Here is a 57,671-nt window from a genome sequence, read left to right on the forward strand (position 1 = left end):
GCCCGGCAGTCGACCCAGGCTCTGTTTACCGGTATAGGCAAGGTCGAAGCGCGGCGTGATCGATCCGTTCTTGCCCAGATCGGCCTTGTACTGGATGCCGAAGCTGCCGCGCCAGTTGGGCGTGGTGATCGGATCGCCGATGTTGATCGAATTGCCGACCGAGGCACCGATGCGCTTCCATTCGCCGTCGATCCAGCTGAGCGTGGCGTCGATATCCAGCCCTTCGATCGGATGGGCGCCGAATTCCAGTTCCGCCCCCCACATCTTGCCATCGCCGGCGTTGCCGATGGCGGCGCAAGGGAACGGATCGGTACCGGGGGCAAAGCCGTCCAGCACGGCGCAGTCTGCCAGCGGAAGCTGGATGTTCTTGTAATCGTTGTAGAACCCGGCAAGGTTCAGGCGCACGGTGTGGCCGAACAGGTCGTTCTTCAGGCCGATTTCATAAGCGGTAAGCGTTTCGGGATCGAACGTGCCGTTGATCGCCTGCGCCTCCGTGAACGGACGCGCGGTGACGCCGCCGCCCTTGAAGCCGGTGCTGACGGTCGCATAGGCCAGCGTTGCCGGGCTGAAGCGATAGTCTACCGATACGCGGTAGTCGAAACGGTTGCCCTTGTAGCGCGCAACCGAACCGTCCAACGCACCCACACCGAAGATGTCGGTCAATGGACCACCATCCCACGCCTTGCGAACGAAAGTGTAGGTCTTCTTCTCTTCGGTATAACGCACGCCGCCGGTGATGTTCAGGTTAGGCGTGGGGTGCAGGATCACCGTGCCGAACGCAGCCTTGCTGTCCGCCTTGATCGGATCGTCGCCCTGGAACTGAAGGAACAATGCTTCAAGGCCGTGGCCGATGTAGCGAATGTCCTGCCGCGTGAAATAGACCGACTTCTGATCGCTGTAATAGCCACCCACCGTCAGGTCCGCCAGATCGCCAAACTTCGCGTTCAGGCGCAGTTCCTGGCTGAAGAAGCGGAAGGTCAGATCGTTGAACCCGCCGCCGGCGATGTTGGCATCGGGTGTGTAGTCATCGTCCGTGCCATAGATCTGTTCATATTCGCGATAGGCGGTGATCGACTTCAGGTTGAGATCGTCGTGAAGATCGATCGACATGTCGCTCGACACGCCCCAACCGGTGAACTTCACAGTATTGGGCATGTAATAGGCTTGGGCCGCCTGCCCACCAGCCGGCAGATACCAGCTGGCATAAGTGCAGAACTTGCCGCAAGTGAAGTCGATCCCGTCGGTAAGCGCGGTATTGTTCTTCGTCAGCACGCCTGCCGCCGCCGTGCGATTTTCGTAAGTATAGTCGCCAGTGATGGTCCAGTCGAACCCGGCGGTGGGATTGAAGCGCAGCGATCCGCGGATGCCGGCGTAATTGCGCTCACCCAGCTTGTCGACCACGCAGTTGGCCTTGGTGGAAGGGTTGCCCGCAAGGCCCAGCGGATTGTCCGGATTGGCGCAGCCATAGTCGATCTGATCCACATAGCCGTTCTGGTGCTTGTAGACCCCGGCGACGCGGGCATAGAGGTCGTCGGTCAGCTTGAAGTTCACGCTTCCACGCAAATCCAGTCGCTGGCGTGAGCCATAGGCCACATCCACCTTGCCGGAATCTTCCGGAACCGGCCGGGCGGAGAACATCTTGATTGCGCCGCCGATGGAGTTGCGCCCGGTCAGCGTGCCTTGCGGGCCGCGCAGCACTTCCACGCGCTCAAGGTCCAGCAAGTCCATGATATTGCCGGTCAACGTGGCGTAGTAGACATCGTCCACATACATGCCCACGCCCGGTTCGTAGGCCGGATTGAAGTCATACTGGCCGATGCCGCGCACATAGACCGCCATGGACGATCCGAACGCGCCACCCATCTCGGTCAGTTGCACGTTCGGCGCCTGCGCGGCGATCTGCGAAAGGTCGGTCTGGTTGCGCGCTTCCAGCAGCGCAGCGTCGACCGCGGTGATCGACAGCGGCGTATCCTGAAGCTTTTGCGCGCGGAACTGCGCGGTGACGATGATCTCGCCCATCGAAGGAGGGTCTTCCGTCTTGGTCGTCGCTGCGGCCTGATCGTCCGCCAGCGCCGGCACCGCTGTAAAGGCCGCGCCGCATGAAACCGATAGAAGAAGCGCACGCCGCAGGCGCGCCGTCTTGATGAATCGCATCTTGGTCCCTCTCCCGAACCGGCGCCGGAACGTTATCGCCCCTTGCACCTCCTGACCGTCGCGTTCGACGATATGTTGTTTGTATGGCATACAATATCGGGATGGCAAGAGTGTTGTAACGTCTGATATCAAAAATGCGTGCCAACCGCCGGACGGAAGGGAAATGCTGCGGCCAATCGCGCCGAATTCCTCGCCCGCGGAGGTCGAATCATATCCGAGATTTAACCATGTAACAGACGGAAAATCAGGGATGGATGTCGAAATAGCCTATGTAGACAAGTGCGCCGGCCGGATGGCCTATCGCGCCAACGACTCGTCACGGGACACGATCGTGCTCGCGCCCGAAATGATGCCCATCCACGATATGCGGCACCAAAATGCCGATCTGGATTCGGTTGGGTTCCAAATTGTTTCACATGTTAGTTCGGTAACCGACTTCGGGTCCGACACGCAGGTCCGGGAACGCTATCCGGACGAAATTTCCGCGCTGCTGACGGCACTGACCGGAGCGGATCTGGTGGTGGTCACGGGTCAGGGCGTGCGTCGATTCGCGGAACGCTCAGGCCTGTCCGGCAGCCTGGACAATTCGCGGCCGGCGCGCTTCGCCCATGTCGATGTCTCCGGCAAAACCGCCGCCGCGTTCTCGCAACGCTCGCTTCCGGAGGGAATGCCCACTCCGCGTAGGTCCGCGCATTACAACGTCTGGCGCGCCACATCGGGGGCGCCGCAGGACGTACCCTTGGCCTTGTGCGACGCTCGCACGGTTTCCGCGGCCGATCTGCTTCCGGCAGATGCCATCTTCGATCGCGACGGCATCGACATCTGGTCGTTCGAGGGACTGGTGCTTGCGCACGCCCCCGGGCATCGCTGGTGCTGGTACAGCGACATGACTCCCGGCGAAGTCGTGGTCTTCAAGACACATGACAGCGATCCTGACCGAGCCTGCTGCGTGCCTCATGTGGCCTTCGACAATCCGTTGGCGGGGCCCGAAGCCCCTCCACGCGCGTCGATCGAAATGCGCGCGATTGGGTACTGGTTCTAGGGGTTGACGGGGTCGGCGCTGGGCCTACCCCGCCGCCACTAAGGCAGCAAAGCTGCAAAGTCTCGCCCCCTCCCGCTTGCGGAAGGGGGCGGTTGAGCCACAGCCAACCCTCACGTAATCCTCACCCTTCCGCAAGCGATGAACTCGGTCGTAGCGGGTTAGGTAAAACGGCCGGGCGACAGGTCCCGGCCGCTCGCCCGATCAGGCATCCACGCTCTGGGTGCGCCAACCATCGTGATAGGTTTCGCGTGCCACGCGCGAATAGGGCACCGGCGAGACGACGGCGCGCACCGAAAGCTGCTTGTGCGGCTCCACCGTGGACTTGCGGGTGCCGCCGTTTTCCTCGCCCCAGACCACGCGCACTTCGCTGCCCACCGGCACGTCCGGGTCAACCGTCGCCAGCGAAAGCGCCTGCTTTTCGTTGTAGGAATAGCCGGTGAACATCGAAAGCCCGATGGTCCGCCCATCCGCATCGGTCACCCGGTCGTAGTTGGATGAGGCATAGTTGGCCAAGGGCACATCGAAGAACTTGTACTGCTCTCCATCCGGATCGAACAGCGATGCCATGATCTTGGCCATGTCCTCCGGATGCCAGGCCAACGTTACTTTCTTGCGCTGCTTCGCGGGATCGATCGCTTCCAGTGCCTCACGGCCATGGAAGTCATGGTCAAACTTGACGAAGGGCCCGTACCCCAATTCCCAGGGGTTGAGATAATAGTCCTCGATATTGTCGGACACGAAGCTGCCGCCGATCGACCCGGTCGCCTCATAACTGTCGGCACCCAGCCATTCGCGGAATCCTTTCAGCTTTTCGCCGGTGTAGATGGCCGGAAGCGGAGAGGGAATCCAGCCGGATTCCAGCGTGTTGGAAGGATAGGCCCGGCTGCCGCAAGCGATCAGGCCGAATTCCTTGCCCGCCTCCAGGATCGCGGCGCGCACTTCCTCCTGCTCTTCGTAAGGGCCCCAGATTTCGAGGCCCGGCGCGCCGGACATGCCGTGGCGCAAGGTGCGGATGGTCTTGCCGGCAATGTTCATCGTGCTCATGTTGAAGAAGCGCAGCTTCTCCAGCGGGCCGCCGTTCAGCTTCTCGATCACGTCCCACGCCTTCGGCCCCTGGATCTGGAAGCGCCAGACGGAGCGCGTCACCGGCTTGCCCATCGGGCGCATCGGCGAACGGTCATCCAGTTGCAGCTCGACATCGTACCCCTGCTCCGCCTGATAGCGCAGCCAGTTCGAGGCGGGTGCGCGGCCGACGTAGCAAAACTCTTCCGGCGCCTGCCAGAAGATGATGCCGTCCCCGATCACATGGCCATAGGGCGTGGTCGGCACGTACTGCTTGGCCTTGTTGACCTCCCACCCCTTGGGCGAGTTGATCATCGTATCAGACAGTAGCTTCAGCGCGTCCTTGCCGCGGATGTAGAGGTTCACCATGTGGTGTGACTGATCGAACAGGACGGCACCGTGCTGCCACGCCCACTGTTCCGAGCGCCAGTTGGAAAACTCCGGCGAGACCACCGGATAGACATAGGCACCAAGCTGCGAATTCCGCAGCATTTCCACGGTATTTCCTGCCTTTTGCAGAACCTGCTCCAGATTCCCGGCCATCAAGACTCTCCCATGTTCCCGCCGCGACCGTGCCGCGTGCGACAGTGAAAAGTAACGGCCGTCACGCCGGTGGACAAGCATTATGTTCGTTTCACATACAATATCATGTGATACTAGATGCGTGAGCAAACTCCTTGGTGGGGAACGGAAAGCCGGTTAGCATGGGAGGAGTGGGCATCACCAGAAACAAGCAAAGCGCCATCGCATCTACCCCAGCGACAGATGCCCGCGCCGGTCGCGGAGACCTTGATGCGGTACTGGGTTTTCACCTCCGCCTGGCGCACGGTGCCGTCTATCGACACTTTGCAGAAACCTTCTCCGAACTCGAACTCACTCAGAAACAGGTGTCGGTGCTCTGGCTGGTTTCGGACTGGCCGGGGCTGTCGCAAACCACACTCTCGCACCAACTCCAGATGGACCGCGCGACGACGACGGAGATCGTCAACCGCCTGGCCGCGCGCGGCCTTCTGCGCCGCGCAACGATGGCCGGAGACCGGCGCAAGCTCGCACTGCACCTGCTGCCAGCCGGCACCCGCGTTCTGGCACGGGCGCGCAAGGCCGTGCGCACGCATGAAACCTGGCTGAAGGATCGCTTCTCATCGGCCGAAGTCGAAATGCTGATTGCCCTGCTCGAACGCATTCACGGCTGATCGCCGCCTCCGCTGGCGCCCTCTCGGCCAACAGGCATTGACAAGCCCCACGACCGCGATAACACTAACGATCGTTATAGATAAAAAGCCCTCACCGGGCGGCGGAGCGAGATGGATTCGAAAGGCAGGGAGAGCACCCGCGCGCCGTGGCGCCGCGCGAACCATGATGCCGGGCGTGTGGTACGGGAGCGCTTTCGGCGATGACCCAAACCGTCCCCACGCCCGATCCGGCGCGCATCAAGCAGGCCCTGGGTTCCTTCAAGGCTGCTTTAGGTGCCGCCAATGTCTTCTTCGAAGACGCCGACGTCGCGAGCTATCAGGACAAGTTTGCGATAGACGACAGCCGCCATCTCCCTGCCGGAGCGGTGGCCCCCGGCACCGCTGAGGAAGTGCAGGCCGTGGTCCGGATTGCGCGGGAAACCGGCATTCCGCTCTGGCCGATCAGCCGGGGCAAGAACGTGGGATACGGCGGCAGCGCACCGGTCCTGGCAGGCTCCGTGATCGTCGATCTCTCACGCATGAAGAAGATCGAATATGACGAGGCGAACGGCACCGTGCTGCTGGAACCGGGCGTCGGCTTCTACGATCTCTACGATTTCCTGCAATCGCGCGGCATGAAGCACTGGCTTTCCACGCCCGGAAACTCCTGGGGTTCGGTCGTCGGCAACGCGCTCGACCGCGGGGTCGGGTATACGCCTTATGGCGAGAATACGAGCAAGATCTGCGGCATGGAAGTGGTGCTGGCCGACGGCACGCTGGTCCGCACCGGCATGGGCGCGCTGGACGGATCGCCCACCTGGCAGCTCTATCGCTATGGCTTCGGCCCGGCGTGGGACCAGCTGTTCGTGCAGTCCAACTTCGGCATCGTCACCAAGATGGGCCTGTGGCTGATGCCCGAGCCGGAATCGCTGATGGGCATGGACGTGGAATTCGACCATCCCGACGACCTTGGCCCGCTGATAGACGCGATCGGGCCGCTGCGGCGGGAGGGGCTGCTCCAGCAATCGCCCACCATCGGCAACTGGCTGCGCGCCGCCGCCGTGCTCACCACGCGCGACCAGTGGACCAAGGATCCCGGCGCCCTCAGCGATACGGTGATCCAGGCAATCCGCGACAAGTACAAGGTGGGCTGGTGGGGCGTAAGCCTGCGCCTCTATGGGCGCGAGGGGGTGAACAAGGCCGCCTATGCCGTGCTGGAGCAGGAAATGAACCGGCTGAAGCCGCTGAGCCTGCGGCCGACGGCGTGGAAACGCGGAGAGCCATTGGAAGCCTCTGGCTGGACGGGAACGCCGGTCACTTTCCCCATGCAGAACGCCAACTGGCACGGCGGGCGCGGCGGGCATGTCGGGTTTTCGCCGGTGCTGCCGCAATCGGGAGCCGCCGCCATGGCGCAGTTCAAGCGGACATACGCGCGCTATCGCGAATATGGCATGGATTATCAGGCCAGTTTCGCCTTTGGCGAGCGCCACCTCATCAACGTCAATGCCGTGCTGCTGAACAAGGACGATCCGGCAATGCTGAAGCAGGTCGATCCTTTCCTGCACGCGCTGATCGCCGATGCCAGGGCGCAGGGCTACGGCGAATACCGCACCCATCTCGACTACATGGACACTGTCGCGGCGACGTACGACTTCAACGATCACGCGCTGCTGCGGCTGAACGAACGGGTGAAAACCGCGCTGGACCCAACCGGCATCATCGCCCCGGGAAAGAGCGGAATCTGGCCTGCGAAAGCCAGGGGAGCGGCGGCATGAAGCGCGGCGCACTGGCGCTGCTGGCGGGCGTCGCGATGATTGGCGGCTGCGGTTCGAGCGACGGTGGTGCGGACGCCGCCGCCGCAAAGGGACCACCACCGATGCCCGCGCCCATCACCCTCACCTCACGCCCCAATGCCGGGCCGGGAGAGCGGCTGTTCATCGAGAAATGTGCGATGTGCCACGGCCCGAACGGCATGGGCTCCGGCCTTCTGGCACGGCGCGCGGACGAACCGCTGCTCGAAAAGCGCAAGGATCTGACGGCGGACTTCATAACGCAGGCCGCGCGGATGGGCATCGGCAACATGCCCGCGATCCCACGCGGCGAAGTGAGCGATGCGCAAATGGCCGAGATCGCCCGCTATCTGGTCAAGGATCCTGCCGTTTCGGGCGCCAGTTCCGATGCCCCTGCCCCAGCCCCAGCCGCCGCGACGGAGGCGCCGTGATGGGCGGGATCAGCCGCCGAGGCCTGATCGGCACCGCTGCAGGGGCAGCGCCGCTGGTCATGCTGGGCGGGTCGCTCTGCGGTGCAAAAGCCTCCGCCGCAGTGCTGCTCGTGCATGACGACACACTGCCCGCCGCCTGCCGCTTCGCCGCGCATGCCGCCACGCTGGGCGCTTCTTCCCAGCCATTGCGGGGCGAACGGGTGCGGCTTGTTCGTCAATTGCTCGCCCAGCAGCCCGCGCGCGTCTTCGGCATGACCCGGCATGCGGACCATTTGCTTTTCGCCGAAATCGCGCGCGAGGCAGGGTATGTGGAAGTAGCCGCGATCCAGCACCGCCAAGGCCAGGGGCCACTGCCGCGATGCATCGTTGCGGCGCGGCCATTGTCCTCACTAGCCCAAGCGGCAGGTGCGTGCTGGCCGGAGGCGTTTGCCGAGCTGGCGCTGAACATCAAGGCCACTCCATCGACGATCGCGGAAGCCCCGCGTCCGGCCCCGGCCTTCAGTTGGGTGCTGCAACGCAAGGGGTGAACCGAAGGGCCGGCAGATCGGGATCGCCGGCCCGCCGCATTCAACGCTTGATTATCAGCGATTCCGGGCGCTTGCGTGGTACCCATTCTCCCCGACCGGGAAAATTCTTCAGCACTTCCCCATCCCAGAGCCGCACCGTGCGCCGATGGAACCGCCAACGGCCATCCTCGCACCGGACGGCATGGTCGTCATACCAGCCCGTAAAGCGCAGGACATAGGGCGGCTCCCCCTCGCACTCGGTAACGAAAGCAAAGGCGCGCATCTTTACCGATCCGTCGTCCTGCGGGCGGAACTGGATCTGGGTTACATGGTGCTGCCGCCCCGGAAATCCCGGCGCGTTACGATAGTGCTCGGCAATCCCGCGAATGCCTTCGTGGCCCTCCCAGATGTCGGGATCCTCGAAAACTTCCTCCACCATCCGGGCGTCCGGCGTGAAGCAGGCAACCAGGCCCTCGACATCGCCGGTATCCAGCGCCCAGCTATAGTCGGCAATCAGGTCTTGAAGCGCGAGACGATCTTCTATCGACAGCGACAATGTCTTCCTCTCCCATTTGCTTGTCTTGACCTAACCGTAACATTTGTTACCGTTGTGAGCAAGCTGTCCGACGGGAATCGGACCGCAACGAGAGGGTAATCGTGGGCAAGATCATCGTCACCGGCGCTTCCGGCGCCTTCGGCAAGGCTGCGGCAGAACTTCTGTTGGAACGTTGCGCACCGGAAGACCTCGTATTCCTGACCCGAACGCCGGACAGGCTCAAGCATTTTGCAGAAGCCGGGGCGGAAGTGCGCGCGGCCGACTTCGATGATCCCGCCTCGCTTCCGCAGGCCATGGCCGGCGGCGAACGCATGCTGCTGATCAGCACCGCGCGGGTCGGCACACGGGTCGGACAGCACCGGAACGCCGTGGAGGCGGCGGTATCGGCTGGCGTCGATCACATCGTCTACACATCGCTGATGGCCGCAGATGCCCCGGACAACCCGGCAATCGTCAAGCTGGACCACCGCGCCACGGAGCAGATTATCGAAGCGTCCGGCGCGGCATGGACTCACTTGCGCGACAGCCAGTATTCAGAGGCGATTGCGCTGGCCATGGTGATCCCGGCCCTCGCGGCCGGGCACAAGCCCGACAACTGTGGAGACGGCAAGGTTGCCCTTGTCAGCCGCGACGATTGCGTCGCCTCCGCCGTGGCCGTGCTCACGCAGGACGGTCACCGCAACAAGGCTTACACGCTTACCGGTCCCGAGCCGATCTCAATCCCGGAAGCCCTTGGCATGGCGGCCGAGATCGCAGGCAAGCCGATTACCATCGAACAAGTCGATGACGAGGCCATGTTCGCCTATTTCGACAGCCTTGGCGTGCCGCGCCACGCCTCCGACATCGTGCCCGATGGCCCCATTCCCTGGTCGAGCGACGACATGGTGACGTTCGGCACGGCGATCCGCGAAGGCTTCTTCGCAGGCTGCACCGATCACGTCGAACGCCTGACCGGTCGCCCGCCACGCGCCCTGCGCGACATCATGCTGCAACACCGGGGAGCCTGGCCGCAATGATCCGGAAAATGACGCGCCTGTCGGTGCTGCTGCTATCCGTTTCCCTGCTGGCGGCCTGTTCGGGCGCGAAGACCGCCCCCGGAACCGGCGACGACTGGCCCTCCCCCAAGGGCAATGGCGATGCCACGCACTTTTCCGCGCTGACCGAGATCGACAAGAGCAATGTGTCCCGCCTGGGCCTTGCCTGGTCCTACGATATCGGCACCAGCCGCGTGCAGGAAGCCACCCCGGTCGTCATCGACGGCGTGATGTATACCAGCGGCAACCTCGGCCGCGTCTATGCGCTGGATGCCGCAACCGGCAAGGCGATCTGGACCTTCGAGCCCGAAATCGACATGCAGGCCAACCGCGCCGCCTGTTGCGATCAGGCCAATCGCGGCGTTGCCGTGGCGGGCGGCAAAGTGCTTGTCGGCACGCTGGACGGCTGGCTCTATGCGCTTGACGTCAGGACCGGCAAAGTCGCCTGGAAAGTCGATACGATAACCGATCGCACGCGCGGCTATACCATTACCGGCGCGCCGGAAGTGGCCGGAGATCTGGTGGTGATCGGCAATGCCGGCGCCGAATACGACGTGCGCGGCTATGTCACCGCCTACGATCTTGCCACAGGAAGGCAGGCGTGGCGCTTCTTCACGGTGCCCCACGATCCGAAGCGTGGGCCGCAGGAAAGCCCGGCGTTGGAGCAGGCCGCCAAAACCTGGGCGCCCGACAGCCGATGGGACATCGGCGGTGGCGGTTCGGTGTGGGATGCGATCAACTACGACGCGCGGTTCGACACGGTGATCATCGGCGTCGGCAACGGCGGGCCGTACAACATCATGCGGCGGTCGCCGGGCGGCGGCGACAACCTCTACTTGTCCTCGCTCGTCGCGCTCGACCGCAAGACCGGCCGCATGAAGTGGCATTATCAGGAAACCCCCGGCGACGCCTGGGATTTCACCGCCACCCAGCCGATGCTGTTCGCCGATCTGGAAGTGGATGGAAAAACGCGCCCCGTGGCCGTCCACGCGCCCAAGAACGGCTTCCTCTTCGTGATCGACCGGGAAACCGGCAAGCCGCTGGCCATCAACGCACTCGTCCGCACGAGCTGGGCGAGAGGATATGATCTCAAAACCGGGCGGCCGGACAAGACGCCGGCCGGTTCCGCCTATTGGGAGGAGCCGAAGATCGTCTTCCCCGGATCGCCCGGCGCGCGGAACTGGTATCCGGCAGCCTACGATCCCGGCCGGGGCCTCTACTTCGCCTCGGTGCTGGACATGGGCAACCTGATGTTCACCACGCCGCCACTCGACAAGGGTGACGCCAGGCGCCCCAAGGCCCTGAACGTGGAGACGGCGCTGCTGTTCACCCCCGATCTCCAGAAAGTGCTGCCCACCCTGCCCAAGCCCGTGCAGGATCAGGTGAGGGCCCTGCCCGAATGGAAGTGGGTTGAGAAGCAGCCTTACAGCGCGCAGTTGCGGGCCATCGATCCGCTTACCGGCAAGGCGCGCTGGGCCGTCGATACTGAAGGCTGGCAGGACCGGCCCGGCGTGTTGGCGACGACGACCGGGCTGCTGTTCCACGGCTCCATCGGCGGCAAGTTCATCGCCCGCGATGCGGACAGCGGCAAGCTGCTGAAATCGATCGACACCGGCAGCGCGATCATGGCCGCGCCGATGACCTACCGCATCAAGGGCGTGCAATATGTTGCTGTCGCAACCGGCTTCGGAGGCGGCGGCTGGAGCTATGTGCCGCGCTATTCGGCGGCCTACCGAAACGGCAATGCCAACCGCCTCCTGGTGTTCAGGCTGGACGGCGGCGCGGTGAAAAAGCCCGATCCGCTGCCCGATCTGGAAGTGGCGCCGCCCCCTCCACCGCAGGCGGCAGGCGTAACCCCCGCCGTGATCGCGCGCGGACAGGCCGTGTTCTTCGGCAACTGTTCCATGTGCCATTCCAACCAGCTTCGCGCGCCGGTGCCCGACTTGCGCCGGATGGCGCCGGAAACCCACGAGGCGTTCGATCGCATCGTGCTGGACGGCCTGTTCCTTCCCGCCGGGATGCCGCGCTGGGATGACGTGATCTCCAAGGCGGACGCCCATGCCGTCCACGCCTACCTGATCGACGAACAGGGCAAGGTCCGCGACCGCGAACTCAGGCTCAAGGCCGCAGGCAAGCCGCTCGATGCGCCGAGCCTGACCATCCTGTCGAACTATTGAGAAAGGACGCACGATGGAGGAAACCGACATCATCGTCGTCGGCGGCGGTTCGGCCGGTGCGGCCATGGCCGGCAGGCTGGCGGAAGGCGGCATCCGGGTTACCTTGCTGGAAGCCGGCAGCAGCGACCGACACCTGAAATCGCGGGTCCCCGCCCTGACCAGTTCGATCGTCCAGAATCCCGAATTCGACTGGTGTCATGTGGTGGAGCCCGATCCCTCTCTGGGTGGACGCGCCGATGTGTGGCCTGCAGGAAAGCTGCTGGGCGGCGGCAGTTCGCTGAACGGTATGATGTTCATCCGGGGGCACCGCTGGGACTATGACCGTTGGGCCGAACTTGGCGCGACGGGCTGGGACTATGCCGGCGTCCTCCCCTATTTCCGGCGGCTGGAAGACAACGAACGGGGCGCGGACGAATGGCGCGGGACCGGCGGCCCGATCGGCGTCAGCGAAGTGCGCGCCCGCTACCACATCACCGACCGCTGGGTTGAGGCGGCAGAGGCAGCCGGGATCGCACGCTCATCCGATCTGAACGGAGAGCGTGCCGAGGGCGTGGACTACGTACAGGTATCCCAGCGCGGCGGTATGCGCTGCTCGACCGCGCGCGGCTATCTTGAAGGGCGCGACTACGGCGGCAGGCTGCGCGTCGAGTTGGAATGCCAGGTCCTGCGCGTCCTGATCGAGAACGGCCGGGCGATCGGCGTCGCGATCCGGCGCGGCGGCAAGGACTTCACCCTGCGCGCCCGAAGAGGCGTCGTGCTCAGCGCGGGATCGATGAATACGCCGCGTCTTCTCATGCTATCTGGCATGGGGCCCCAAGAACACTTGCGCGAGATGGGTATCCCGGTGGAGCGGGATTTGCCCGGCGTCGGCCGCAACTTGCAGGATCACGTCGGCACCCATGTCGTCAATGCGGTCAACGCGACGACGCTGAACACCGATGCACAAGGCCTGCGCGGCGCATGGCAGGTGCTGCGCTATGCACTGGCCCGGCAAGGCGCGCTGACAACGGCGATCGGCCATGCCCAGGCTTTCGTGAAAAGTCGGGCTCACCTACCCGCGCCCAACTTGCAGATATCCTTCGCCGCCTTCGCCTTCGATTTCGATGAGCGGGGCAGGCTGATGCTGCGCAAGGATTCCGCCGTTTCGACCCTGGTGGGCCTGATGCGACCTTCGCATCGCGGGCGAATTTCGCTCCGCTCTCCCGATCCGCTTGCGCCGCCACTGATCGAGCATCGCCAGCTTGGCAGCGAAGACGATATCGACCAGATCGTCGAGGGTATCGGCATCGCGCGCCGGATCATGAATGCTTCGCCGATTGCCGGTCTCGTCTCCGGCGAACTGCGCCCCGGTCCGGCGCTCGATACATCGGAAGCGCTGCGCGAATATGTGAAGCTGGCTTCGATCCCGCTCTATCACCCGGTCGGCACCAGCAAGATCGGCGCGGCGGACGATCCGATGGCAGTGGTTGACGCGGATCTGGCAGTGCGGGGTATCGACGGGCTCTGGGTAGCCGATGCCTCGGTCTTCCCCACGCTGCCCGCCGGTAACACCAATGCCACTGCCATCATGATTGGCGACAAGGGCGCCGATCACGTTCTTCGCGCCCTGCAAAACCATGCGTGACGCAGTAGCCGCCACATCATAAATAACGAACGTTATTATTTCTGGAAAGGATCGCCTCATGCCCCAGTTTCCGGATACCATCCACTTCACCGGCCTGAATACGCCGATCGGCATCGAATGGTCGGCCCGCAACCTTGACGTGATCGGCGAAATCCCGGCCGATATCGACGGCGCTTTTTTCCGCGCGGTGCCTGACCCGGCCCACACCCCCCTCTTCGCCGACGATATCGCCCTTTCCGGAGACGGCATGATCGGTAAGTTCACGATCAAGGACGGCAAGATCGACTACGCCATCCGCTATGTCGAAACCGCCCGCTACAAGGCGGAACGGGAGGCGCGGCGCGCCTTGTTCGGGCAATATCGCAATCCCTTCACCGACGATCCCGCCGTCGCGGGCATGGATCGCACCGTCGCCAACACCACGCCGGTATGGCACGCGGGCCGCCTGTTCATGACCAAGGAGGACGGCCTTGCTTACGAGATCGACCCGGAAACCCTCGAAACGCTGGGGCGCTGGGATTATCACGGCGCGCTGAAATCCGAAACTTTCACCGCCCACCCCCGCATCGATCCCGAAACCGGAGAGATGTTCTTCTTCGGCTACGAGGCCGGAGGCCTGTGCACCACCGATGTCGCCTATTGCATCGCCGACCGCGACGGCAATCTGGTGTCCGAACAATGGTTCCAGCAGCCCTATTGCTCGACCATCCACGATTTCGCGGTGACCAAGCGGCATGCGGTCTTCCCGATCTTCCCCACCACGGCGGATCTGGATCGGCTCAAGGCCGGTGGCCCGCACTGGGCGCATCAGCAGGAACTCGAAAGCTGGGTCGGGATAATGCCGCGCTATGGCAAAGTGTCGGAAATGCGCTGGTTCAAGGGACCGAAGGGCGTTTCGGCGTTCCATTTCATGAATGCCTTCGACGATGGAGACCTGGTCCATCTCGACATCTGCCTGACCGACACAAACGCCTTCGGCTTCATGCGTGAGGCCGGCGGCGTGCACCGGGCCCAGCACGAAATCCAGGGCGGACTGACGCGCTGGTCGTTCGACATGAGCAAGCCCGGCGACGATTTCGAATCTCGCCCCATCGGCCCTCCCGGAGACATGCCGCGGCTGCGCGACGCCGATCAGGGACGGCCTTATCGTTCGGGCTGGTATCTCACGATCAACCCGCAGGGCGGACCGCCGCTTCCGGGCGGACCGGTGGGCGTGGCCTTCAATATGCTGCTGCAGATTGAACCCGGTAACGGCAGGATCGACGCCATGCCGCTGGATCCGGGCATGGCGATCAACGAACCCGTCCACGTCCCCTCCACCGATCCGGACAAGGAGGGCTGGCTCCTGATCGTGATCGACCGCCAGACGGACGCGAGCGGCTTCGCTTCCGAACTGTGGATCGTCGATGCCGGAGCGATTGCCAAGGGCCCCGTCGCCCGCATTCCGATGCCTCTGCCGATGCGCGCGCAGGTTCACGGAGCATGGGTGTCCGGCAGCCAACTTGCGGCGGCGAAATCGGCGGGGGCGCACCAAGCGACACCGGCATGAATGCGCGCCGAAACGTGTTGACACCGTTATAACGATCGTTAGTATTTTTTCAGGTAGTCGTACTGACAATCCAACCCAATGGGCGGCATCACCGGACGTCGCCCTCGGGAAATGGTACGGCTTGCCGCATTTCAACGGTCAGACAAGCGGCCGACAACGAAAAGAAGGCCGAACGGGGAGAACCGGCTGCGTCTTGCAAGACGCGGCGCGCCGCGATGCGCGCGCTGGATTCTGCCGGTGGCAAAAGGGGAGAACGGAAACCATGGCACGCGGCACGATCGGGTCATACCGGGGCGGAATAGCACTGGCGGCGCTGATAACCGGATGGGGCGGAACGATGGCCTTTGCCGCCGACGCCCACGCCCAGCAGGCCGTGCCGGCGGCACGGCCTGCGGAAGATCCCACCACGCCTGAGATTATCGTCACCGCCCAGTTCCGGGCCCAGCGCCTTCAGGACACGCCGATCGCGATCACCGCGACGACCGGCGCCGAACTGGCCGCCAAGAACGTCCAGAGCGTCACCGACCTCACTGCGGTTGCGCCCAACGTCAACCTGTCCGCGGCCACCGGCCTGAATGGCAGCGCCGTACAGGCCTTCATCCGCGGCATCGGCCAGAGCGATTCCAGTTTCGCGCTTGAACCGGGCGTCGGCATCTACATCGACGACGTCTACTATGGCACCACCTTCGGAGCCATCCTCGACCTTAACGATCTTGACCGGGTGGAAGTGCTGCGCGGCCCGCAAGGCACCCTTTCGGGCAAGAATTCCATCGGCGGCTCGGTCAAGCTGTTCAGCCGCAAGCCCGACGAACGGGGGGGCGGCTTCGTGGAGGCCACTACCGGCAGGTTCGGCCGGATCGACCTTCGCGCCAGCGCCGGCTTCACGATTGCCGATGGGCTCTATGCCCGCGTGTCTGGCGTGTCTAAGCACACGGACGGCTATTTCGACCTGCTCGATTATGGCTGCGTCTTCCCGAATTCGGGCATTGCCGCAACCGGCTCCGGCGGAAACTGCAAGACCGGAACCGAAGGCGGCATCGATGTGCAAGGGGGCCGCGTGGCCTTGCGCTATGCGCCTGACAGTTCGTCGATCGAAGTGAACCTGATCGGCGATTACGCACAGAACAAGTCCGAACAAGTGGCAACCAAGCTGCTCTATGCCGATAACCCAGGCGTGCGCAGCTATGTGGCCGACGATCCGGCCGGCGGCATCCCATTCGACAGCCGCTTCCTGACTGGCAGCCATTCCTATTCCAGCTACGCCAATTACGCTGCAGGCGGCAATTATACGACTGCGTTCGGCACCAACTACCAGGTCGTGCCCGGCAGCTTCGATACCAGCCCGAACAGCACCGCCAAGAGCTGGGGCGTTGCCGGCACGCTTGATTGGCAACTTTCAGACGATCTCAGTCTGAAGTCGATTACGGCCTACCGCAAGGCGACCGGCAAGACCGGCATCGATCTGGACGGTTCGCCGCTGTCCATCCTTGTGCAGGAATTCGATTACGAACACCGCCAGTTCACCCAGGAATTGCGCCTGTCAGGCCGCATCGGCTCGCTGGTGGATTTCACCGTGGGCGGCTTCTACTACGACGGGAACGACCGGATTTCGGGCCGCGTGCTGATCCCCAGCGTGCTGTTCAACTTCCTGGAGAACGACCCGGTGACCAATCGCAGCGCATCGGTCTTCGCGCATAGCGAGTTTCATTTGACCCCGGACCTCAACGTGATTGCCGGCATCCGTTATACCGATGACAAGAAGACGTACGAGTTCCATCGCAGCAACGTCGACGGTTCACTGCCCAGTGGAACCTTCCTTACCGAGAATTTCCTGCTGGTGGGGCTTGATGGGCAAGTCGGTTCGTTCAAGGGCAATCGCGTCGATTACCGCCTTGGCGTGAACTATCGCTTCAGCCCCGAATTGATGGCCTATGCGCAAGTCGCCACCGGCTACAAGGGCGGCGGCATCAATCCGCGCCCCTATACGCCGGACCAGATCGTCTCCTTCAAGCCGGAAACCCTCACCACCTATGAAGCCGGCTTCAAGTCCGACCTGCTGGGCCGTCGCGTCCGCTTCAACGGGACAGCATTCTACAACGATTACAAGGATATCCAGATCAACCGCTTCGTCTGCCCGGAAAGCGTCAGCAGCACCTGCTCGCAGCCCGCGAACGCCGGTGACGCCCATGTCTGGGGTGTGGAGGCAGAGCTTTTCGCGCAGCCGATAGTGGGGCTGACCATCGATGGATCGATGGGCTATCTGAACTTCCAGTACACCCGCGTCGATGCGACGACCCTGGTCGAAAAGGACTTCAAGGCCCCATTCAACCCTTCGTGGCAGGCCAGCGCGGGCATCCAATATGAGGCGAGCCTGGGCGAAAAGGTGGGCACGCTGACACCGCGGCTGGACTGGAACTATCAGTCTTCGTTCTACTTCAACTCGGTCAACAACGCCTTCAACCTGGTGGCCGCCCGCAGCCTGTTCAATCTGCGACTGACTTACGATTCCCCTGACAAGACCTGGCAATTGGGCACCGGCGTCACCAACCTGTTCGGCAAGTTCTACTACACGGGCAAGAGCGAGAATGTCTCGAACTACGGCGTGAATTCCGGCTCCGTCGGCCGCCCGCGCGAGTGGTTCGTATCCTTGCGCCGGACGTTCTGATACTCGGGATGGAGGGCCTGGGAATGCGCGCATTCTACCACGTAAGCCGCTGGGTCTTCGGGCTCTGGTATCTGTTTTCCGGCGTGGAATTCTTCACGCCGTTCAACCTCCAACCCCTGGGCAACACCCCGCTGGGGCAGGAATTCACGCTGGCCCTGATCCACAGCGGCCTGTTCGCGTGGATCAAGGTGATGGAGATCGTCATTGCCCTGCTGGTGCTGGCCGACCGGATGATGCCACTGATCGCGGCGGCGGCCGTGCCGCTGACCGTGGTGATCGCCTATTGGAACTTCGCGCTGGAATGGGGCGCGGTCGAAGCGGTGTTCGGGATGCTGACGATCCTTTTCAACGCTGCGCTGCTGTGGCCGTACCGCGCCTATTACATCCCGGCGATCACGGCATGGCAGGGCGAAAAGGACTTCGGGACGGATTTGCGGCCGTTATCCGTTATCGGGCGCTGACACGATAACAGACGTTACGGTTTAACCAAAACAACTGCGCGCCCGGCTGCAACGGCGCGCCACGGAAGAGGATCGGACGAATGACACCCGAAGGCGTGCAACTGCGACATCCGGATAAACTCTATATCGCCGGTTCCTGGGTCGAACCTTCGGCCGGCGGCCGCATCGAGATCGTCTCCCCCAATAGCGAGGATGTGGTCGCCGTGGTCGCAGAAGCGCAGGCGGCCGATATGGACCGCGCGGTTGCCGCCGCGCGCGATGCCTTCGACAATGGTCCGTGGCCCCAGCTTCCCCCGGCCGAGCGCGGCCGGATAGTGATGCGCTGGGCCGAGGAACTGGAAAAGCGTGAACCCGAACTCTGCCGTGCCTGGACCGCGCAAGTTGGCGGACTTTCCAGCTTCGCCCCGATCATGCACGGCGGCGCGACCGCGACCGTCAAATTCATCGCATCTTTGGGCGAGAGCTTCGAATTCGTCGCCCGCCGTCCCAGCATGCAGGTGGATACCGCGATCGTCGCCCAGGAACCGGTGGGCGTGGCCGTTGCGATCGCGCCCTGGAATGCGCCTTACGGCATCCTGTCCAGCAAGGTTGCCTACGCGCTGGTTGCCGGATGCACGGTGATCATGAAACCTTCGCCGGAAACCCCGCTGGAAGCGTACATCATGGCGGAGGCTGCGGAGGCCGCCGGCATTCCCGCCGGCGTCATCAACCTTGTCTGCGGCGACCGCGAGGCTTCGGACCATCTCGTCAACAACCCCGGCGTCGACAAGGTCAGCTTCACGGGCTCCACCGTGGCGGGCCGGCGGATCGGCGAAGTCTGCGCCGGGCGCGTCGCCCGCTGCACGCTGGAACTGGGCGGCAAGTCCGCCGCCATCGTGCGCGACGACTTTCCGATAGAGGCCGCCGCCGCGATCCTGGGCAACACCATCACGATCATGAGCGGCCAGGTCTGCGCCATGCTCAGCCGGGCCATCGTCCCACGCCGCCGACACGATGAACTGGCGGATGCCATCGCCCGCGTCATGCAGGGCGTGAAGATCGGCGGCAGCGAGGCACCGGACACACAGCTTGGCCCGCTGGCCATGAAGCGCCAGCTTGAACGCGTGGAAAGCTACGTCGAACTCGGCCGCCGGGACGCGGATCTCGTCACCGGCGGCCAGCGCCCGGCCGGGCTTAACAAGGGTTACTTCTTCGAACCCACGCTGTTCGCCAATGTCGATAACGCCAGCCGCATCGCTCAGGAGGAAATCTTCGGCCCCGTGCTCTGCCTGATCCCTGCCGACGATGAGGAGCACGCCGTTCACCTGGCCAACGAAAGCAGCTTCGGCCTCAACGGCGCCGTCCTCACACACGATGTCGATGCGGCCTATCGCATAGGCCGCAAGGTGCGTGCAGGCGGATTCGGGCAAAACGGGATGAGGCTGGAATTCGGCCTGCCCTTCGGTGGCTTCAAGCAATCCGGCATCGGCCGGGAGGGCGGCGTGGAAGGACTGCACTCGTTTCTGGAAACCAAGACGATCCTGCTGGACGGCATGCCAGCGCAGCTATGACAACAGCCTTCACCCAGGCCGATTATCGGCGTTATCTCACCGCTTTCAACGCGCGCGACTATGCCGCGCTGGAAACGTTCTTCAGTGACGATTTCGTGTTGGAGAACGCCGGCTTCGCGGTTCGCGGAAAGCCGGCGTTCCGGGCCTTCTATGCCTTCTTTCACGAATATTGCCGGGAAACCGTGCGCTTCCTGGGGTTCTACCCCGGGGACCACGGCTTCGTGGCCAATGTCGTGATCCGCTTCGAAGGACTGAAGGACCTCTCCCCCCAAATCCTTGCAGCAAAGGGTTTCCCGGGTATGACGCCGGTGCCCCAAGGCAGCATCGTCGATGTTGAGTTCCTGATCCTTTACCGCCTGAACCGGAAGGGGCTGATCGATCATATCAAGGGCGCGGTTTGGGTGCCGGAACAGCCCCTCACCACGCCCCGGATCGGCTAGGTCAGGTCAGCGCGTAATAGCGCAGCAGGTTGCCGTCCGCGCGGCGTTCCCCCACGCCGACGAAGACATGCTTCGTCAGCCAGTCGTGCTTGCCTACGGGGCATTCGAACGAGGGATTGCCGCGCAGGTAATATTCCTGCTGCTCGACCGGCGCGCCGCCCTTGAAGGCCCAGTCGCGCAGGCGTTCCATCGTGCCGGGCTTGCGCCCCCACAGGAAGCCCCGATTGTTGAGCAGGATCAGTGTGCCGTCGTCCTCTTCCAGCATGTACCGCGCATCGAAGACGGCAACGTCGTCCGGCCGAAAATAGGCGTAATCGCCCCCCGATCCCGGCACCGCCTTGCCCTTCAGGCGCGGGCCTTCGAACGTTCCCCCATCGACATAGACGGCGCTGCGATTGCCGCCCATGGGCGTGTTGGCGATCATCTGCACGCGCGGGAAAGTCAGGCGCACTTCCATCGCGAACTCAAGGCGGGGGTTGTCGATGGTGGAAAAGGGGCCATCGCTCATCGTCGAATCTTTCATCATGCGAACCTGCTTCATCCGATTTCGAGGGCACCGCCATCCACGAAGAGATTGGCGGCAGTAATGAAACTTGCTTCTGGCGAGGCAAGGAACAGAACGGCGGCGGCCACTTCCTCCGCCCGGCCCATGCGCTTCATCGGCACCGCTTCGATCATCTGCGCACGCATCGCGCCTACGACCTCATCGCTCATGCCCGGATTGCGCCGGAGCAGCGGCGTCTCCACCGGGCCGGGGCTGACCATGTTGACGCGAATACCCTGCGAAACATACTCCCCGGCGAATTGACGCATGGCGAGCGCCAGCCCGGCCTTGGCCGCGCCATAAGCGAGATTGCCCGGCACGAAGGCATGGCCGCCGATCGATCCGGTGACGACGATCGCCCCGCCCTCGCCCATCAGCCGCACCGCCTTCTGCATGGCGAATACGCAGCCGCGCAGATTGATCGCATGAACCTGATCCCAATAGTCCGGCGAAAGCTGGTCGATCGGCGCGAACCCGCCCATGCCGGCATTGACGACGAGGACGTCGATACGCCCGTCTTCGGCCGCGACCTGTTCGTAGAACCGCTCCATCGCGGCAAGGTCGGAAATATCGACGCTGTCACCGCGCGCACCGGGAACGCTGGCAACCGCCGCCGCGATCGTGCCACGGTCCCGGCCGGTGAGGCGGACAGCCCCACCCTCCCGCGCGAAAGCTTCCGCGCAGGCGAGCCCGATCCCGCTGTTACCGCCCAGCACCAGTACCTTGCGGCCTGAAAATCGCATTGCTCGCTCCATCGTCAGAAAGGGCCGATCGGGTTGGGGCTCGTTTCGGGCAGCGGCTGAACCACGTCCCAGTGCTCGACGATCATGCCGTCTGCGAGCCGGAAGATATCGACCACTGCCCAGCCCAGGTCCCCGGGCCAGCGGCGGACGTGGTAATGGACGATCACATGGTCACCGTCGGCGAAGAGGCGCTTCACGTCATGAACGGCCTCCGGCGTCTCTGCGCGGATATGGCGCAGCAAGGCCTTGAGCGGCTCCGTGCCTTCGCCAACGCCTTGGTTGTGCTGGATGTAGTCCGCCGAAATGAAGCGATCCACCGCATCGGCGTCGAGCGCGTTGAGCACCTGCTCGAACATCGCCGTTACGTGACGGAGATTCGCCCCCTCCTCTGCCGTGTAGAGGCTCATGCCGCGTCGCGCTCTGCCGCAAGTTGCGCCGGCGCCAGCGCCTTGCCCCGCATCAGGTCCGCGCACTTTTCGCCCACCATGATGGCCGGAAGATTGGTATTGCCGCCCGGGATGCGCGGCATCACCGAGCAGTCGGCCACGCGCAGACGCTCGACGCCGATAACCCGCAATTGCGGATCGAGCACCGACCGATCGCCCATCGCCATCGCGCAGGTTCCGGTGGGATGCATGGCGACATAGCAAGTCTCGCGAATGAAGGCGTCGAAATCGGCGTCCTCTGTCACCGCGGTGCCGGGCAGGCGTTCGCCGGTCACAAGGTCTGCCTGCGGAGCGGTGCCGTATATCTTGCGGGCGGCACGCATGCCCGCTCGCATGGTGGCAAGATCCGCCTCCTCCGCCATCAGGTTGAGTGTCACCGCCGGCACGTCACGCGGATCGGACGATCGCAGGCGCACATGCCCCCGACTTGCCGGGTGAAGCGCCACCAGTCCCGCCCAGAACACATGGCTCTGCCTGCGGGTCAAACCCGGGAACCACGGATGCGCATCGAAACGGATCGGGTTCGCCATGAACTGGATATCCGGCCGGTCGAGATGGTCGCGCGTGCGGATCACCACGTTGCAACTGTTGAGTTGCAAGGCCAACGGTCCGCCGCCCGTCACTGCCCAGCGCAGGGCGTTGAATGCCAGGCGGTCCCATCGCAGCTGGTTGATGAAGGTAACCGGCCGGGCCGCGTCCCATTCCATCGAGACATTGGCATGCTCGGCCAGGTTTTCCCCCACGCCGGGGCTATCGTGAACCACGCGGATACCGTGCGCGCGCAACTGCTCTGCCGGTCCGATGCCGGAAAGCATCAACAAGTGCGGCGAATTGTAGGTGCCACCCGATATCACCACCTCACGCCGCGCGGCGATCCGACGCGGCCCATCGGGATGTTCGATCTCGATACCTGTCGCCTGTCCGTCCTCGATCACGACACGGCGCACCAGGACGCCCGTCCGCACGACGAGATTGGGACGTGAGAGCGCTGGGCCGAGATAGGCGGTGGCCGCGCTCACCCTCCTGCCCCGCCCATCGATCGTCATCTCGCCCCGCGCGAAGCCTTCCGCGCGTTCGCCGGCCAGATCCTCGCTATGGGTAAAACCAGCGGCGGTGGCCGTCGCCATCAGCGGTTCGTGCAGCAGCAGGGGGGAGGAAATCGGCCGGATCTGAACCGGGCCTCCTGCGCCGTGGTAAAGGCTTTCGCCCCGCCAACTGTCCTCCAGCTTGCGGAAATAGGGCAGAACATCGGCATAGGACCAGCCTGTGGCTCCCATCCGTGCCCACTCGTCATAATCGCCCGGATGCCCGCGCATGGCGAACATGCCGTTGATAGACGAACATCCCCCCAGCACGCGGCCGCGCGGCAATGGCAGGCGCCGGCCGCCCAGATGCGGCTCCGACTCGGTCAGATAGGGCCAGTTGAAACGCGGATCGACCACGGCTTTCAGAAAGGCCAGCGGCATCTTGAGGTAGGGATGGTGCGCCTTGCCGCCGGCTTCCACCAGCAGGACCGAAACCGAAGGGTCTTCGGAAAGCCGGGCCGCCACCACGCAACCGGCCGATCCCGCGCCCACCACGATGTAGTCGAAACTTTCCGTCTCCTGCACGGCCGGCATGGTCTCTCCCGTTTTCAAGCCGCATCTCGGCGGTCATTGCGCTTAACCGTAACGGTCGTTATTTATTTACGCAAGCCGAAGCTTGCAGGTTTCGGCGCTTCTGGAGAGAGCGATGACCCGTGAGGATTATGAGCGATATGCCGCGGCGTTCAACGCCAGGGATTACGATGCGGTCTACGATTTCTACGCGCCCGGCGCCCGGCTGGCGTTCTTTGGTGTGGAGCTTGCCTCACGCGCGGCATTCAAGCGCTTTTACAGTTTCCTGCACAGCTACGTCGATGAAACCCTGACGATCGAGCGCTTTGCCGGCAGCGACGAACTGGTGGCCCTGGAAGGCGTGATCCGCATCGAAGCCCGTCGCGACCTGGATGCGGAAACCCTGAAGGAAGAAGGGCTCGACCAGTTCTTCCCGATCCGCGCCGGAGAGGTGCAGGAACTGCGCCAGTTCATCCATTACCACGTCGACAAGGGCGGCTTCTCGGGGGTGCAATGCGCGCTGATCCCATGAGCCGGTCACCCCGCCACCCCCATGGCCACCCTTCCATCGGCACAAGCCATGTCGTCCGTTACAAAGGCACGCGGTGCAGCCCATCATGGCATCGCATTGGCGATCAGCCGCCCTGCTTCCTTTATCTGTACGGCAATGGCGATTGCCCAGGCTCGCAAAATCGGAAGCCCGACGCCCTCTCCCCCAATAACAACCGTGATTATCTTGACAGGTATCTGACGCCTTGCGCTAAAATCCCGCAATGCGCAAAACCAGACAAGCGAACGAGATGGACACCCCGGCCGAAACCACGGCGGATATCCCGGTGAGCCCGCGTTCGGAAACTCTCCACCGGCTGCTCAAGCTTTCCAACCGGCTGATGGCGCCGTTCTCGGTCAACCTGGAACACCAGTACAAGATCAGCCTCAACGAATTCCGCCTGCTGATGCTGATCGGCCGCTTTCCGCAATCGGCCAGTCACGAACTGGCGGAAATGACCGGCGTCAACGCGATGAGCGTGTCGCGCGCGGTATCCGCACTGGAACGGCACGGCCGAGTTCGCGTTGTTCGCGACGAGGAAAATCGGCGGCGCAAACGCCTGACGCTGACCAAGGAGGGCGAGCGGCTCTACCGCATCATGCGCCCGCAGACGGAACGCGTGGCGGACTATCTGCTTTCCGATCTCCATCCGCACGAAATCGCCATGTTCGATCATATTCTCAGGACCTTGATCGATACGCTGGAAGCGACCGACGCCGAGGGCCGGTCGCTCTTCCTCGAAAATACCAAGCCTGACGACGCCGACGGATAGCTCCCCGCAAGGGCCGTTGCCACGCTTGCCCTGAAGCACGACTCATAATAACACTCGTTATCATGAGTCGTGCTTACGCCCTTGTTTCCACCCCGCGCGGTGTCCGCGCATGAATTCAACATCTGCGGCGTCCGCATCGGAAGAAGCACGCGGACCGAAGCTGGGCTTCGGGATCGCCCTGGGCTTCCTCTCCGCGCTTGGCCCTTTCGCCATCGACCTCTACCTGCCCGCCATGCCGCACATGGCCGGAGCGCTGGGCGCCAGCGATTCCGGAGTGCAGCGCACGCTCTCGGCGTTCTTCTTCGGCCTTGCCGTGGCGCAAATTCCGATCGGGTCGCTCGCCGACCGGTTCGGCCGGAAAGGGCCGCTGATGGGTGGGCTTTGCCTGTTCATCGCCGCCTCCATCGCCTGCGCCTTCGCCGCTACGCTCGAACAACTGGTGCTGCTGCGCTTCCTTCAGGGAATGGGGGCATGCGCGGGCACGTCCAGCGCGCGCGCCATCATCCGCGATCTTCATCGCGGCCATCATGCGGCGCGCCTGATGGCTTTCACGTTTCTCATCATCGGCATTTCCCCGATGCTGGCGCCCCTGCTTGGCAGCACGCTGCTCCACATCGTGTCATGGCGGGGACTGTTCGGGCTGCTGGCAACGGCGGGCGTGATCGCGGCGCTCTGCGTCATGCTGTTTCTTCCCGAAACGCTGCCGCCGGCACTGCGCACGGCCGATTGGCGCTCGCTCCCCCATATCCATGGCCGGCTGCTGCGAACGCCGCGCTTCGTCGGCTGGGCGATCGTGGCCGGCCTTGCCACGACCGTTCCGTTCGCCTTCGTCACCGCAGCCCCCTTCATCTACTCGGGAGTCTATCGGCTCCCGCCGCTCTGGTTCAGCCTGCTGCTGGCGCTCAATGCCTGCATGTCGATCGTCGCCACGCAAGCCGCACCCCATCTGCTGAAGCGGTTCGGCGCCGTCCGCCTTGCGGGTAGTGCCGGTGCCGTGGCGCTGGGCGCCACATTGCTGGTCACCCTCGCCGGATCGCGCGGCATACCGATCGTCCTGTTCCAGGCCTATTCGGTGCTGCTGTTCATGATCGCCGGGCTGGTGCTGACCCCGGCGGCGACAAGCGCACTCGATTCCGTGCGCAGCGGCATCGGCGCCGCAGCAGGACTGTTGGGCACGATCCAGCTTGCGGTCACGGCGCTGGCAAGTGCGGCCGTAACGCTCTGGCCGCCGGTTTCGCTGCTGCCGCTGACATCGGTGCTGGGCGCGGCGTTCGCGGCAATGGTCATCATCGTCGCCCTGCTCGGCAGATTGCCCGCCGATGAAGAATCGAACCCGATCTGAGGCTTGTTCAGCTTGATCCCCAAGGTGATTATTGTATCCTAGGCATACAGTGAAAACACTAGGGAACGAGGAGCCTGAGATCATGAGCGAGAACGAAGCCGACACGGTGACCTTCACCGTAGAGAACGGCATCGCGTGGGTCTATTTTTCACGGCCGGCCAAACGCAATGCGATGAGCCCCAAGCTCAACCGGCGCATGATGGATGTGCTGGACGAGTTGGAATACCGTGACGACGTGGGCGTCCTGGTTCTGGGTGGTCAGGGCAATTCCTGGTCCGCCGGGATGGACCTCAAGGAGTATTTCCGCGAGACTGAGGCCGATGGCCTGCGCGGCGTGCGCAAGTCGCAGCGGGAGAGCTACGGCTGGTTCCGCCGCCTGCGCTGGTATCAGAAGCCCACGATCGCCATGGTGAACGGCTGGTGCTTCGGCGGCGGCTTCGGGCCACTATTCGGCTGCGATCTCGCCATCTGCGCGGACGAGGCGAAGTTCGGGCTTTCGGAAATCAACTGGGGCATCCTTCCGGGCGGCGGCGTTACCAAGGTCGTGGTCGATCTGCTGCCCATGCGCGATGCGATGTGGCTGACGCTCACCGGTGACCTGATCGATGGCCCGCAGGCCGCCGCCATGCGACTGGTGAACGAAAGCGTGCCCCTCGATCGGTTGAAAGCGCGTACCGAGGAAGTGGCGCGCATGCTGCTCGACAAGAACCCCGTCGCCCTGAAGTTCGCGAAGGACGCGGTGCGCCGCGTGGGCACGCTTACGTACGACGAAGCGGAAGACTATCTGGTGCGCATGCAGGAAGCCTGCAATTTCCACGACAAGAGCGAAGGCCGCAAGGAAGGCATTCGCCAGTTCATTGACGAGAAGAGCTATAAGCCCGGCCTTGGCGCTTACGATAAGTCGAAGGCTGACAACGCCGCCTGAAAACGAAAAGGCCGCCGTGGTTCACGGCGGCCTATTTTGGTTAGAGCCGACCTCAGCGGCCCGAGATCAACGCATCCAGCGCGATTGCGCCCTCGCCTTCGGGCAGCATCAGTACGGGGTTGAGATCGATCTCGCCGATCTCCGGCGTCCCTCTAACAACGGCCGCCAGCGCCTCGACAATGGCCGCAAGCGCATCGATGTCAGCCGGGGGCGCACCACGAAAGCCTTGCAACAACGGCGCCATTCGCAGCGACAGGATGCGTGCCTTGATTTCCGCGGCGGGCAAGTCGGGCGGCAGCAGCACGACGTCATTCAGCAGCTCCGCTGCGACACCGCCGAACCCGACGAGGATCACCGCACCCCAATCCGGATCGCGGCGAGCGCCCACGATCATTTCCACGCCGCGCGGCGCCATGGCCTCCACCAGCAAGCCGTCGAGAACGAGGCCCGGCCGCGCCTGCCGGACGTCCGATTGCATCTTGCTCCATGCCGCCGCCAACGCCGCCGCATCCGCCAGACCAATGGCAACGCCCCCCGCATCGCTCTTGTGGCTGAGCGAGGCGGCCTGAGCCTTGAGCACCACCGGATAGCCGATCCGCGCCGCGATCTCTTGCGCTTCGGCGAGCGAGACTGCCAAGGCCCCTTCCGAAAACGCCACGCCGTGCGGTGCCAGCAATCGCTTCGCGCGATACTCGGGGATGACTTCGCCCGCTGCCGGACCGGTCAGCATGACAGGCGCGCGCTCAGTAACGCTGCCGGACCTTTCGCCGTAAGCCACAAGACGCGCCAGAGCCTTGAGTGCACGTTCCGGCGTCGGGAAATAAGGCGAACCGAATTTCCGGATCGCCGCCACGTCTTCGGCCAGAACACCGCCACCCTCATCGACGCCGGCGACGATCAGCGGCTTGCGTCCGCCCAGCGCGGCAAGCGCCTCCGCAACGGCGGCAAACTTGATATGCGAGGTGTGCGTATCCGTCTGGATCAGCGGAACGAATATCGTCTCGATCCGATCCTCTTCGCCCAGCGCCGCGATCGTCCGATTGTAGAGCGTGGGATCGACAAGCCCCTGCGCCGTGATGTCGAGCGGATTGCTGACCGGCACGAAAGGCGGCAGGGCAGCCCGCAAGGCGGGGCTGTCGCCATCGGCCAGCTTGGGCAAGGCCAGCCCCAGCGCCTCGGCTCCATCCAGCATCATCGCCTTCAATGCGCCCGATTCCGAAACGATGCCCAGACCGCCGGTGGGAAGCGCGGGGCAACGCAGCGCGATCTCGGTCACGTCGCCCAGTTCCTCCAGCCCATCGACGAGGATCACGCCCGCCTGTTCGACCAGCGTCTGCATGACCGCATGATCGCCGGCCATCGCCCCGGTGTGCGTCGCCGCGCTCTCCCGCCCCGCCTCGCTGGAGCCGGGATGGAGCAGGACGACCAGCTTTCCGCGGTCCCGCGCCGATCGTGCGGCTGCCAGGAATGCGGCGGGCTTGCGGAACTGCTCAACGATCATCGCGATGACGCCGATCGCCGGGTCCTCCGCCAGATGCGCGACGTAGTCTTCCACTCCGCTTGCCGCCTCGTTCCCGGTCGAGATGTAGCAGGACAGCGGAACGTCGCGGGCGATCATGGTCGTGGCGAGCACCGCCGCCATCGCGCCCGATTGCGAGACGATGCCGACCTTGCGGTCTCCCTTCGCCCGCGCTTCCGGCAATTCGACGAAGGTCAGCGCAAGATTGGCATCGAAATTGACAAGGCCCAGGCAATTCGGACCTTCGATCACCATTCCCGCTTCACGGGCGATCCGCGCCAGTTCCTCCTGCTGTGCAAGGCCTTCCGGCCCACCTTCGGCAAAACCGGCCGAGAAAATCACGGCAGCGCCACAACGCCGCGCCGCTAGTTCGCGCACGGCGCCCAGCACCGCCGCTTGCGGAATGGCAAGCACCGCCACGTCCACCCCTTCCGGCAAGGCAGCCACATCCGGCACGCACCGCCTGCCGCCGATCTCCTCCCGCTTGGGATTGATGAGGTGAATGTCGCCCGCGAAGCCCCTGTCGACCAGGTTCTTCAGGACAGACGCGCCCAGCGCACCCGGCCGGTCGGACGCGCCGATCACGGCAACGCTGCGCGGATTCAGCAGACGGTCGATCGCCGCCCGTTCGATGGGTTCGAGCACGGCGGTTGCTTGCCCTGACATCCTTGGTCTCCCGGCCAAATGGTCTCAGATGGTATTTGCCCAGTCATTGCCGGACTTGCGCGCTTTGTATCCCAAGCATACAAAGCGCGCAAGTCATCGCTCGCCGATTGTCGGGAGGATCAGATAACCCTGTCCTGCTGGCGCAGCCGTTGGAGCAGCGAAAGCAAAGCCGCGCGCTCCGCCGCGCTCAGGGTGCCGAAGAATTTCCGTTCATGCCGTTCGAGCACGACATCGATCTGGCTCGCGAGCGTCCTGCCCTCGTCGGTCAATTCCAGCGCGTTGGCGCGCGGATCGGCGCTAGGTGCGCGGCGGATCGCACCGCGACCTTCCAGAATGTCCACGATCTTCATCGCGCTGGACCGGTTTACGTTCAGGGCTTCGCCCAGCGCGGTCTGCGTGCATCCGGGATTGGCCCGAACCATGAGCAGCGCCGATGCGCGGGCAGGCGTGATGTCGAAAGGTTCGAGCGCCAGTCTTGCCGATTCATGAGCGACCGATTGCAGCATCTGGATCTGGAATCCGATCTGCCCGGAAAGCGCTTCCCCCTCATTCATGGTGTCATTCCTCATTACGCGCGGGTGGATCCCTTGTCTTATATGTATCCCAAGCGTACAAAGTCGCGCGTGCCAATGCAAGGCGCGCATCGACTCCGCCGACGAGGGAGAAAACCCCCCGGCCCTGTCGATGCCAACCAAGGAGAGCGATCGTGAAAACCGATTTCAAGCTGCTGGTCAACGGGGAACTGATCGACGGCGTTTCCACATTCGATGTCGTCAACCCGGCCACGGAAGAGGCGTTCGCCCAGTGCCCGCGCGCGGACGAGGCGATCCTGAACCGCGCCGTTGCGGCAGCCAAGGCCGCCCTTCCCGCCTGGTCCGCCCTGCCGGTGGACGAGCGGGCCGGATATATCGGCCGCCTGGCCGATGCGATGGAAGCGCGTATCGAAGATTTCGCCCGCCTGCTTACGGCGGAACAGGGCAAGCCGCTGGACCAGGCCACGTACGAGATCGGCGGCAGCATCTATACCTTGCGCGCCTTCGCCGCGATGCGCCTGCCGGAACAGACCTTGCGCAGTGAAAACGGCGGCACCGTTATCGAGCACCGCACCCCGCTGGGCGTCTGCGCATCGATCACGCCGTGGAACTTCCCGGTGATCCTGCTGGCGAACAAGCTTGGCCCCTGCCTCGTCATGGGCAACACCATGGTCTCCAAGCCCGCACCGACGACGCCGCTCACCACACTCCTGCTGGCAGAATTGGCCGCCGATATCCTGCCCGCCGGGGTGTTCAACGTGGTCTGCGACCAGAATGAACTCGGCCCGCTGATCACTGCCCACCCAGACATCGCCAAGGTGGCCTTCACCGGCTCCACCGCGACCGGCAAGAAGGTCATGGCCTCAGCCGCCGAGAACGTGAAACGGGTGACGCTGGAACTGGGCGGAAACGATGCCGCCATCGTGCTGGACGACGTTCCCGCCCGGATCGCCGCGCAGAAGGTCTACGCCGGTGCCATGGCCAATGCCGGGCAGATCTGCGTCGCCATCAAGCGCGCCTATGTGCCCACCGCGATGTACGAGGAATTCTGCGATGAGATCGCCAAGCTCGCCGATGAGGCCGTGCTCGACGATGGGGCCAAGCAGGGCTCGACCATCGGGCCGATCCAGAACCGCATGCAGTTCGAAAAGGTGCGCGGACTGATCGAGGATGCCAAGCAGCGCGGGCGCGTGGTCGCCGGCGGCAACGTGCCGGACCGCAAGGGCTTCTTCATCCCGCCCACGGTGATCGCGGACCTTGACGACGATGCCCCGCTGGTGCGCGAGGAACAGTTCGGCCCGGTGCTGCCGGTGCTGAAGTACGACGATATCGAGGACGTGATCGCCCGCGCCAACGATTCCCCCTATGGCCTTGGCGGCACGGTCTGGGGCGTGGACCAGCTTCGCGCCATGGATGTGGCCCGGCGGATCGATGCCGGAACGGTCTGGGTCAACCAGCACCTCGCCATCGATCCCACCATTCCATTCCGCGGCGCCAAGCAGTCAGGCCTTGGTGCCGAACATGGCCTTGCGGGGCTGATGGAATATACGCAGGCGCACATCGTCAACGCCGTGGCGCTGGAAATCGAGCAGGCCTGATCTTGCTGCCACGCTGAAGGAAGGGCGCCCCCCGCTGGGGCGCCCTTTTCCTTTCCGGCTATTCCGGCGAGATCCGCAGGACCGGCTTGATCACGCGGCCGCTCTCGCTGGCCTCGATCGCCTCGTTGATCTGCTCGAAATCGAAGTGGCCGATCAGTCGGTCGAACGGAAAACGACCCTCACGGTGGTATTCCATCAGTTCGGGCAGGAAACCGACAAGGTCGCTGTCGCCGCCAAGGATGCCCATGACGGTGCGGCCGCCGCCCATCAGTTCGGCCTCGTTGAACGTTACCATGTCTGCCGGATCGGAAGCGCCGACCAGACCCACCACGCCCTTCGGCGCCAGCAGCGAGAACGCCTGCTGGATCAGCGCGTTCACGCCGGTCGTGTCGAACGCATAGCCCAGCCCGTTCGGGCAAACTTCGCGAATGCGCGCGGCCACGTCTTCCCGGCCGTTGATGACATGGGTGGCACCCAGTTCGCGGGCCAGTTCCAACCGCTGGTCGTGGAGATCGACGGCGATGATCGGATAGGCTCCGGCGATCTTCGCCGCCATGATCGCGGCCATGCCAACCGTGCCCGCGCCCCAGACCGCGATGGGCAGACCGGCCCGCACTTTCATCGCACGCAGCACCGCACCCGCGCCGGTCATCAATCCGCACCCCAGCGGCGCAAGTACATCCAGCCCAACGCCGTCCATGGCATCCGGCACTTTCACCACGTTGCGCTGATGCGCGATGGCGTGGGTGGCAAAGGCGGACTGCCCGAAGAAGTGCGCGTTCATCCGCTCTCCCCTCAGGAACACCGTGGCACTGCCATCCGGGCGGGCGCCGGCCCAATTGTAGGGGAAGAATTCGTAGCAATAGGTCGGCGCATCGATGGCGCAGCTTGGGCAATGGCCGCAGCTGTTGAAGCTCATGATCACGCGGTCCCCCGGCCGGGCGACTGTCACCGCACTGCCCATCGCCTCGACAATACCCGCGCCCTCGTGACCAAGCACCACCGGCAGCGGCACCGGAAGCTGTGCGTCGCGTACAGCCATGTCGGTATGGCAGATCCCGCAGGCGACGATCCGAATGCGCAGTTCGTCATCCCGCAGTGCGTCGAGTTCCACATCCTCGATCGTGAACGGCTGGGTACTGCCACGGCAAATCGCGGCTCGCGCTGTCGTCGTCATGATCGCTTCCATCTCCTTCATTTCGCGCCCCGCAAGGCAATGCCTAGCACGAATTGGAATTTCACAAATGCGAATCTATACACATCCATGAAATCATGGCAGGCTCAGGAAAATGGGAGGATATGCCGGATGACCATCGAGACAACCCACGTCGGAAGCCTGCCGCGTGGTAACGAACTCACCCCGCTGCTGCTCGCCCGCGACAAGGGCGAACCCTATGACGTGGCCGAATTCGACCGGCTGGTGCAGGCCGCCGTGGACGAAGCAGTGCGCCGGCAGGTCGCCAGCGGCGTTTCCATCGTCAGCGACGGCGAATTGGGCAAAGTCGGCTATTCCACGTACATGATCGAACGCCTCGAAGGGTTCGGCGGCCATATCGAGCGCAGGCCCGCCGCCGACCTTGCCGAGCATCCCGACCTTGCCCGCAAGCTTTCGGCGATGATGGGCAGCCAGGAATTCACCCGCGCCTCCTGCATCGCCCCGGTCAGGCTGCGCACGCTGGATCCGCTTCATGAGGATATTCGCCGTTTCCGCCATGCGTTGGACCGGCATGGTGCGGGCGTGCGCGGCTTCCTCAACGCCGCCTCGCCCGGGCTGATCACGGCGTTTCAGGTCAACCGCCACTACCCCAGCCACGAAGCCTATCTGGCCGACCTCGTCGATGCCATGCGCCCGGAGTACGAGGCGATCGTCGCCGCCGGGTTCGATCTTCAGCTCGATTGCCCGGACCTCGCGATGTCGCGCCACACCGGCTATCAAGACCAGGACGAAGAGACTTTCCTGCGCACCGCCGCCGCCAATGTCGAAGCGCTCAACGCCGCCACCGCGAACATCGCGCCCGAACGGATGCGCATGCATGTCTGCTGGGGCAATTACGAGGGGCCGCACGATCATGACATCGCACTCGACAAAGTGATCGACACGGTCATTTCTGCCCGCCCCGCCACCGTGTTGTTCGAGGCGGCCAACCCGCGGCACGAGCACGAATGGACGATCTGGCGCGATGCCCGCCTGCCCGATACCAAGATCCTCGCCCCCGGCCTGATCGACACTTGCTCCAACTATGTCGAGCATCCGGAGTTGATCGCCCAACGGATCGAGCGCTTCGCCGCGTTCCTGGGCAAGGACCGGGTGATCGCCAACACGGACTGCGGCTTCGGCACCTTCGCGGGCTATGGCAAGATCGATCCGGGGGTGGCCTGGAAGAAACTGCGCGCATTGCGCGAAGGCGCGGATATCGCGGATGCCCGCCTGTGATTGCCGCGCCTGCCAGCCATACTCTTTCGCCTGAGGAAGTCCGCGCCATCGAGCACGACTGCGCGCGGCTGATCGCCCGCTACGCCAACCGCAACGACGCCGCCGACTGGGAGGCCGTGGCCGCCCTCTATGCCCCCGACGGCCGCATGGCCCGCCCCACCGCGCCCGACGACTGGATTGCGGGGCGCGCGGCGATCCTGGCTGCCTTCCGGTCCCGCCCGGCCCGCACCACGCGCCATGTCTGCTCCAACGTCGAAATCACGGTGGTTGACGGCGACACGGCTCTGGGCGAGAGCGCAATGCTGCTCTTCACCGGCGAGGGTCCGCCGAAAGTCGGCTCGTCCCTCGACAGGTTCGTGCGAACGGAGGAAGGGTGGCGGTTCGCGGAGCGGCGCGGATTGCTGATATTCTGAGGGCTACATGGCGGCAACAATGACGGGAAGCGGCAGTGCATCGACGGTAAAGTCGGCCATGCGCACGCTCGACATCATCGAATACGTGGTCGCGCATGCCGAAGGCGTCGTTGCGCAGGACATCGCGCAGGCCTTGGCCATTCCCGTCAGCAGCCTGTCCTACTTGCTCGCCACGCTGGTCGAACGCGATTACCTCGCGCGCTCCGGCCGTCTCTATCAGCCGGGCGCCGGGCTGGAACGCCTGCGCGCCGCGCCGCAGCGCCTGCCGCTGATCGAACGGGTGCGCCCGCTGGTCCGCGCGCTGCGGGTGCGCTCCAACGAGACCTCGTCCTATTTCGTGCAGCGGGACTGGGAGATCGAGGCGATCATCACCGAAACTGCCGAGCACACATTGCGCTATTCGATCGGCGTAGGCACCCGCACGCCGATGCACTGCCTTGCTTCGGGCAAGGCGATGCTGGCCGCGCTGGGTCCGGCCGCGCTGGACCGCTACTTCGAAGAAGCCCCGCGTGAGCGCTTTACCGAAAGCACCGTCATCGACGAAGGCGCGCTTCGCCGCGAACTGGATGAAGCGCGCAAGTCCGGCATCGCCATCACGCGCGAGGAATATACCCCCGGCATCTGCGGCATCGGCAAGATCCTGATGCTGGATGGCGAGCCCGTGGGCTCGCTCTCGGTCGCGATCCCCACCGTGCGTTACGACGCCCGGGTCGAAGCGGCCACTTGCGCCCTGTTGGAAGCCATAGTGAGCGGCTTCTCGCGCTAACGCAGAAGGGCCGCCGGTTTCCCGGCGACCCTGCACTTCCCCGCAGATCGGGTAATTTCAGGCAAAAGCCTTGCTGCGCCAGCCCTCTGCATAGGAGTCGCGCGCCACTTCCGAATAGGGCACGGAGGCAACCGTCGCGCGGATTTCGGCCTGGACGTGGCGCTCCACCGTCGGCTTGCGCGTCCCGCCGCTGGGCTCGCCCCAGAGCAGGACGACTTCGGTGCCCGGATGGGCGACGGCTTCGTCCACCATCGCCAGCGACAGAAAACGGCCTTCGTTCTGGGTATAGCCGATCCAGGTGGAGAGGCCCACCTGCCGGCCGTCCACCAGCACCGCGTCGTAGGGATGCATGGCGTAGACGGCGCTGGGATAATCCATGTACTTGGCGCGATCGCCCTTGGTGAGCATCGAGCTTTGGACGCGCATCACATCCTCGTTGTTGAGCGCCAGCGTCACCTTGCGGCGCTTGGGCGTGTCCTTCATCTTCTCCAGCGCCTCGCGGCCGATGAAGTCATGGTCGAACTTGACCATGATGCCGTAACCCAGCTCCCACGGGTTGAGGTAGTAGTCCTCGATATTGTCGGACACGAAGCTGCCGCCGATCGAGGTCATGCCCTCGTAGGATTTCGCCGAAAGCCACTCGCGATATTCGCGCAGCGATTCGCCGGTGTAGATGGCGGGCAGCGGCGAGGGAATCCAGCCCGATTCCAGCGTGTTGGAGCTATAGGTGCGCCCGCCGGAAGGCAGCAGGCCGAAGTCCTTGCCCGCTTCGAGCAGCGCGTTGCGGACGGTGTCATAGTCCTTCCACGGGCCGAACAGTTCGTAGCCGGGCTGGCCGGCCATGCCGTGGCGCAGGGCGCGCACTTCGGCGCCGGCGATCGTGATCGGCGCCATGTGGAAGAACTTGAGGTCCGGCGGGGTGATGCCCATCGCGCGTTCCAGCACTTTCATGGCGTTGGGACCCTGAAGCTGGAAACGGTAGTTGCGGCGATAGCCCTGCTGGTCCAGCGGGCGAGCGGCGGTGCGGTCATCGCGCTCGGCCTTCACGTCCCACTTGCCCGAGGCGGCGTGGAATTCCACCCATTCGATCGTCGGCGCGCGGCCGACCAGTTCGAAGGTGTCCTCGGCCAGATAGAACAGGATCACGTCACCGATCACGTAGCCTTCCGGAGTGACCGGCGCGAACTGCTTGGCGCGGTTCGGCACAAAGCCCTTGAAGCTGTTCGGGGCGAGATAGGACAGCATCTCGAAAGCCTGCGGGCCAGTGACCAGCAGGTCGACCATGTGGAAGCTCTGGTTGAACAGGATCGCCGTCTCGGCCCATGCGCGCTGCTCGTCGCGCCAGTTCGAATATTCCGCCGGAACGCCCGGATAGACGTTAGGCCCGGTCTGCTGGTTGCGCAGGAAATCGACGATGTCTCCCTTTTCGTCGATCAGTTGCTGGAGCGATTTTTCGGTCATCCCATCGTGCCTTTCAGGTGGTTATGCTTTGTCTTGAAATCCTCAGGCAGGCTGCAACGCCAGCCATTCGCGCAGCGCCCGGTTGAAGGCGTCAGGCCGTTCCGCCGGGGCCATGTGCCCGGCCTCGGCCACTACGGTGAGCGGCGCCCCGCCGAGCGCGGCGGCAATCTCGCGATGCTGGGCGACCGGCGACCATGCATCGTCCTCTCCGACGATCAGCGAGACGGGGCAGGTCAGCCTGGCCAGTAGGTCGGAGACGTCCGGACGGCCGAGCAGCGCCTCGATCTGCGCTTCGAACACCGCCTGGCCGGCTGCCAGACACATCGCCCGCATCTCCGCGTAGAAGGCCAGGTCTCCCCGGCGCGACAGGCCGATCATCGGCGGCAGCCAGGCATCGACGAGCGCACCGAAACCCTTCTGCCGCCCGAGATCGCGCAAGGCATGGCGCTTCTCGCGCTCGCCGGAGCGCAGCGGATGGATTCCGGTATCCGCCAGCGCGAGTCGCGTCACGCGCTGCGGCACCTTGCGGCAGACCTCCAACGCCACGCGTGCCCCCATCGAATGGCCCAGCAGCGCGCACCGCGGCGGCATCCGCGCGAGGGCATAATCGGCCATCGCCTCGATCCGGTCGGTGCCGTCGTAGAAGCCGTCCACGCAAAGGCTGCCGGGAAAGGCCGAAAGCTGCGCACCGAACATCCGCCCATCGCAGATCAGACCCGGCAGGATCACCAGCGGCGCATTTTCGGATTCGGCTAATGAATTCGCATCCATGAATTTTCATCTATACGAACTAATTCAGACGCGCTAGAGCGAATTCGACGAGAGGAACTGGGGAGAACACAAATGACCACCCCGATCATCCATCCGAACTGGGCCCGGCCGGCACTCAACATGGTCGACGGGTATTCGCTGGAGATGACCGCCAAGGACGTGGAAGCCCTGCGCCAGGCCGCACCGATGATCGCGCCCGATACGCCGATCGCGGTCACCTTCCTGCCGGGCGAGGAATTCGAATCCCGGATCGCCGCCGCGCGGATCGTGCGCGAACTGGACTTTGAGCCGATGCCGCACTTCTCGGCCCGGCGGATCACTTCGGCGGACGAGTTCGAACGCTATCTGGCCGCCGTCACGCGCGAGGCGGGCGTGAAGCGCTGCTTCGTGATCGCGGGCGATCCGTCCGAACCCGAAGGCCCTTTCATCGACAGTTCGGCCCTTATCGCCACCGGCGCGTTCGAACGGAACGGCATCACCGCCATCGGCATCGGCGGGCACCCCGAAGGCCATCCCAACATGACGCAGGAGCAGTGCTGGCAAGTGCTGCACGGCAAATGCGCCGAGATCGAGGCGCGCGGCATGGCACCGCTGATCGTCACCCAATTCGCCTTCGATGCAGCGCCTGTGCTGGAATGGCTTGCCGAGTTGCGCGCACGCGGCATCGATGCGCCCGTTCGCCTTGGCGTGCCCGGTCCCGCCGGGATCAAGACGCTGCTGCGTTTCGCCGCGCGCTGCGGGGTCGGTGCCTCGACCTCGGTACTGGCGAAGTACGGCATCTCCATCACCAGGCTGATCGGTTCGGCCGGCCCGGACGCACTGGTCGATGCCCTGGAGCGCGGTCTGACGCCCGGTCACGGCAAAGTCCGCCTGCACTTCTATCCCTTCGGCGGCATGGAAAAGACCGTCGCCTGGATCAACGAATACGCCCGGCGCCACTGAGCAGGACGGGCATCAAAACATAAGAACCTGAGAGGAGCCTGCACCCGTGTCCCAAGTCTCCGAAGCCGTCTCCGAAATGCTGCGCGAACCCGCGACCGATGACGCGGCCGAAATCTACACGCTGCGCCTGCAGTGTGACGACAAGGCGGGACTGGTGGCGCAAGTCGCCGTGTTCCTGGCCGAACGGGGCTGCAACATCGTCGACGCCCAGCAATTTCACGACCAGCTGTCCGGCGGCTTCTTCATGCGGGTGGAATTCCAGCCCGGCCCCGGCCGCACGCTGGAAACGCTGCGCGCGGAATTCGAGCCGATTGCAACGGATGCCCGGATGAAGTGGACCTTGCGGGACAAGGCGGCGCCAAAGAAGGTGCTGCTACTGGTTTCGAAGTGGGACCACTGCCTGGGCGACCTGCTCTATCGCAACCGCATCGGCGAACTGAGCATGGAAGTGGTGGGGATCGTCTCCAACCACCCCCGCGAACTGCTGCACACGTCGCTGATCAACGGGCTGCCCTATCACCACTTCCCGATCACCAAGGCCACCAAGGCCGAGCAGGAAGCCCGCATCAAGCAGGTGGTGAATGAGACCGGCGCGGAACTGATCGTGCTCGCGCGCTACATGCAGATCCTCTCGGACGATCTCGCCTCGTTCCTCTCCGGGCGGTGCATCAATATCCACCACTCGTTCCTGCCCGGCTTCAAGGGTGCGAAGCCCTATCACCAGGCCTTCGACCGCGGCGTGAAGATGATCGGCGCCACCGCGCACTACGTCACGACCGACCTCGACGAGGGCCCGATCATCCATCAGGACGTCGAGACCGTCACCCACGCCGACATGCCCGAGGAACTGGTCCGCAAGGGCCGCGACATCGAGCGGCGCGTGCTGGCAGAGGCGGTGCGCCTGCACCTGGACGACCGCGTCTTCGCCAATGGCGCGCGCACGGTCGTCTTCCGGGGATAGGCCCATGGCCCAGCGCATCGACGGCCGCGCCATGGCGCGCGCCATGCTGGACGAGACGGCGCAGGCGGTCGAACAGCTCAAGACGCAGGGGGTGACCCCCGCCCTTGCCGTGGTGCTGGTGGGCAGCGATCCGGCGAGCGAGGTCTATGTCGGCCGCAAGGTTGCCCAGTGCGCCCGTGCCGGTATCCGCTCACTGGAACACCGCCTTCCCGCCGAGACCGGGCAGGACGAACTGCTGGCGCTGATCGACCGGCTCAACGCCGATCCCGCTGTCCACGGCGTGCTCATCCAGCTGCCGCTGCCGCGCGGGATAGATGCCTCGCTGGTGCTGGACCGGGTTGCGCCGGGCAAGGACGTGGATGGGTTCCATCCGGTCAACGTCGGCCGCCTGTCCAGCGGCACCGGCGGTCTGGTTCCCTGCACGCCGCTGGGGATCATGAAGCTGCTGGACAGCCTGATCGACGATTATCGCGGGCTGGACGTGGTAGTGATCGGCAAGTCCAACATCGTCGGCAAGCCGGTGGCCATGCTTCTGCTGGAGCGTGAGGCGACCGTCACCGTTACCCATATAGAGACGCGCAACCTGCCAGACGTCGCCCGCAAGGCCGATGTGATCGTCGCCGCCGCCGGGGCGCCGCACCTTGTGCGCGGCTACTGGGTGAAGGAGGGCGCGGTAGTGATCGACGTGGGCATTACCCGCGTCACCGACCACGACGGGCAGACCCGCATCGTCGGCGACTGCGCCACCCACGAACTGGAGCATGCCCGCGCCGTTACCCCGGTGCCGGGCGGGGTCGGGCCGATGACCATCGCCTGCCTGCTCGCCAATACCGTCAAGGCAGCAAGGGACAGTCTCCATGGATGACATTGCCACACTCGACCGCGTTTCCACGCGCACCGCCGCCGCATCGACAGTGCTGACCACCGTGCGCGTGCGCGATCTGCCGCTGCTTGCCGATGTGGGCATCAATCCCGATGAAGTCGGCCGCCGCCAACCGCTGGTCATCACCGTCGAACTCGCGCTGGACGCGGGTGCGGTGGACGGCATCGGCGAGACGGTGGACTACCGCCGCATCGCAGCCGCCGCCGAGAGCCTGGCCGAAGTGCACATCCCGCTGATCGAGACTTTCGCCCGCCGCCTTGGCGAACAGTGTCTGGGCTGGGCGCCCGTGCTCGAGGCGCGGGTGAGCATCGACAAGCCTTTCGCCATCACTCGCGGCCTTGCCGGGGTGGAAGTAACCGTGCGCCGCACCGCATGAACGAAGGACCAGACACCATGTCCGCGATCACCGACGTCACCGCCTATCTGGCGCAGTTCGACGACATTCCCGGCACCCGGGTATTCACCGCCGCCCGCGCGCGGCGCGGCTATCATCTCAACCAGTTCGCGATGAGCCTGATGAAGCCGGAAAACCGTGAGCGCTTCAAGGCGGACGAGCGCGCCTATCTGGACGAATGGCCGATGACCGAGGCGCAGAAACAGGGCGTGCTCGACCGCGACTACAACCGGCTGCTGGACCTTGGCGGCAATGTCTATTTCCTCGCCAAGGTCTTCTCCACCGACGGGCTGAGCTTCGTCCAGGCGGTCAGCACGATGACCGGGATGAGCGTGGAAGACTACCAGGCGATGATGCTGGCAGGCGGGCGTTCGCCGCTGGGCGTCCGCTCGATCAGGGAGAACAACTAATGGCCCGCATCACTGCCGGTATCGGCTGCAGCCACATCCCCGTGCTCGGCTTCGTGCACGATCACGGGCGCACTGCCGAACCGATCTTCAAGCCCGCCTTCGACGGCTTCGACTGGACCCGCCGCTGGATGCGCGAGGAGGCGAAGCCCGATGTGGTGATACTGGTCTACAACGATCATGCATCGGCCTTCGACATGAAAGTGATCCCCACATTCGCCATCGGCTGCGGCGAGAGCTACAAGCCTGCCGACGAAGGCTTCGGGCCGCGACAGGTGCCGGTGGTCGAAGGCCATCCCGATCTCGCCTGGCACATCGCGCAGAGCCTGATCCTCGACGAATTCGACATGACCATCATCAATGAGATGGACGTCGACCACGGCCTGACCGTGCCGCTGACGATGATGTACGGCGAAGTGGACGCGTGGCCCTGCAAAGTGATCCCCCTTGCGGTCAACGTCGTCACCTATCCGCCCCCCTCCGGCAACCGCTGCTGGGCGCTGGGCGAGGCGATCGCACGGGCGGTCGCCAGCTTCCCGGAGGATCTCAACGTGCAGGTCTGGGGCACCGGCGGCATGAGCCACCAGCTTCAGGGCCCGCGCGCAGGCCTGATCAATCGGGAATGGGATAACCGTTTCCTCGACGGGTTGATCGGAGAAAGCCGGCATCTGCGGCAGATCCCCCATGTCGAATACTTGCGTGAAACTGGATCCGAAGGGATCGAGATGGTCATGTGGCTGATCATGCGCGGGGCGCTTGGCGACAATACCGGTATACTGCATCGGCATTACCATGTGCCGGTCAGCAATACGGCACTGGGGCACATCGTGCTTGAGCCTCTGGCAAAAGCGTCCGCCATCCCGGCAGAGCTGTCTGACGAGCTGGAAGCCGCCAAATGAGCCGGATCGCAACCGCAGGCGCCCGATCCGCCCGGGATTGCCAGCCGTAGGATCCACCCGCGTCGGGAAGAGGACAACCGAAAGGAAGCGTAGCGATGGCCTTACTCATGCCCAGATCGGCGGAGGATGCGTAAATGCGCAAAGTTCCGGAAAAGCCGCCGTTGGACGCATCGGGAAGGCCCGCTGCCGCCCCTGCCATTGCTTCCAGGCATTGGTCCTTCACCCATTTGTGCGGCTGGATATCCGACGGGTTCGGCGAATACGGGATGATGGTCTACGCCTACGACGCCTGCATCGAGGACGCTATCGCAGTCCCCGATACACCCGCCCCCGCGCAGACGCCGGACTGACCATTCACCCGAGAACGGCCAATCCGGGGAACCGCCTCATCACCGGGCGATGAAGCCACCGATCCCGGCGATGGCCAGCTTGCCCGCCGGAAGCGCCGTTTCCGCGAAAGTAAGCCGCAGGTAGCGCGCCTCGACCGCGTTCGCGAAAGCGATGCGCTGGGTGGAGAGGGCATAGGCGATGTTGCCGAACTCACCGGCAGCAGCGCGCGTCCAGTTCTTGCCGTCCAGGCTCGTCTCCGCAAGGTAGCCCTTCGGCGGCGCCGAATCCGCCATGACCTGCCGCGACGGCGTGAGTGTGAAACCGCCAAGGTTGGTGCGGGCGCCAAGGTCCACCGACACGCTGGCGGGCTTGCCGGGCTGCGGCGCGGGCTGCTTCCAGATCGTGCCCGCATCGTTGTCCAGCAGGACTTCGGCACGCGGCGCCGTGGCCGAGACGATCGTCCACTTGGTGGTGTCCAGCACGCTCGGGTCGGTCGAAACGATCGGCGGCACGTCCACGGGCGCCACGGCGGCGAAGAGCGAGAATTCCGAAATCGCCGGGGCCGCGCTGCCTTCCAGCACGACCAGCCGCACGCGGCGCGGAGCGATCGTCTGCGGCAGCCGCACGATGCGCTGCGCGCCGATGCATTCCTTTTCGGCAAGGCGCTGCCACTGGCCATCTATTTCCGCTTCCAGCGCAAAGCGCGTCACCCGCACGCCCAGCGGCAGGAATTCGCGCAGGCGCACGACATCGAAGCGCGTGCCCGGTGCAAGGTCCAGCGTCAGCGTGGGCGTGAGCACCGCGTCCGGTGTGGACCAGTATGTCTCGCGCCGTCCGTCCAGCACGTTCGCCGCCGCGAACCGGGTTCCGCGCGTGGCAGTGGCATGGGCCACGCTGCCCTGTGCCAGATCCTGGGCGAAGGTGGCGCGGATCGCGTCACCGAACGACTTGAGGATCTTCACGTCCTGGTCGGCGATCCGGCCGCGACGGTCGGGCGGCAGGTTCAGGTTGAGATTGGTGCCGCGCCCCACGGATTCGTCGTAGAGCCGGATGAGGCGCGCCGGGCTCTTGACCCGGGAATCCTCGTCCGCGTGATAGAACCAGCCGGGCCGGATCGAAACGTCCGTCTCGGCAGGCCACCAGATCTCGCCGCCGCGCAGGCCCGAATTGCCCACCGCCTGTTCGTAAGGGCGGTTTGGCATGGTCGGCCAGCAGGGATCGCCCGCCACGCCGTCCTCGTTGCCCACCCAGCGGACATCGGCGCCCAATGGATCGAACGTGCAGGCATCGGGCTGAAGTTCGTGGACCAGCTTCACGATCGAGGGCCAGTTGTAATACTTCGGCGCATCGATCTTGCGCGCCTCTCGCGCGCCGCCGTAGTAGCCATCACCACCGTTCGCACCGTCGAACCAGACTTCGAACAGCTTGCCGTAGCGCGTGCAGAGTTCGGTGAGCTGGCTGCGATAGTAGTCGATGTAGGCCGGGCGGCCATATTCGGCGTGGTTGCGATCCCAGGGCGAAAGGTAAAGGCCGAACAGCATGCCCGCCTTGCGGCAGGCTTCGGACATTTCCGCGACGATATCGCCCTTGCCCTGCTTGTAGGGGCTGTTGCGGATCGAATGCTCCGTCGTCTGGGTCTGCCACAGGCAGAAGCCGTCATGGTGCTTGGCGGTCAGGATGACACCGCGCATGCCCGCGATCTTGGCCGCCGCGACGATCTGGTCCGCATCGAAATCGGTGGGGTTGAACCACTTGGGATCCTCGTCCCCATAACCCCATTCCTTGTCGGTGAACGTGTTCATCGCGAAGTGGATGAAGGCGTACATCTCATGCCCGTGCCACTTCCACTGCCGTTCGCTGGGGACGGCGCCGGAGGGTGCGGGCGCCCCGCCCTCACCCAGCTTCGGGCGCGCGGCCTGCACGGCATCGGCGCCGATCGCGGCAGTCGCGACGGCGGAAGTGGCCAGAAAACGGCGGCGTGAAAATTCCATCATCAGTCCTTGCAGGATCAGGTGTGCCGGAACGCTCCGGCCAGAGCGGGTCAGGGCGTGTCAGAGCGGGACAGAGAGCAGTTGCGGCTGCGTATCGGCCAGCTTCACCAGCAGTTCGCCGAAAAGGCCGTTGGCCCAGGCGAACCAATCGCGGGTGAATTTCGAAGGATCGTTGCTGTCCACCGCCTCGTGGATGAAGCCGGTGCCCGCATCGGTATCGCGCAGCATGCGCAGCATCGCGCGGATCACTTGCGGATCGCTGCTGGACAGGACGCGCACGATCAGGCTCATCGGCCAGACCTGCCCCAGCCCGACATGCGGCCCGCCGATGCCCTCTATCTTCGATCCCCGGAAGAAATAGGGGTTCGCATCGGACCAGCAGGCGTCCGCCGTGGCCTGCCAGAGCGGATCGCTTGCCGGCACGCATTCCAGGAAGGCAAGGCCGAGCAGCGAGGGAACGTTGGCATCGTCCATGAACATCGCGTTGCCGAAACCGTCCACTTCGTAGGCCCAGACGCGGCGGCCGTCCGGCAGCAGCATCGTGCCCCATTGGCGCAGCGCCGCTTCCACCTCGTCCGCCAGGGCGCGGGCATCGGCGGCCAGCGTGGCATCCCCGCGCGCCTGTTCGGCCACGGTCGCCATCTCGCGCAGCGCCGTTACCGCAAAGAGGTTCGCCGGGATCAGGAACGGATACGTGCAGGAATCGTCCGAAGGGCGGAAACCGCAGTGGATCAGCCCCACCGCGCGGCTCGGCGCGCCCCAGCCGTCCAACTGCATGGTCTCGGTCGGCCGGTTGCTGGTGCGCAGGAAGCGATAGGGTCCGGGCGATCCCTTGCGCTGCTGTTCGCGCAGGGTGCGCACGCAGGCGCGCGAGGCATCGGCCCAGGTCGCGTCGAAAGGAACCTTGTCCCGCGTCTGGCGCCAGTAACGGAAGCCGAGCCGCATCGCATAGCAGAGCGAGTCGATTTCCCATTTGCGCTCGGCAACGCCGGGCTTCATCTCGGTCTGATCCTTCAGCGCCCAGGACAGGTTCGTCTTTTCCGACGGATCGCGCATGAAGGCATTGGCGTAGGGATCGATCAGGATCGAGCGCGACTGGCGGGCGATCAGCCCGCGGAACAGCGCGGTAAGCGCCGGGTCCTTGTTCACCAGATGGAGGTAGGGCAGCACTTGCGCCGTGCTGTCGCGCAGCCAGAGGCAGGGAATGTCCCCGGTGATGACGAAGGCGTCCGGGCGGCCGTCCACCGTGTCCATGTAGACGGTGGTGTCCAGCGTGTTGGGATAACAGCCCACGAACATCGCGCGCAGCTTGGGATCGGCGATCTTGCGCGATACGCGGTCGATCTCCGCCTCCACCGCGCGGCTGACGTAGCGCCGTTCGGACACCGGCGGACGCCCGCCGCCCACCGGCATCGGAATGGTGGCCGCGCGCGCGGCCCCCGGAAGCGAGAGCGCCGCCGCGCCGGTCATGGCTGCGGCAAGGGTGCGGCGTCGGTCGAGGTTCATCGTATTACTCATCACGTTACCCATCACTTGGGCAGTTCCAGCGCCTGCCCGGTCAAGGTGAAGTCCGCCCAAGCGCCCGGCCCGTCACCGGGCTGGCCGCCGCCGATCCACACGCGATAGTCGCCGGGAACGACCTTGCGCGTGCCGCGACGGTCCACCACGGAAATGCTGCGCGGATCGATCGTCAGCGTGACCTGCTGCGACTTGCCCGCCGCCAGCGGAACGCGCGTGAAGGCGGCAAGCTGGCGCTGCAGCACGCCTTGCGTCATGACCGGGTGGCGCTCGATCACCGGCGGCACGACATAGGCCTGCACCACTTCCTCGCCCGCCATCGCGCCCAGGTTGCGCAGCGTGGCGGTGACGGTGACCGGCTGGCCGATGCCGGGCGCGGAGACCTTGGGTGCCTCGTACCCGTAGGTCGTATAGCTAAGGCCATGGCCGAAGCCCCACAGCGGCGTGCCGGTGAAGTAGCGATAGGTGCGTTCCTTCATCGAATAGTCGACGAAGGCCGGCAGGTCGGTGGTCGATCGATAGAACGTCACCGGCAGGCGGCCCGAAGGGTTGTTGCGGCCGGCCAGCGTCTCGGCAATGGCGGTGCCGCCCGCCTCGCCCGGATACCATGCCTCCATCACCGCATCGGCCATGGCGGGATCGATGGAGACCGCGCTGCCACTCGTCAGCACGACGATCACCGGCTTTCCGGTGGCCTTCAGCGCCGCCAGCAGTTCGGCCTGCGGTTCGGGCAAGGCGATGTCGCTGCGGTCTCCGCCGACGAAGCCCGGCACCTGCACCTGAAGCGCCTCACCCTCCAGATCGGGCGAGAGGCCCAAGACGGCGACCACGGCATCGGCCTGCTGTGCAGCCTTCAGCGCCTCTGCACGCTGCGCGCCTGCGGGCGGCAGCCACATCAGGCGCAGGCCTTCATCCTCGCCATAGTGGTCAAGCTCCAGCTCGATCGGCTGCGGCGTTCCGTCGAGAGCGACCTCGAACTCCACCCGCTGCTTGCCGAGCACCCCGGCATGGAGTTCCTTTCCGCCAAGACGCAGGCGCACTTCGTCATGGCGCTTGCAGTCCTTCCAGCAGGCCGGAATGTCGAGGGCGAGGCGATAGGTTCCCGGCGCCGGCGGGACCAGCGACCCGCTCCAGCGCGCCTTGAAGCCCCCCTTGGAGCCTGTCGCATCCAAGCCCTTGGGAGCCGTGCGCGTAAGGTTGAAGTCCACGCGGCGGTCCTGACGCGCGAATACCTGCTTGCCCGAAAGGTCGAAGTATTCGGCCCGGAGCCCGGGCTTGCCGTCCGCAGAAAGCGCCGTTTCCGGCACGACCACCGGCGCGCCTTCGGCAAGGACGGACCCTTGCGCATAGGCCACGTTCGCCGCGCCGAACTGACGGCGGATGCCTTCCAACGGCGTCACCGGATCGGCGGCGGTGCCGTGATAATTGGCCTCTATCACCGCAAGATCGTCTGCATTGGTGCCGATCACCGCAAGGCGCGTGCCGGGCTTCAGCGGCAGGGCGCCATTCTCGTTCTGGAGCAGCACCACCGCCTTGCGCGCAGCTTCCAGCGCCAGCGCGCGGTGCGCGGGCGTATCGACCTGCGAAGGCTTGATCCGGCCCCACGGATTGCTGGCGCCGAACGCGATGCCCAGCTTGTAGCGGCCCTCCAGCGAACGGGCGAGTGCGCGGTCCACCTCCGCCTCGCTGAGCAGTCCGCGCGCCACCGCCTGCGTCAGCGCCGCATAAGTGGTGCCGCAATCGAGGTCCGTCCCGGCCTTTACCGCCGCTGCCGAAGCCTCTGCCGCGTCATAGCGGTAATTGTGGAACATCCAGATGTTCGCCACCGCATCGCAGTCCGACACGACGAAGCCCTTGAAGCCCCAGTCCTGCCGCAGCCGCACGGTCAGCAGCGCCTCGTCCGCGCAGACCGGCGTGCCGTGCGTGGAGTTATAGGCACACATCAGCGAAAGCGGCTTGCCCTCCGTCACTGCCATGCGGAACGCGGGGGTGTACGTCGCCTCGCGATCCTGCGGGCTTACGTCCACGTCGAAACTGTCACGCCCGGCCTCGGGGCCAGAGTGGACGGCAAAATGCTTAGGCGTCGCGATCACGCGCGGGTGCAGCGGATCGGGGCCCTGTAGCCCCTTGATGAAGCCCACCGCCAGCGAGCCGGTGAGGAAGGGATCCTCCCCGTACGTCTCCTGCCCGCGGCCCCAGCGCGGGTCGCGGAAGATGTTGATGTTGGGCGACCAGATCGTCAGCCCTTCGTAGATGCGCCGGTCCGCATTCACGGGCTTGGCGTTGAACTTCGCGCGGGCCTCGGTGGAGACCACCGTCCCCACTTGCTCCATCAGCGCCGGATCGAACGTCGCGGCAAGGCCGATGGCCTGCGGGAACACGGTGGCGACGCCGTTGCGGGCAAGGCCGTGAAGCCCTTCGTTCCACCAGTCGTAGGCCGGCAGGCCCATGGCCTTGGCCGCTGGCGCGGTGCTTTGAAGCTGGTCGGCCTTTTCGGCAAGATCGGCCTTGGCAATCGCGTCCAGCACGGCCTTGTCGGCCCCTTGCGCCGCGACGGAAGGCGCGGCCAGAACCATGGCGAGAGCGATCGGAAACAGCGGTTTCATCAGGATGCTCCCGCCAGGGTACGCAGCACCAGCGCCTTGCGCAGCGCCGCCTCATCGGCCTTGGACGTGACTTCGATCCGCACGCTCTCACCCGGCAACAGGTCGAACCCGTTGTCCGAAGCCTTGGCATCGAGCGCCCCGAAATCGAGCATGACCGCACGGGCCAACGCCTTGGCCGTCACCGTCGCCGCCTTGCCGTCCCAGGTTACCGAAAGGCCGGGTGCGGGATAGGCCATGGCCTTGGGCAGCGCGCGCTCCACGATCTGGCGGGAGACGGTCTTGCCGCCGATCACCAGTTCCGCCACCGCATAGCTTGCCTCGGCCGGGGCGCCGGCGAAGACTTGCGCATCGGCCACGTCGGGAATGCCGGTGGCCGTGGTCGAGGCCAGGGTCACCGCCCCGCCCGCAGCGCCCAGCCTGGTGCCGTCCATGGCATAGCCCGTCAGGCGCCATTCCGCCGCGATCGGGCTGGTGGCGTCGGAAGCGAAGCGGACCTTGGTGGCAGCGTCGCGATGCTCTGCAATCACGGCCTGCGGTGCGAAGAACCGGCGCGCGGCATAGTGCAGCAGCTTCCAGCGTCCTTCGTAATCCACGCTGGCCCACGAGATGGACGGCCAGACGTCGTTGATCTGCCAATAAAGCGAACCCAGCGTCACCGGCGCGCAGGCGCGGTGATGGCGGGCGGCAAGGTCGATCGCCTGCGCCTGGTTGACCTGCGTGAGATAGACGAAGTCCGCAAGGTCCTTCGCCGGACGCAGCCGTGCATCGAGGTAGAACTTCAGGCGTTCATTGCCCTCGCCCGCCAGGAACTTCTGGTGCGCCTTCATCACCGGGCTGTCCGGCGCCTGTGCGGCATCGCCCGCAAAGCCACGGATCGTCGCCATGACCGGCATGGACTGGAAGCCATATTCCGACATGAAGCGCGGGCAGGAGAGCGTGTAGTTCTCCACCGGCTTGGATCCGGACCAGACGTCCCAGAAATGGCGGTCCCCGGCGGCATCGGTGTCCACCGGCCCTTCGTAATCGGTGGAGGGAGAGCCCGGCCAATAAGGCGTCGTCGGCGAATGGTCGGCCACGGCCGTCCGCAGCACGCGGTCGAACAGCACCGTCATTGCCGTGCCTGCGCGCTCCTGCTCGTCCGCACCGATGGCGCGCTTCCACGCCTTGCGGTCGCTCCACGTTTCCCAGCCGGACAGCACTTCGTTGCCGCCCGCCCAAAGCACGATGGACGGGTGCGAGCCCAACCGCTCAACCTGCTGCTCCGCCTCGATCCGCACATTCTCGCGGTAGGCGATATCGCTGGGAGGAACCGCCCCGCCGAACATGAAGTCCTGCCAGACCATCAGGCCAAGGCGGTCCGCCGCGTCGTAGAAGCTGTCCGGCAGGTAATAGCCGCCGCCCCAGACGCGGATCATGTTCATGTTCACCGCGCGGGCATCGCCCAGAATCGATTGCATCTTCGCGTCCGTCACGCGCGACGGGAACATGTCGAAGGGAATGAGGTTCGCGCCCTTGGCGAACACCGTCACGCCGTTCACCCGGAAGCCGAAGGCGCCGTCCCCGCGCACCAGCTGGATATCGCGCAGGCCCACGTTGCGCGCGGCTTTCGAGCCCGCGCCCGCGCCGGAAACGATCTCACCCGCAACGGCGTAGAGCGGCTGGTCGCCATAGCCCACCGGCCACCAGCGCCTGGGCGCGGCGATGGTCAGCGGCACGGTCACCACGCTTTCGCCCGCATCGAACGCGGCCTCTCGCTCGACCGGGGCCAGCGCCTGCCCGTCGGGGCCGGTCACCCGCGCGGAGAAGCGCGCCTTGCCGGGCCGGTCGGCCACCACGCGGAACTTCGCCACCAGCCGGGCCTCGTCCTTGCCCAGCGCTTCCTGCACCACCTCGAACGCGTCAAGCCGTGCCTCGTCCCAGGCTTCGAGGCGTACCGGCCCGGAAATGCCCTGATTGACGATGCGCGGGCCCCAGTCCCAGCCGTAATGATACTTGGGCTTGCGGATATAGGCGGAAGTCTGCTTGCCCTTGGGCTCATCCCCGAAGGCGGAATCGTATTCGCCCGGCAGCGGATGCGCTTCGGCCAGGACCATCGGCTGCAAGGTCCGGATGGGAGAGGCAAAGCGCACCAGAATTTCGTTGCGGCCCGCCTTCAGGAACGGCTTGGCCGCAATGCGCCATTGGCGATGCCCATTGTCTGCCTTCAGCACTTCCTTGCCGTTGATGAAGACGGTGGCGAAAGTGTCCAGCCCTTCGAACACAAGCTCCAGATGGTCGCGCGCCATGGCATCGGCGCTGACGTCCAGCGATCGGTGCAGTTCCCAGTCGGTCAGGCCCGCCCACTGGATCGCGGCCTCGTTCGTGCCCAGGAACGGATCGGGCACCTGGCGCGTGGCGATCAGGTCATGCTGCACGCTGCCCGGCACTTGCGCGCGGAACCAGCGCGCGGCCTTGGGGTGAGCCTTGGCGGCCGCCGCATCGCCGGGCGCGATGCGGACCTGCCAGCCGTCATCCAGTGCAGTCCGCGCAGGCGGCGCCGCCAGAGCCGCGCCCGCAACGCTTGCGAGCCACAGAGCCAGCGCACCACTGACGTATTTCCCCGCGAACTTCACTTCGACTTCTCCCCGTAGACAACTTTTTCAACTGCGTAGAATGGATCGGACAACGGCGAGGTGAACTGGAAGCACACGTCGGTCTCGTCACCCAGTTCGGGCCGATCCGGAAGGTTCGCGGTAAAGGTGAACTGCTGCGGCGCGGTCTTGGGATCGGGCAGCGGGAACGACGCCAGCACGGTCGCGCCCGGCATCGGGGCATGCTCCTTCTGCTTGGCGTTCGCGCTCTTTTCCGCCGCGCGGCAGCCCGCGCTGATGACCAGTTCGCCGTGCGTCGTCACCGCATAGTGCCCGATCAAGGCGGACTCATCGTGGGCCAGGCCGTAATTGCGCGGCAGGCGCGCGACCGAGACGGTGATCGACTTGGCATGGGCCAGCGGCGCATGATCGTCGGCCTGGCAGGCATCGAAGATGTTCACGTTGTAAGCGGGGCCGTTGGCCGTCGCATCCGCGTTCAGCGGCACACGCAGTCCCTGCGAACCGCGCGGACAGGCGGTGAGCGTGGAACTGGTGGAAGTCAGCCACGCTTCGCGCGCCGTATCGAAGCGGCGCGGGGCGGAAAGCGGCGTACCGTCCGGCGCGAAGCTGGCGGCGGTGACGACCGCGCCCGGCTTCACCGACAGCGCCTTGCCATAAGCGGGAGACTTCGGACCCGGCGCCTTGCCGTCCAGAGTGTAGCGGATGGTGCCGTAAGGCGCCTGCTTGGCCAGGGTCACGCCGATGGCCTTGCCGTCCAGCGCGGCGCCCCGCGTCTGCGTGGGCGTGAAGGCCACGCCGAACGCGCTGTCGGACACTTCGAAGCCGCCCTGCTTCCAGCGCCGGATCTGCGGCGTCAGGCGGGCAAGGAAGCCCGAATAGTCCTTGGTGCCCGCAACTGCGGGAGACCAAGCCACTTCGGCGATCGCGCCCACACGCGGGAACAGCTTGTGCTGCAACTGCCAGGGTGTGACGATGTACTCGCTCCAGGCATTGCCCTGAAGGCCCAGGACATGCTGCACGCCGGCACCGTCGATCCCCTTCGGCACCGGGTCGTAGCGATAGATCGCCTCCATCGTCTGGATCGAAATGCGCCCCGGCGCCTCGTCCGGCAGGGTTGATTCCAGATTGTCGAGATAGAGGTTGGGCGCGGGTGAGAGCACCACGTCGTGCCCGGCGTTCGCGGCATCCACCGCCCCCTTCTCGCCGCGCCAGCTCATGACGGTGGCGGAGGGCGGCAGCCCGCCTTCCAGTATCTCGTCCCAGCCGATCAGGCGGCGGCCGTGCTGCGCAAGATATTCGCCGAACTGGTCTATCATCCAGCTCTGCATGGCGTCCTCGCTCTTGATGCCCAGCCCCCGCATCTGCGACTGGACTTCCGGCGAACGCTCCCACTGGTCCTTGACCGCTTCGTCACCGCCCAGATGAATGTACTGCGACGGGAAAACCTCCATCACCTCGTCCAGCACATTGCGCACGAAGGTCATGCCCGCCTCGTTCGGATTGAACAGCCAGGGGAAGATGCCCCAGCTATTCGACACCGCGGGCCGGTCCCCCAGCACGCCCAGTTCGGGATAGGAGGCGACCAGCGCCTGCGCATGGCCGGGAAGGTCGATCTCCGGCACCACGGTCACGCCGCGCGCGGCGGCATAGGCGACAAGGGCCTTGAGCTGCTCCTGCGTGTAGAAGCCGCCGGTCTTCTCTCGCGGGCCATTGCCGGTGTCGGGCGGCAGACGCCATGCGCCGATGCGCGTGAGTTCGGGATAGCGCTTGACCTCGAAACGCCAGCCCTGATCATCTGCCAGGTGGAAATGCAGGGTGTTGAGCTTCACCTCTACCATGCGGTCCACGATGGCGTAGACGGATTCGATCGGCTGGAAATGCCGCGCCGGATCGACCATCACGCCGCGCCAGGCAAAGCGCGGCGAATCCTGAATGGTCAGCACGGGGACGGAAACGCTCTTGGCCGCAGCGCCGTCCGCCTTGGCCGTCAGCAGCTGCATCAAGGTCATCGCGCCGTAGATCAGGCCGGACTTGCCGGAGGCCGAGATCACCGCGCCTGCAGGAGTGACCGTCAGCCGGTAGGCTTCCTTGCCCGCAATCGCCGGATCCCGCTCGAAACGGATGGATGCCGTGCCGCCGGTAGCGGAGGGCGATGCGATCGACAGCGCAGGGCCGCCAGCGCCTTTCACATGATCGGCCAGCAGCCGCGCCGCATCGGCCGCGTCCGCATCGCCTGCGGGAACGGCAATCGCCGATCCGGAACCGACGGTGAGCGTACCGCGCCCTTGCTCCACTGAGGCAGGCCACGGTGCCAGCGGAAGGGGAGCAGACGATTGCTCCCGCGCGAACGCCGGGATGGAAGCGGAAACAGCCAGCCCCGCAAGAATCGCAGCAGTCGCCACGTCGCGGCCCCGAAGCCGCCGATATCCCTTTGCCATCATCCCCACCTGCCCCTTGTTCTTTGCGACCAGAGGCTTCAACGTAACCAACATATATCCTTTAGGGCAATAGGTCTTATACCATTCCTGCAAAATGGGTTTAAACAGAGACGATTTGATGCGATTGTCAGCCCGACATGACCAATGTAAAGCCACTGCGATAATGGGCGAAGGGGGATAGAATGTCGTTTTCTGACCGGATCGGTCGGCTGCGCGAAGAGAACGCGGCACCGCTGTATATCCAGCTGCAACAGCTGATCCGCGATGCGATTTCGGAAGGCCTGCTGGACCAGAACGAGGCGATACCGCCGGAACGCAACCTGGCCATCGAATACGACATTTCGCGCATCACCGTGCGCAAGGCGATCGCCGGGCTGGTGGAAGAAGGCCTGCTGACGCGCCGCCGCGGCGCCGGCACGTTCGTTGCCTCCCGCGTGGAAAAGAGCTTCTCCAAGCTGACCTCGTTCAGCGAGGATATGGAGGCACGCGGCAGGCGCGCCTCCAGCGTTTGGGTCTCTCGCACCACCGGCCCGGTCAATTCGGACGAGGCCATGGCGTTGGGCCTTGCGCCCGGCAGCACCGTGTGGCGCTTCACCCGCGTCCGCTATGCCGATGACGAACCGCTCGCGCTCGAAATATCGACCATTGCCGGATACTGCCTGGCCAGCCTCGATGTCGTGGAGGATTCGCTCTACACGGCGCTGGAAAAGAGCGGCAATCGCCCGGTCCGCGCACTCCAGCGCCTGCGCGCGGTGCCATTCGGTACCGAGCATGCGCGCCTGCTGGGCGTCGATCCCGGCCATGCGGGCCTGCTGATCGAGCGGCACGGCTTCCTGCGCGACGGACGCACCGTGGAGTTCACCCGATCCTACTATCGCGGCGACTCCTATGACTTTGTTGCAGAGCTTATCGAGGGATCATGAAGCGTCGTGAATTACTGCTGCGCGGCGCCTCCACAGGCGCCGTCGCTACCCTGTTGCCGGTTCTTTCCCCTTCCAGTTTCGCTGCTGAAACCCAGTTCGGCCCCGGCCTGCCGGATGGCTTGCCGATGCCCGCGCCGCTGGCCGGCCCGTCGCCGCGCCTGCCCGAAACCGACCCCTCGCGCACGCTGCTGGAACGCGGCTGGCGCTTCCACGAGGGTGAGGTCACGGTGCCCGAGCCCGCCGATCACAACGCCACCTATCTCTCGGTAAAGGCCGGCAATGCGCGCGGCGCTGCCGCCCTCTCCTTCGACGATTCCGACTGGCAGACCGTCGATCTGCCGCATGACTGGGCCATTGCGCAGGACGTCAGCGAGACGGCCAATGTATCGCAGGGCTACCGCCCGCGCGGCATCGGCTGGTATCGCCGCCTTCTGCGGCTGGACGAAAACCAGAAGGGCCGCCGCCTCGAACTCCATTTCGATGGCATCGCCACCCATGCCACGATCTGGATCAACGGCAGCGAAGTGGCCCATTCGTGGTCCGGCTACAGCAGCGTGATCGTCGATCTAACCCCCTTCGCCCGCTTCGGGGACGAGTTGAACTGGATCGCCGTGCGCGTGGATGCACAGGCGCGCGAAGGCTGGTGGTACGAAGGCGCCGGGCTCTATCGCCACGTCTGGCTGGTCAGCCGGCCCGCCCTCTCCATCGAGACCGATGGCGTTCACTGCGATCCCGTACGCCAGCCGGACGGGACATGGCAGGTGCCGGTGGAAGTGCGCCTTGGCAATGTGGGCGAGGAGCCGGGACAGGCTGAAATCGCCGCCCGCCTGCTCGATCCCGAAGGCCGGGAAATCCACCGCTCCAGCGGCACGGCTGCGGTCGTCCCGCTCGAACAGGCGTTTGCGACCTGCACGCTGCTGCCCGGTACGGTGAAGTTGTGGTCGCCCGATACGCCGGTGCTTTACTGCGTGGAAGTGGACCTGCTCCGCGCGGGCAAGGTCGTGGACACCCGGCGGCAGTTCATCGGCTTCCGCACGGTGCACTTCGATCCCGCGCGCGGCATGATCCTGAACGGGGTGGAGACCAAGCTGAAGGGCGTGTGCATCCATCAGGATCACACCGGCGTCGGCACCGCGATCCCCGATGCGCTGGCGCTCTGGCGGTTGCAGCGGTTGAAGGCGATGGGCTGCAACGCCATCCGCATGTCGCACAATGCCCCGGCCAAGGAAGTGCTGGACTGGTGCGATCGGCTGGGCTTCCTCGTCATGGGGGAGAACCGCCTGTTCAACCCAGCGCCGGACTATCTGGCGCAGCTGGAATGGATGGTGCGGCGCGATCGCAACCATCCCTCCATCGTGCTGTGGTCCGTCTTCAACGAGGAACCGATGCAGGGCACGCATGCCGGGGTGGAGATGGTCCGCCGCATGCGCGCCGCCGTGCGCAAGCTGGATACGCAGCGGCCGGTAACGGCGGCGATGAACGGTTCGTTCTACAATCCGGAGAACGTCTCCACCGTCGTCGACGTCATGGGTTTCAACTACTACCAGGGCGATTACGACAAGTTCCACGAACTGCATCCGGACAAGCCGATCACCAGTTCGGAGGACACCAGCGCCTACGAAACGCGCGGCGCGTTCGAGAGCATTCAGGCCGGGCAGGTCATCACCTCGTTCGACAAGGAATCCGCCTCTTGGGGCGCGACCCACCGCGATACCTGGAAGATGATCGCAGAGCGGCCTTTCGTGGCGGGCGGCTTCGTGTGGACCGGCTTCGACTATCATGGCGAGCCGACACCCTATGCCTGGCCATCGGTCAGCAGCTTCTTCGGCATCATGGACCTTTGCGGCTTTCCCAAGACCGCGTTCGGCATCCATTCCGCGCATTGGCGCGATGACGCGCCGGTGATCTGGCTGGCCCCGCACTGGACTTGGCCCGAATACGAAAAGCCAGGCAGCGACGGCCAGACGCTGGAAGTCTTCGCCATCACCAATGCCGATGCCATGGAACTGCGCCTGAACGGCGAAGTGATCGAGCGCGTGCCCACGGCGGACCGGATCATGGGCCATAGCTTCAAGGTGCCCTACCGCCCCGGCCGGATCGAGGCGCTGGCGCTGCGCGGTGGCAAGGTCGTCGCCCGTGCCGTTCACGAAACCACCGGCGAACCCGTCGCCCTGCGGCTGACCCCTGCCCGGCATGCCTTGGCCAGCGATGGCGAGGATGTGCAGGCGATCACCGTGGACTGCGTGGATGCGCGCGGCCGCCATGTGCCTACCGCCAATCTGCCGGTGGACTTCACCATATCCGGCGGCCGAATCATCGGCCTCGGCAACGGCAATCCCAACGACCACGGCAGCGAAAAGGGCAGCAAGCGCGCGCTGTTCAACGGCCTGGCGCAAGTCATCGTGCAAGGCGGTGACAGCGGCAACCGCCTGACGCTATCGGCATCCACCGGCGGGCTGCGCCCCGCTCGCCTCGCACTGGCGCGTGCCCCGCGCGAACCGCGCGCGCAAGTACCGACGGTGCCCGCCGAAATGCCGATTGCCGACTGGCGCCGCTCCGCCCTCTTCCCGCAGAAGCCCGACCCGGCACTCGCGCCGGTGGATGGGGACAACAATTCGTGGGACTTCGTCCGCTCCGGCGTGGCCGCGCCTGTCGGCGGCGGTGGGTGGCGCAGCTATCGCACCCGGTTCACGCCGTGGAAGAAGATCGCGGCGCAAGGCGGCACACTCCACTTCGCGCAGATCACCGGGGCGGCCGAAGTCTGGCTGGACGGCAAGCTGGTCGCCCGCAAGACGGACGCGGCAGCAGCTCCGCTGACGGCGGCGATCCCGCCCGAAGCGGGCACGAACGGGGCTCCGCGCACCCTGGCCGTGCTGGTCGAGGCGAAGGACGGCGCGCCCAGCGGGCTGACCGGCAGGGTGTACGTCACACCCTGATCCTTCGGCCGGCGCCGTCGAAGCGGCTGGAAAAAAGCGAGCAGGTGCAATACGTTCCATCCCGCAAGGGAGAAACGGTATGAATATCGTCCTCGGCAGCCTGCTCGCCGCCGCCACTTCCACTATCACCGTGACCGGCACGCCCCCGTCAGGCCCCGCCGCGCAGCGCTTCGTGGCGCAAGTCGCAATAGCGGCAGAGAACGACGTGCCGCTGGCGCGGTTCACGGCCCCGATCTGCGCGGGCAGCGTCGGCCTGCCGCCCGGCGCGGACGCGGTCGTGGCCGACCGGATCACGACAGTCGCCGCCGCCGCCGGGCTCAGGATCGCGCGCGCCGGTTGCACGCCCAATGTGATGGTGGTCTTCGTGAAGGACGGCCACGAAGCCGTGCGCACCTTGGCCCGGACGGGTTCCGGCGCGATGCTGAGCCAGTCCCATGCCGATGTCGTCCGCCTCCTGGCCGAACCCGGCCCGGCTTGGGCATGGAGCGAGGTCGAAACCCTAAGCCGCGACGGCGACCGTCAGAGCCATTTGGATACCGGCGAGAAATCCCTGAAAACCGT

At 65.0% G+C, this 57,671-nt stretch carries 48 protein-coding genes (2 of these 48 running past the window's edge); 31 read left to right on the forward strand and 17 right to left on the reverse strand.

What is annotated here, in order from left to right:
• Positions 1 to 2,154, reverse strand: partial view of a TonB-dependent receptor gene (locus WBP07_RS32100; RefSeq protein ID WP_395397304.1) — the 5' portion only. It extends 225 nt beyond the left edge of the window; 2,154 of the gene's 2,379 nt are visible here — the first part of the coding sequence; the start codon lies at positions 2,152 to 2,154; the stop codon falls past the left edge of the window.
• A gap of 163 nt (positions 2,155 to 2,317) precedes the next feature.
• Between WBP07_RS32100 and WBP07_RS32105 the strand changes: the two genes are divergently transcribed.
• Positions 2,318 to 3,196 carry a CmcJ/NvfI family oxidoreductase gene (locus WBP07_RS32105; protein WP_395397305.1) on the forward strand — a complete coding sequence of 293 codons (879 nt, stop codon included), beginning with the start codon at positions 2,318 to 2,320 and terminating at the stop codon, positions 3,194 to 3,196.
• Positions 3,197 to 3,397: 201 nt separating this feature from the next.
• On the opposite strand, the gene WBP07_RS32110 is transcribed toward WBP07_RS32105, so the two are convergent.
• Positions 3,398 to 4,801: an aminomethyl transferase family protein gene (locus tag WBP07_RS32110; RefSeq protein WP_395397306.1), complete on the reverse strand. Its 1,404-nt coding sequence runs from the start codon at positions 4,799 to 4,801 to the stop codon at positions 3,398 to 3,400.
• A 170-nt stretch (positions 4,802 to 4,971) separates the two neighbouring features.
• Between WBP07_RS32110 and WBP07_RS32115 the strand changes: the two genes are divergently transcribed.
• The 4 genes from WBP07_RS32115 (at position 4,972) to WBP07_RS32130 (ending at position 8,178) form a co-directional block, all read left to right on the forward strand.
• The gene (locus tag WBP07_RS32115) at positions 4,972 to 5,451 is read left to right on the forward strand and encodes a MarR family winged helix-turn-helix transcriptional regulator (protein ID WP_395397307.1); all 480 of its coding nucleotides are present in this window, start codon (positions 4,972 to 4,974) and stop codon (positions 5,449 to 5,451) included.
• A 200-nt stretch (positions 5,452 to 5,651) separates the two neighbouring features.
• Positions 5,652 to 7,205, forward strand: a complete 1,554-nt coding sequence (locus WBP07_RS32120) for an FAD-binding oxidoreductase (RefSeq protein WP_395397308.1) — start codon at positions 5,652 to 5,654, stop codon at positions 7,203 to 7,205.
• On the forward strand, positions 7,202 to 7,651 hold the full coding sequence (locus tag WBP07_RS32125) for a c-type cytochrome (protein WP_395397309.1): 450 nt from the start codon (positions 7,202 to 7,204) through the stop codon (positions 7,649 to 7,651). The genes WBP07_RS32120 and WBP07_RS32125 overlap by 4 nt, the downstream gene beginning before the upstream one ends.
• Positions 7,651 to 8,178: a hypothetical protein gene (locus WBP07_RS32130; RefSeq protein WP_395397310.1), complete on the forward strand. Its 528-nt coding sequence runs from the start codon at positions 7,651 to 7,653 to the stop codon at positions 8,176 to 8,178. Before WBP07_RS32125 ends, WBP07_RS32130 begins: the two co-directional genes overlap by 1 nt.
• A gap of 40 nt (positions 8,179 to 8,218) precedes the next feature.
• Here the strand turns inward: WBP07_RS32130 and WBP07_RS32135 are convergent, their stop codons facing one another.
• Complete coding sequence (locus WBP07_RS32135) at positions 8,219 to 8,713, reverse strand: nuclear transport factor 2 family protein (RefSeq protein WP_395397311.1); 495 nt, start codon at positions 8,711 to 8,713, stop codon at positions 8,219 to 8,221.
• A gap of 101 nt (positions 8,714 to 8,814) precedes the next feature.
• Between WBP07_RS32135 and WBP07_RS32140 the strand changes: the two genes are divergently transcribed.
• From WBP07_RS32140 to WBP07_RS32175, 8 genes are all read left to right on the forward strand, one after another.
• Positions 8,815 to 9,729, forward strand: a complete 915-nt coding sequence (locus WBP07_RS32140; RefSeq protein WP_395397312.1) for an SDR family oxidoreductase — start codon at positions 8,815 to 8,817, stop codon at positions 9,727 to 9,729.
• Entirely contained in the window at positions 9,726 to 11,924 is a 2,199-nt protein-coding gene (locus tag WBP07_RS32145) for a PQQ-dependent dehydrogenase, methanol/ethanol family (RefSeq protein WP_395397313.1), read from the forward strand. Before WBP07_RS32140 ends, WBP07_RS32145 begins: the two co-directional genes overlap by 4 nt.
• A 13-nt stretch (positions 11,925 to 11,937) precedes the next feature.
• Positions 11,938 to 13,548, forward strand: a complete 1,611-nt coding sequence (locus WBP07_RS32150) for a GMC family oxidoreductase (RefSeq protein WP_395397314.1) — start codon at positions 11,938 to 11,940, stop codon at positions 13,546 to 13,548.
• A gap of 58 nt (positions 13,549 to 13,606) precedes the next feature.
• Positions 13,607 to 15,097, forward strand: a complete 1,491-nt coding sequence (locus WBP07_RS32155; RefSeq protein ID WP_395397315.1) for a carotenoid oxygenase family protein — start codon at positions 13,607 to 13,609, stop codon at positions 15,095 to 15,097.
• 262 nt (positions 15,098 to 15,359) lie between these two features.
• On the forward strand, positions 15,360 to 17,762 hold the full coding sequence (locus WBP07_RS32160; RefSeq protein ID WP_395397316.1) for a TonB-dependent receptor: 2,403 nt from the start codon (positions 15,360 to 15,362) through the stop codon (positions 17,760 to 17,762).
• Between the two features lie 23 nt (positions 17,763 to 17,785).
• Positions 17,786 to 18,223, forward strand: coding sequence for a hypothetical protein (locus tag WBP07_RS32165; RefSeq protein ID WP_395397317.1), 438 nt, complete (start codon positions 17,786 to 17,788; stop codon positions 18,221 to 18,223).
• A gap of 80 nt (positions 18,224 to 18,303) precedes the next feature.
• Positions 18,304 to 19,773, forward strand: a complete 1,470-nt coding sequence (locus WBP07_RS32170) for an aldehyde dehydrogenase (protein WP_395397318.1) — start codon at positions 18,304 to 18,306, stop codon at positions 19,771 to 19,773.
• Entirely contained in the window at positions 19,770 to 20,213 is a 444-nt protein-coding gene (locus tag WBP07_RS32175) for a nuclear transport factor 2 family protein (protein WP_395397319.1), read from the forward strand. The genes WBP07_RS32170 and WBP07_RS32175 overlap by 4 nt, the downstream gene beginning before the upstream one ends.
• A 1-nt stretch (position 20,214) precedes the next feature.
• Here WBP07_RS32175 and WBP07_RS32180 read toward each other — a convergent pair whose 3' ends face one another.
• From WBP07_RS32180 to WBP07_RS32195, 4 genes are read right to left on the reverse strand one after another with little or no spacing between them, the layout of a single operon-like run.
• On the reverse strand, positions 20,215 to 20,739 hold the full coding sequence (locus WBP07_RS32180; RefSeq protein WP_395397320.1) for a DUF3237 domain-containing protein: 525 nt from the start codon (positions 20,737 to 20,739) through the stop codon (positions 20,215 to 20,217).
• Positions 20,740 to 20,750: 11 nt separating this feature from the next.
• Positions 20,751 to 21,500: an SDR family NAD(P)-dependent oxidoreductase gene (locus WBP07_RS32185; protein ID WP_395397321.1), complete on the reverse strand. Its 750-nt coding sequence runs from the start codon at positions 21,498 to 21,500 to the stop codon at positions 20,751 to 20,753.
• A gap of 14 nt (positions 21,501 to 21,514) precedes the next feature.
• On the reverse strand, positions 21,515 to 21,907 hold the full coding sequence (locus WBP07_RS32190; protein ID WP_395397322.1) for a nuclear transport factor 2 family protein: 393 nt from the start codon (positions 21,905 to 21,907) through the stop codon (positions 21,515 to 21,517).
• Positions 21,904 to 23,565: a GMC family oxidoreductase gene (locus tag WBP07_RS32195; RefSeq protein WP_395397323.1), complete on the reverse strand. Its 1,662-nt coding sequence runs from the start codon at positions 23,563 to 23,565 to the stop codon at positions 21,904 to 21,906. Before WBP07_RS32195 ends, WBP07_RS32190 begins: the two co-directional genes overlap by 4 nt.
• A gap of 112 nt (positions 23,566 to 23,677) precedes the next feature.
• Here WBP07_RS32195 and WBP07_RS32200 point away from each other — a divergent pair, with 112 nt between their 5' ends.
• From WBP07_RS32200 to WBP07_RS32215, 4 genes are all read left to right on the forward strand, one after another.
• Positions 23,678 to 24,073: a nuclear transport factor 2 family protein gene (locus tag WBP07_RS32200; RefSeq protein ID WP_395397324.1), complete on the forward strand. Its 396-nt coding sequence runs from the start codon at positions 23,678 to 23,680 to the stop codon at positions 24,071 to 24,073.
• 241 nt (positions 24,074 to 24,314) lie between these two features.
• Positions 24,315 to 24,863: a MarR family winged helix-turn-helix transcriptional regulator gene (locus tag WBP07_RS32205; protein WP_395397325.1), complete on the forward strand. Its 549-nt coding sequence runs from the start codon at positions 24,315 to 24,317 to the stop codon at positions 24,861 to 24,863.
• A 109-nt stretch (positions 24,864 to 24,972) separates the two neighbouring features.
• The gene (locus WBP07_RS32210) at positions 24,973 to 26,205 is read left to right on the forward strand and encodes a multidrug effflux MFS transporter (RefSeq protein ID WP_395397326.1); all 1,233 of its coding nucleotides are present in this window, start codon (positions 24,973 to 24,975) and stop codon (positions 26,203 to 26,205) included.
• A gap of 82 nt (positions 26,206 to 26,287) precedes the next feature.
• A complete protein-coding gene (locus WBP07_RS32215; RefSeq protein WP_395397327.1) occupies positions 26,288 to 27,130 on the forward strand; it encodes a p-hydroxycinnamoyl CoA hydratase/lyase in 843 nt (280 codons plus the stop codon).
• A 52-nt stretch (positions 27,131 to 27,182) separates the two neighbouring features.
• Here WBP07_RS32215 and WBP07_RS32220 read toward each other — a convergent pair whose 3' ends face one another.
• Both WBP07_RS32220 and WBP07_RS32225 read right to left on the reverse strand, forming a co-directional pair.
• The gene (locus tag WBP07_RS32220; protein ID WP_395397328.1) at positions 27,183 to 29,315 is read right to left on the reverse strand and encodes an acetate--CoA ligase family protein; all 2,133 of its coding nucleotides are present in this window, start codon (positions 29,313 to 29,315) and stop codon (positions 27,183 to 27,185) included.
• A gap of 119 nt (positions 29,316 to 29,434) precedes the next feature.
• The gene (locus WBP07_RS32225) at positions 29,435 to 29,869 is read right to left on the reverse strand and encodes a MarR family winged helix-turn-helix transcriptional regulator (protein WP_395397329.1); all 435 of its coding nucleotides are present in this window, start codon (positions 29,867 to 29,869) and stop codon (positions 29,435 to 29,437) included.
• Between the two features lie 152 nt (positions 29,870 to 30,021).
• On the opposite strand from WBP07_RS32225, the gene WBP07_RS32230 reads away from it, so the two are divergent.
• Positions 30,022 to 31,446 carry an aldehyde dehydrogenase family protein gene (locus tag WBP07_RS32230; protein ID WP_395397330.1) on the forward strand — a complete coding sequence of 475 codons (1,425 nt, stop codon included), beginning with the start codon at positions 30,022 to 30,024 and terminating at the stop codon, positions 31,444 to 31,446.
• Positions 31,447 to 31,504: 58 nt separating this feature from the next.
• Here WBP07_RS32230 and WBP07_RS32235 read toward each other — a convergent pair whose 3' ends face one another.
• Positions 31,505 to 32,644, reverse strand: a complete 1,140-nt coding sequence (locus WBP07_RS32235; RefSeq protein WP_395397331.1) for an NAD(P)-dependent alcohol dehydrogenase — start codon at positions 32,642 to 32,644, stop codon at positions 31,505 to 31,507.
• A 108-nt stretch (positions 32,645 to 32,752) separates the two neighbouring features.
• Between WBP07_RS32235 and WBP07_RS32240 the strand changes: the two genes are divergently transcribed.
• Genes WBP07_RS32240 through WBP07_RS32250 form a run of 3 tightly spaced genes read left to right on the forward strand, consistent with a single transcriptional unit; the run spans position 32,753 to position 35,059 of the window.
• Positions 32,753 to 33,880, forward strand: coding sequence for a cobalamin-independent methionine synthase II family protein (locus WBP07_RS32240; RefSeq protein ID WP_395397332.1), 1,128 nt, complete (start codon positions 32,753 to 32,755; stop codon positions 33,878 to 33,880).
• Complete coding sequence (locus tag WBP07_RS32245; RefSeq protein ID WP_395397333.1) at positions 33,877 to 34,293, forward strand: nuclear transport factor 2 family protein; 417 nt, start codon at positions 33,877 to 33,879, stop codon at positions 34,291 to 34,293. The genes WBP07_RS32240 and WBP07_RS32245 overlap by 4 nt, the downstream gene beginning before the upstream one ends.
• A gap of 19 nt (positions 34,294 to 34,312) precedes the next feature.
• Complete coding sequence (locus tag WBP07_RS32250) at positions 34,313 to 35,059, forward strand: IclR family transcriptional regulator (RefSeq protein WP_395397334.1); 747 nt, start codon at positions 34,313 to 34,315, stop codon at positions 35,057 to 35,059.
• Between the two features lie 57 nt (positions 35,060 to 35,116).
• Here the strand turns inward: WBP07_RS32250 and desA are convergent, their stop codons facing one another.
• The gene (gene desA, locus WBP07_RS32255; protein ID WP_395397335.1) at positions 35,117 to 36,520 is read right to left on the reverse strand and encodes a syringate O-demethylase; all 1,404 of its coding nucleotides are present in this window, start codon (positions 36,518 to 36,520) and stop codon (positions 35,117 to 35,119) included.
• 42 nt (positions 36,521 to 36,562) lie between these two features.
• A complete protein-coding gene (locus WBP07_RS32260) occupies positions 36,563 to 37,291 on the reverse strand; it encodes an alpha/beta fold hydrolase (protein ID WP_395397336.1) in 729 nt (242 codons plus the stop codon).
• Between the two features lie 72 nt (positions 37,292 to 37,363).
• Here WBP07_RS32260 and WBP07_RS32265 point away from each other — a divergent pair, with 72 nt between their 5' ends.
• The 7 genes from WBP07_RS32265 (at position 37,364) to WBP07_RS32295 (ending at position 42,127) form a co-directional block, all read left to right on the forward strand.
• Complete coding sequence (locus WBP07_RS32265; RefSeq protein WP_395397337.1) at positions 37,364 to 38,233, forward strand: methylenetetrahydrofolate reductase; 870 nt, start codon at positions 37,364 to 37,366, stop codon at positions 38,231 to 38,233.
• A 76-nt stretch (positions 38,234 to 38,309) separates the two neighbouring features.
• Entirely contained in the window at positions 38,310 to 39,194 is an 885-nt protein-coding gene (purU, locus tag WBP07_RS32270) for a formyltetrahydrofolate deformylase (protein WP_395398293.1), read from the forward strand.
• Positions 39,163 to 40,059, forward strand: a complete 897-nt coding sequence (locus WBP07_RS32275; RefSeq protein WP_395397338.1) for a bifunctional 5,10-methylenetetrahydrofolate dehydrogenase/5,10-methenyltetrahydrofolate cyclohydrolase — start codon at positions 39,163 to 39,165, stop codon at positions 40,057 to 40,059. Before purU ends, WBP07_RS32275 begins: the two co-directional genes overlap by 32 nt.
• On the forward strand, positions 40,052 to 40,453 hold the full coding sequence (locus WBP07_RS32280; RefSeq protein ID WP_395397339.1) for a dihydroneopterin aldolase: 402 nt from the start codon (positions 40,052 to 40,054) through the stop codon (positions 40,451 to 40,453). Before WBP07_RS32275 ends, WBP07_RS32280 begins: the two co-directional genes overlap by 8 nt.
• Positions 40,450 to 40,881, forward strand: coding sequence for a protocatechuate 4,5-dioxygenase subunit alpha (gene ligA / locus WBP07_RS32285; protein ID WP_395397340.1), 432 nt, complete (start codon positions 40,450 to 40,452; stop codon positions 40,879 to 40,881). The genes WBP07_RS32280 and ligA overlap by 4 nt, the downstream gene beginning before the upstream one ends.
• Complete coding sequence (locus WBP07_RS32290) at positions 40,881 to 41,777, forward strand: class III extradiol dioxygenase subunit beta (protein ID WP_395397341.1); 897 nt, start codon at positions 40,881 to 40,883, stop codon at positions 41,775 to 41,777. Before ligA ends, WBP07_RS32290 begins: the two co-directional genes overlap by 1 nt.
• A 134-nt stretch (positions 41,778 to 41,911) precedes the next feature.
• On the forward strand, positions 41,912 to 42,127 hold the full coding sequence (locus WBP07_RS32295; RefSeq protein ID WP_395397342.1) for a hypothetical protein: 216 nt from the start codon (positions 41,912 to 41,914) through the stop codon (positions 42,125 to 42,127).
• A 39-nt stretch (positions 42,128 to 42,166) separates the two neighbouring features.
• On the opposite strand, the gene WBP07_RS32300 is transcribed toward WBP07_RS32295, so the two are convergent.
• The 5 genes from WBP07_RS32300 to WBP07_RS32320 are packed head-to-tail and all read right to left on the reverse strand — an operon-like array spanning position 42,167 to position 53,215.
• Positions 42,167 to 44,101: an alpha-L-fucosidase gene (locus WBP07_RS32300; protein ID WP_395397343.1), complete on the reverse strand. Its 1,935-nt coding sequence runs from the start codon at positions 44,099 to 44,101 to the stop codon at positions 42,167 to 42,169.
• 57 nt (positions 44,102 to 44,158) lie between these two features.
• Complete coding sequence (locus WBP07_RS32305; RefSeq protein WP_395398294.1) at positions 44,159 to 45,604, reverse strand: glycoside hydrolase family 125 protein; 1,446 nt, start codon at positions 45,602 to 45,604, stop codon at positions 44,159 to 44,161.
• Between the two features lie 23 nt (positions 45,605 to 45,627).
• Entirely contained in the window at positions 45,628 to 48,222 is a 2,595-nt protein-coding gene (locus WBP07_RS32310; RefSeq protein WP_395397344.1) for a glycoside hydrolase family 3 C-terminal domain-containing protein, read from the reverse strand.
• Positions 48,222 to 50,834 (reverse strand): glycosyl hydrolase 2 galactose-binding domain-containing protein, encoded by a 2,613-nt coding sequence (locus WBP07_RS32315; RefSeq protein ID WP_395397345.1) that lies wholly within the window; start codon positions 50,832 to 50,834, stop codon positions 48,222 to 48,224. Before WBP07_RS32315 ends, WBP07_RS32310 begins: the two co-directional genes overlap by 1 nt.
• Positions 50,831 to 53,215 (reverse strand): beta-N-acetylhexosaminidase, encoded by a 2,385-nt coding sequence (locus tag WBP07_RS32320; protein ID WP_395397346.1) that lies wholly within the window; start codon positions 53,213 to 53,215, stop codon positions 50,831 to 50,833. Before WBP07_RS32320 ends, WBP07_RS32315 begins: the two co-directional genes overlap by 4 nt.
• Positions 53,216 to 53,433: 218 nt before the next feature.
• On the opposite strand from WBP07_RS32320, the gene WBP07_RS32325 reads away from it, so the two are divergent.
• From WBP07_RS32325 to WBP07_RS32335, 3 genes are all read left to right on the forward strand, one after another.
• Complete coding sequence (locus WBP07_RS32325) at positions 53,434 to 54,174, forward strand: GntR family transcriptional regulator (protein ID WP_395397347.1); 741 nt, start codon at positions 53,434 to 53,436, stop codon at positions 54,172 to 54,174.
• Positions 54,171 to 57,110 carry a beta-galactosidase GalA gene (gene galA, locus WBP07_RS32330; RefSeq protein ID WP_395397348.1) on the forward strand — a complete coding sequence of 980 codons (2,940 nt, stop codon included), beginning with the start codon at positions 54,171 to 54,173 and terminating at the stop codon, positions 57,108 to 57,110. Before WBP07_RS32325 ends, galA begins: the two co-directional genes overlap by 4 nt.
• A 79-nt stretch (positions 57,111 to 57,189) precedes the next feature.
• Positions 57,190 to 57,671: the 5' portion of a hypothetical protein gene (locus WBP07_RS32335; protein WP_395397349.1), read on the forward strand. It continues 349 nt past the right edge of the window; 482 of the gene's 831 nt are visible here — the first part of the coding sequence; its start codon is at positions 57,190 to 57,192; its stop codon lies beyond the right edge, outside the window.

The sequence above is a fragment of the Novosphingobium oxfordense genome, assembly GCF_044029435.1.
Taxonomy (GTDB): Bacteria; Pseudomonadota; Alphaproteobacteria; order Sphingomonadales; family Sphingomonadaceae; genus Novosphingobium.

Coding starts and splice junctions, on each gene's coding strand:
- WBP07_RS32240 (WP_395397332.1), top strand. CDS start 32,753: ATGACCATCGAGACAACCCACGTCGGAAGCCTGCCGCGTGGTAACGAA.
- purU (WP_395398293.1), top strand. CDS start 38,310: ATGCTGCGCGAACCCGCGACCGATGACGCGGCCGAAATCTACACGCTG.
- WBP07_RS32160 (WP_395397316.1), top strand. CDS start 15,360: ATGGCACGCGGCACGATCGGGTCATACCGGGGCGGAATAGCACTGGCG.
- WBP07_RS32170 (WP_395397318.1), top strand. CDS start 18,304: ATGACACCCGAAGGCGTGCAACTGCGACATCCGGATAAACTCTATATC.
- WBP07_RS32175 (WP_395397319.1), top strand. CDS start 19,770: ATGACAACAGCCTTCACCCAGGCCGATTATCGGCGTTATCTCACCGCT.
- WBP07_RS32150 (WP_395397314.1), top strand. CDS start 11,938: ATGGAGGAAACCGACATCATCGTCGTCGGCGGCGGTTCGGCCGGTGCG.
- WBP07_RS32205 (WP_395397325.1), top strand. CDS start 24,315: ATGCGCAAAACCAGACAAGCGAACGAGATGGACACCCCGGCCGAAACC.
- galA (WP_395397348.1), top strand. CDS start 54,171: ATGAAGCGTCGTGAATTACTGCTGCGCGGCGCCTCCACAGGCGCCGTC.
- WBP07_RS32295 (WP_395397342.1), top strand. CDS start 41,912: ATGCGCAAAGTTCCGGAAAAGCCGCCGTTGGACGCATCGGGAAGGCCC.
- WBP07_RS32215 (WP_395397327.1), top strand. CDS start 26,288: ATGAGCGAGAACGAAGCCGACACGGTGACCTTCACCGTAGAGAACGGC.
- WBP07_RS32325 (WP_395397347.1), top strand. CDS start 53,434: ATGTCGTTTTCTGACCGGATCGGTCGGCTGCGCGAAGAGAACGCGGCA.
- WBP07_RS32130 (WP_395397310.1), top strand. CDS start 7,651: ATGGGCGGGATCAGCCGCCGAGGCCTGATCGGCACCGCTGCAGGGGCA.
- WBP07_RS32220 (WP_395397328.1), bottom strand. CDS start 29,315: ATGTCAGGGCAAGCAACCGCCGTGCTCGAACCCATCGAACGGGCGGCG.
- WBP07_RS32210 (WP_395397326.1), top strand. CDS start 24,973: ATGAATTCAACATCTGCGGCGTCCGCATCGGAAGAAGCACGCGGACCG.
- WBP07_RS32290 (WP_395397341.1), top strand. CDS start 40,881: ATGGCCCGCATCACTGCCGGTATCGGCTGCAGCCACATCCCCGTGCTC.
- WBP07_RS32120 (WP_395397308.1), top strand. CDS start 5,652: ATGACCCAAACCGTCCCCACGCCCGATCCGGCGCGCATCAAGCAGGCC.
- WBP07_RS32310 (WP_395397344.1), bottom strand. CDS start 48,222: ATGAAACCGCTGTTTCCGATCGCTCTCGCCATGGTTCTGGCCGCGCCT.
- WBP07_RS32180 (WP_395397320.1), bottom strand. CDS start 20,739: ATGATGAAAGATTCGACGATGAGCGATGGCCCCTTTTCCACCATCGAC.
- WBP07_RS32300 (WP_395397343.1), bottom strand. CDS start 44,101: ATGATGGAATTTTCACGCCGCCGTTTTCTGGCCACTTCCGCCGTCGCG.
- WBP07_RS32125 (WP_395397309.1), top strand. CDS start 7,202: ATGAAGCGCGGCGCACTGGCGCTGCTGGCGGGCGTCGCGATGATTGGC.
- WBP07_RS32155 (WP_395397315.1), top strand. CDS start 13,607: ATGCCCCAGTTTCCGGATACCATCCACTTCACCGGCCTGAATACGCCG.
- WBP07_RS32110 (WP_395397306.1), bottom strand. CDS start 4,801: ATGGCCGGGAATCTGGAGCAGGTTCTGCAAAAGGCAGGAAATACCGTG.
- WBP07_RS32200 (WP_395397324.1), top strand. CDS start 23,678: ATGACCCGTGAGGATTATGAGCGATATGCCGCGGCGTTCAACGCCAGG.
- WBP07_RS32235 (WP_395397331.1), bottom strand. CDS start 32,644: ATGAAGGAGATGGAAGCGATCATGACGACGACAGCGCGAGCCGCGATT.
- WBP07_RS32275 (WP_395397338.1), top strand. CDS start 39,163: ATGGCGCGCGCACGGTCGTCTTCCGGGGATAGGCCCATGGCCCAGCGC.
- WBP07_RS32225 (WP_395397329.1), bottom strand. CDS start 29,869: ATGAATGAGGGGGAAGCGCTTTCCGGGCAGATCGGATTCCAGATCCAG.
- WBP07_RS32185 (WP_395397321.1), bottom strand. CDS start 21,500: ATGCGATTTTCAGGCCGCAAGGTACTGGTGCTGGGCGGTAACAGCGGG.
- WBP07_RS32190 (WP_395397322.1), bottom strand. CDS start 21,907: ATGAGCCTCTACACGGCAGAGGAGGGGGCGAATCTCCGTCACGTAACG.
- WBP07_RS32165 (WP_395397317.1), top strand. CDS start 17,786: ATGCGCGCATTCTACCACGTAAGCCGCTGGGTCTTCGGGCTCTGGTAT.
- WBP07_RS32265 (WP_395397337.1), top strand. CDS start 37,364: ATGACCACCCCGATCATCCATCCGAACTGGGCCCGGCCGGCACTCAAC.
- WBP07_RS32280 (WP_395397339.1), top strand. CDS start 40,052: ATGGATGACATTGCCACACTCGACCGCGTTTCCACGCGCACCGCCGCC.
- desA (WP_395397335.1), bottom strand. CDS start 36,520: ATGACCGAAAAATCGCTCCAGCAACTGATCGACGAAAAGGGAGACATC.
- WBP07_RS32195 (WP_395397323.1), bottom strand. CDS start 23,565: ATGCCGGCCGTGCAGGAGACGGAAAGTTTCGACTACATCGTGGTGGGC.
- WBP07_RS32260 (WP_395397336.1), bottom strand. CDS start 37,291: ATGGATGCGAATTCATTAGCCGAATCCGAAAATGCGCCGCTGGTGATC.
- WBP07_RS32145 (WP_395397313.1), top strand. CDS start 9,726: ATGATCCGGAAAATGACGCGCCTGTCGGTGCTGCTGCTATCCGTTTCC.
- WBP07_RS32305 (WP_395398294.1), bottom strand. CDS start 45,604: ATGAACCTCGACCGACGCCGCACCCTTGCCGCAGCCATGACCGGCGCG.
- WBP07_RS32105 (WP_395397305.1), top strand. CDS start 2,318: ATGCTGCGGCCAATCGCGCCGAATTCCTCGCCCGCGGAGGTCGAATCA.
- ligA (WP_395397340.1), top strand. CDS start 40,450: ATGAACGAAGGACCAGACACCATGTCCGCGATCACCGACGTCACCGCC.
- WBP07_RS32250 (WP_395397334.1), top strand. CDS start 34,313: ATGACGGGAAGCGGCAGTGCATCGACGGTAAAGTCGGCCATGCGCACG.